Origin of the sequence: Thermus sp. CCB_US3_UF1, from assembly GCF_000236585.1 — a bacterium.
Lineage (GTDB): Bacteria > Deinococcota > Deinococci > Deinococcales > Thermaceae > Thermus.
Map to the genome: position 1 here is coordinate 1989069 of NC_017278.1, position 52047 is coordinate 2041115.

Consider the following 52047-nt stretch of genomic DNA (forward strand, 5'->3'; position numbering starts at 1 on the left):
GAAAGGCATTTCTGGCTCCCGGTGAAGGCGTAGGCCACCCCCATCCGCCGCATGGAGAAGGGGAGCATGCCCAAGGTGGTGACCGCATCCAAAAAGAACAGGGCCCCGGCCTCCTGGGCCAGGGCCCCGATGGCCTCCGCCGGGTTCAGCACCCCGGTGGAGGTCTCCCCGTGGACCAGGGCCACCATGCGGTAGCGTCGTCGCCGAAGGGCCTGGGCCACCCTCTCCGGGTCCACGGCCTCCCCCGGGGGGAAGTCCAGCACCGTGGGCTCGAGGCCATGGAGGGCGGCCATCTCCGCCACCCGGGCGGAGAAGGCCCCGTTCACCAGGACCAGGACCGGCCCTCGGTCCAGGTTGGCCAGCCCCGCCTCCATCCCTAAGCTGCCCGAGCCGGCCAAGGCCGCCACCAAGGCCCCTTCCCCGGGGTCAAAGAGCCGCCAAAGCCGCTCCTGGATGGCGCGGTTCAGGGCCAGGACCTCGGGGTCCAGGTGCCCCCGCATGGGGCGCAACAGGGCCTTTTGCACGCGTTCGGGGATGGGGGTGGGTCCAGGGGTGAGAAGCAGCATGGGTGCCTCCTAGAGAAGGAGAGGCCCCCGCGGCCAAGCCGGGGGGGCCCTTCCCGAAGGAAGGGGCCCCCTACCGGATAGCTCGCAGGAGCCTCATTGGCGCCCACTTTAGCCCAAAGCCCCTTCCCTTGTAAAGTGCTAGCTGGATGAAGGACTACTACGCCATCCTGGGGGTGAGCCGCGAGGCCACCCAGGAGGAGATCAAGCGGGCCTACCGCAAGCTGGCCCTCCAGTACCACCCCGACCGCAACCCCGGGGACAAGGCCGCCGAGGAGCGCTTCAAGGAGATCAACGAGGCCTACGCCGTCCTCTCCGACCCGGAGAAGCGGGCCCAGTACGACCGGGGGCTTCTGGGTAGCCCCGAGTTCCGCACCGAGGACCTCTTTGACCTCTTCGCCCAGGTCTTCGGCTTCCGTTCCCCGAGGACCGCCCCCCGGGGGGAGGACCTGGAGGTGGCGGTGGAGGTGGAGCTCCAGGACCTCCTCCGCGGCAAGGAGGCCGAGGTGGCCTACGCCCGCCTGGTACCCTGCGAGGCCTGCGGGGGCCAGGGGGGGAAACGGGTGGCCTGCCCCACCTGCGGGGGCCGGGGGGTGGTGGAGAGCTACCGCCAGGGCCTTTTCGGTGCCTTCGTAAGCCGCTCCGCTTGCCCCCACTGCCGGGGCCAGGGCCACCTCCTGGCCGAGGCCTGCCCGGCCTGTGGGGGCCGGGGCCGGGTGTCCCGGGAGGAGCGGCTTACGGTGCGCATCCCCCCGGGGATGGACGAAAACCACCTACTGCGGGTACCGGGCTACGGCAACCTGGGCCCCGGGGGGCCTGGGAACCTCTACGTCCGGCTCCGGGTCCAACCCCATCCCCAGCTGGAACGCCAGGGGGCGGACCTGGTCTACCGCCTCCGGGTGGGCCTGGCCCAGGCCGCCCTGGGGACCCGGGTGGAGGTGCCCGGCCTGGAGGGCCCCCTGCCCCTGGACCTCCCCCCAGGAACCGGGCACGGGGAGGTGTTTGAGCTGCCCGGGGAGGGGCTGCCCCTCCCTGGGGGTCGGGGGCGGGGGGCGTTGCGGGTGGTGGTGGAGCTAGAGGTGCCCAAGCGGCTTTCCCCAAAGGCGCGGGAGCTCCTTAGGGCCTATGCCGCGGAGGTGGGGGAGGAGGTGGCCCCTGAAGGGCTTTGGGAAAAGCTCAAGGGGTTCTTCCGCCGCTAGGCCCTTCCGTGGTATAGTGGGGTATTCCGGGTCGCTTCAGGGTGGCCCCTTGGGTCTAAAGCAACCCCTAAGTCCCCGGATACGGGCCCCTTGGGCCCGGAAGCGAAGGAGCGGTATGCAGAAGGGTCGGGTCAAGTGGTTCAACGCGGAGAAGGGCTACGGCTTCATTGAGCGCGAGGGGGACACGGATGTGTTCGTCCACTTCAGCGCCATCAACGCCAAGGGGTTCCGCACCCTGAACGAAGGCGATATCGTCACCTTTGACGTGGAGCCGGGCAAGAACGGCAAGGGCCCCCAGGCGGTGAACGTCACCGTGGTGGAGCCGGCCCGTAGGTAAAGGCCCCAAACCCTGCCCCGGGGTTAGGCCCCGGGGCAGGGTCTTTCTTCACCCCTTTCTCAGCTGGCCAAGGGTAGCATGGGGGGGATGCGGACCCTAAGCCTCAGCCTCCGCCGGGTCCTCCCGGAGGATGCCCCCCTCCTGCACGGCCTCTTTGGGCGAAGCCCCAGCTACTTCGCCCTGATCGGGGCGGAGCCGCCCAGCCTCGAGGACGTGGCCCGCGACCTGGCCACCCTGGAAAAAGACCCGCGACGGCGGGCCTTCTTCCTCCTGCTGGACGCGGAGGCCGTGGGCTACCTGGACTACAAGCTCCACTACCCCGAGCCCCAGGACGCCACCCTAAGCCTCCTCCTCATTCGCGAGGACCGCCAGGGCCAGGGGCTGGGGCGGCGGGCCTTGGCCCACCTGGTGGCAAACCTGGCCGGGGTGGAGCGGCTTTACGCCGTGGTCTACGGGCACAACCCCCAGGCCAAGGGGTTTTTCCTCTCCCAGGGCTTCCGCCACGTGAAAGACGGCGGCCCGCCCTTAAGCTGGTACGTGCGGGAGCTGTAAAGGGACCGCCAAGGGCCTTTGGCCCTTGGCGGGGTCTCCTTCGGGGCTACTCCAGGCCCGCCAGCTTGCGGTTTTTCTCAATGTAGGACTTCCACTGCTCGGGAACGTCCTCCTCGGGGAAGATGGCGTTCACCGGGCAAGCGGGCACGCAGGCCCCGCAGTCAATGCACTCCTCGGGGTGGATGTAGAACTGGTCCCCCCCGTCGTAGATGCACTCCACCGGGCAGACCTCCACGCAGGACTGGTCCTTTACGCCGATGCAGGGCTCACAGATCACGTGCGGCATCCTTCACCTCCCGAGCTACCGCTCCCCCCTATTTTAGGCCAGAAGGCCCCCTGTCAATGGGCTAGACCCCGAGGTAGCGGAAGAAGGCTTCCCGGGGGATGGCCCCCAGCACCTCCTCCCCCCGCACCACCAGGACCAGGGGCTGGCGGAAGAAAAGGGGGAAAAGCTCGCTGGCCGCCACCTCCCCTTCCACCGCCGGCACCTCCTCCAGGGGCAGGATGGGCTCAGCAAGGCCCAAAAGCCCCACGGGCTTGCCTTCCTGCACCAGAAGGGCTATCCCCCGGCCCTCGTAGGCCTCGAGGCCCTCCACCCGGGGCAGGGGCTTGGCCAGGCGGAAGGCCGGGGTGGGGCCGAGGAGGCCGGCGGTGAGCAGGGTGGTGCAGGGCACCCGCACCGCCTTCTTGGCCAGGTAAAGGGCAAAGGTAAAGGCCAGGAGAAAGCCCACGCCCTCCAAGAGGCCGGCGAAGTTGAAGCTCCCCCACCCCAGCCGCCCCCCGCTCCCCAGGAGGGTATGGAGGAAATAGGAAAAAAGAAGGCCCAAGACCAAGGCGGCCAAATAGGCGAAAAGCCCGGCCAGGCGAAGCTCCTTCACCGTACGCATGGGCTTAGCTTACCAGCTCCTCCTCCCGGTCCACGTCCACCCCCACCTCGGGGTAGGGGGTGAGGAGGGCCCGGGCCTCCACCCCCAGGATCCGGCTGGCCCGGGCCTCCAGCTCCCCCAGAGAAAGCCTTCCCAGAAGAAGCTTCAGGAGGATGTCCCAGCCGATGAGCCGGGCCAGGGCCAAGGGCTTTTTCCTCAAGGCCACCGCCTGCTTGGCCAAGGGCAAGGCCCGGTAGAAGAGGGTCTTTTCCAGAAGGAGGAGGTTTCCCCCGGTGAAAACGCCCTCCCGCAACCGGGCATAGGTGCGGCGGGTGTGGGGAAAGCGGGCCTCCACCGCCTCTTTGGGCACGATGGGGTAGACCAAGGCTGCCTGGGGCGCCCTCTCCAGCACAAAGCGCACCGCCTCCGGGGTCAGGTGGGGCAGGTCGGCGGTGGCCACCAGGACCCGGCCCTCCGCGTGGGCCAAGGCCGCCTCCAGGTTTTCCAGAAGGCTGCCCCGGTCCGGTAGGGTCAGCCGGGGGGCCGGGGCAAGGCCGGGGTTCTCCCCCACGTAGATGGCGGAAAGCCCCGCCTCCGCCAGGGCGGAAAGCACCCACGCCGCCAAGGGTTTTCCCCGGTAAGGCACCAGGGCCTTGCTCCGCACCCCGTACTTCCGGGCCCAGGCCTCCTCGCCGCCCCCTAGGACGATCGCCTCCATCCCCCCCATGCTACTGGGGTAGGCTAAAGGGCATGGCCAGATGGCTTGCGCCTTTGGGCCTTTTCCTCCTTTGGGCCTTCACCCTCTTCGCCTACCTCCGCCTCCCCGAACGGATCCCCGTGCACTGGAACGCCCAGGGGGAGGTGGACCGGTGGGGGAGCCGGCTGGAGGTCTTCCTCCTGCCCTTGTTGCTTACCCTTTTGGTCTACCCCCTCCTGGCCCTGGCCCCCAGGCTGGACCCCAAGCTAAGGGGGCAGGAACCCGGGGTCTGGCCCTGGCTCACCGCCGGGGTGGTCTGGACCCTGGCCCTCCTTCAGGGGGTTATCCTTTACGCCACCTGGCAGGAGGTGGCGGGGGAACCCTTTCCCCTGGAAAGGGCCCTTTTCCTGGCCCTGGGCCTGGTCTTCCTGGTGCTTGGCCTGCTGCTTCCCCGGATACCCCCCAACCACTTTGCCGGGGTGCGCACCCCCTGGACCCTGGAAAGCCCCGAGGCCTGGGGCAAGACCCAGAAACGCTCGGGGCAGGTGTTCGCCCTTCTCGGCCTGCTGGCCTGGGCCGTGGCCCTTTTGGGGGGCCAGGGGGTGTGGCTTTGGCTCTGGCTGGCCGCCTGCGCCCTAGGGGTTTTGTACCTGGTCCTCTACTCCTACCTGGTCTGGAGGCTAGGGCCCAAGGGGCCCTAGCCTCCCCCCACCTCAGAGGGGCCTAAGCTCCAGCCGCAGGACCAGGTTGCCGCCCAAGCGCACGGTCTGGACCAGGGTGCGGTAGCCGGGGGCCACCAGGGTGAGCTCGTGCTCCCCTAAGGGGGCTTCCAGGCGCAGGTACCCACCCCGGGCCAAGCCCACCTCCTGCCCGTTCAGGAAGACCCGGGCCTCGGCGTTCAGGTAAAGCTCCAGCACCGCCCGAAGGGGAACCAACTCCACAAAGAGGCGGACGCTCTCCCCGGGGCGCACCTCCACCTGGGCCCGGTACTCCGCGTACCCTGGGGCCTGGACCCGCACCTCGTGCAGGCCGGCCTCGAGGCTAAGGCGCAAGGGCGCCCGTCCCACCAAGCGGCCATCCACCAAGACCTCCGCCCCTTCAGGCCGGGCTTCCAGAAAGAGCTCCCCGGTACGCAAGGGGCGCAGGCTGGCGGCAAGCCGGGTTTCCCGCCCCCGCTCCACCCGCACCGTGGCCCCGTAGGGCTCGTAGCCGGGAAGGCGTAGCTCCACCCGGTAGGTTCCCTCCTCCAGGGTGAGGCGCAAGGGGGTGCGGCCCTGGAGCCGCCCCTCCAGGTAGACCTCGGCCCCGGAAGGGGTGCTTTCCAGGAGAAGGGTGCCGGTGCGGGGGACGGGGGTGAGGCGCACCTCCAGCCTGGTGGTCTCCCCGCGGCGCACCTGGACCGTGGCCCGGTAGGGCTCGTAGCCGGAAAGCCGAAGCTCCAGGGCGTAGCGCCCCTCGGGAAGGGAAAGGGCAAGGGGGGTGCGGCCCCGGAAGGTCCCCTCCAGGTAGACCTCGGCCCCGCTGGGGGTGGAGGCCAGGGCCAGGGTGCCCTGCCGGGGCTCGGGGACCAGGGGGGCAAAGACCTGGACCCGCTCCCCGGGAGCGGGGTTCACCGCCACCCGGTAGGGCTGGTAGCCGGAAAGCCTCACCTCCACCTCGTGCCGCCCGGGGTTCACGGAAAGGGTGAGGGGGGTACGCCCCTGCAGGCGGCCATCCAGGTAGACCTCGGCCCCTTGGGGCCTCGAGTCCACCGCCAGGGTAGCCGTGGCCGGGCTGGGGGGCGAAGAAATCCGGCCCACGTAGTAGCGGGCCACGTCCGTCACCCAGTCCCGGTCGGGAAGGGGCTCCACCACGATGGAAAGGGCCCGGGCTAGCCCCTCCGCCCCCTGGACCCGCACCCGGTTCCCCTCCACGTCCAGGATCTCCCCCAGGGAAAGGGGCCTGCGGCTGGCCACCGCCAGGATCCGGTCCTCCCCCTCGGGACCCGTGACCGTGTAGCGGTAGCGGGCCCCCTCGGGGGGAAAGCGCCGGGTCTCCCCAGCCCGAAGCAGGTTGTCCCGCTCAAAGGCGTTGGGCAGGATGGGGTCGATGCGCCCGTCGGCGTTGACGTTGAAGAGGTAGACGTAGGCCTCCTGGTTGACGTTCACGTAGATGAAGATGGGCTCACCCACCTGGTAGAGTGCCCCTCCCCGCTTGCTGGGGTCCTTGTCCACCCAGACCCTCACCTGGAGATCCGTGGGTACGGGGTTGACCAGGATCCCCTGGGGGCTTACCTGCTGGGCCAAGGCCGCGCCCAGGCCCAAGACCGCCCAAAGCCATTTCCGCATATCCCTCACCTCCAGCCCCAGGCTAAAGGCCAGGTGTGAAAACCCTGAGGGAAAAGGCCCAAGGGGCCTTAAGGCTCCGCGTAGGCCCCAAGGGCGCGGAAGCGGCGGTAGCGGTCCTGGTAGAGGGCCTCCGGGGAAAGCCCCTTGAGCTCCTCCAGGGTCCTCAGGAGGGCCTCCTTGAGGTGGGCTATGGCCCGGGCCGGGTCCTTGTGGGCCCCGCCCTCGGGCTCGGGGACGATGGCGTCCACCACCCCCAGGGCCAGGAGGTCCTGGGCGGTGAGCTTCAGGGCCTCCGCCGCCTTGGGGGCCTCCTTGGCGTCGCGCCACAGGATGGCGGCGCAGGACTCGGGGCTGATCACCGAGTACCAGGCGTTCTCCAGGATGAGGACCCGGTTGGCCACCCCGATGGCCAAGGCCCCCCCGCTCCCCCCCTCCCCCAGGATGACGGCGATGGCCGGCACCCGGAGGCGGCCCATGCGCTGCAGGCTTTGGGCGATGACCCAGGCCTGGCCCCGCTCCTCCGCGGACACCCCGGGGTAGGCCCCCGGGGTGTCGATGAAGCTCAGAAAGGGGTAGCCGAAACGGTCCGCCAGGTCCATGAGGCGCATGGCCTTGCGGTACCCCTCGGGGTGGGGCATGCCGAAGTTGCGCTGCAGGTTCTCCTTGGTGTCCCGCCCCTTCTGGTGCCCCACCACCACCACCTTCTGGCCCTCGAGGTAGGCCAAACCCCCCACGATGGCCGGGTCGTCGGCGAAGGCCCGGTCCCCGTGAAGCTCCAGGAAGTCCTGGAAAGCCTTCTCCAGGACGTCCAGGGTGGTGGGCCGCCCGGGGGCCCGGGCCAGCTGCACCCGTTGCCAGGGGGTGAGGTGGCCGTAGATCTCCGCCTTGAGCCGGGCCAGGCGCTCCTCCAGGAGGCGGATCTCCGCCTCCAGGTCCACCCCCGTGGTCTTGGCGGTTTCCTTCAACTCGGCAATGCGCTTTTCCAGCTCCAGGATGGGCTTTTCAAACTCCAGAGGCATAGGGGACTCCGGGGTGCAGGTGGCGCAGGACCCGGACCACCTCGGCCTTGAGCCTGCGGCGGTCGGTAACCCGGTCCACCATGCCGTGCTTCAAGAGGAACTCCGCCCGCTGGAAGCCCTCGGGAAGGTCCTGGCGGATGGTCTGCTTGATCACCCGGGGGCCGGCGAAGCCGATCAGGGCCCCAGGCTCGGCGAAGATCACGTCGGCCAGGGCGGCGAAGCTGGCCGTAACCCCGCCCGTGGTGGGGTCGGTAAGGATGGACACGTAGGGCAGGCCCTGGGCCCAGAGGCGGTCCAGGCTCATGACCGTTTTGGCCATCTGCATGAGGGAAAGGGCGGCCTCCTGCATCCTAGCCCCCCCGGAGGCGGCCACGATCACCAGGGCCCGCCCCTCCTCCGCCGCCCGCTCCACCCCCCGGGCGATCTCCTCTCCCACCACGCTTCCCATGGACCCGCCGGCAAAGGCGTAGTCCATCACCAGGAGCACCGCCGGGACCCCGCCCACGGCGCAGGTCCCCCCCAGGATGGCGTCCCGGCGGCCCGTCTCCTGCTGGTAGGCCTTGAGGCGCTCGCCGTAGGGCTTGGTGTCCACGAAGCCCAAGGGGTCCAGGGGGCTTAGGCGGGTGATTTCCTGGAAGGTGCCGGGATCCGCCAGCATCTCCACCCTTTCCTGGGCGGAGATGCGGTGGTGGTGGCCGCACTTGGGGCAGACGTAGAGGTTTTCCCGGAATTCCTTCTTGTAGATCCCTGCCCCACAGGCCTCGCACTTGGTCCAAAGCTCGGGGACGTCCCGGTTCTCCCCGCTGGGCCGTTTTCTCCGAAAAAGCCGCTCCAGGGCCACGCTACGCCTCCTTGGGGGCCTCGAGGGCCTTGGTCTCCCCCGCCAGGGTCTGGCCGATGAAGACCGCCCCCGCCTCCACGTCCAGGGTCTGGGCCCGCACGGTGCCGCTGAAGCGGGCGGTCTTGGAGAGGGCCACCTTGCCCGCCACCAGGTCGGCCTTCACCTCCCCGTGGATCTGCACCGCCTGGGCCTCGATGCGCTCCCCCTCCACCCGGCCCGTGCGCCCCACCTCCAGCTCGCCCTCCACGTAGACCGAGCCCCGCACCAGGCCGTCGATGCGCACCTGGCCCTTGGCCTTCAGGTCCCCTAGGATCTCGGTGTCCGGGCCCAGGTAGGTGAGGGCCCCCCCTTGCTTTCTGCCCAACATCCGCCCCATTTTACCGAGAGGCCCAGGAGGGGGAAAGGTAGGGCCTGGGGTCCAAGGGGGCGCCGTAGCGGTAGACGGAGTAGTGCAGGTGGGGGCCGGTGGAACGCCCGGTGGAGCCCACGTAGCCCAGGACCTGGCCCTTTTCCACCCGCTCCCCCGGACGGACCAGGAGGCGGGAGAGGTGGCCGTAGAGGCTCTGGTAGCCCTCGGCATGGTCCAGGAGGACGGCCAGGCCATAGGGCCCCATCCAGCCCGCCCGGGCCACCACCCCGCTGCCCGTGGCGTAGACCGGGGCGCCGTAGGGGGCGGAGAAGTCCAGGCCGTCGTGGAACTCGTACCCGGGGCCAAAGGGGTTCCTGCGCAGGCCAAAGGGGGAGGTAATCCCCTCGTAGGTCCTCAGGGGAAGGCCCAAGGGGCGGCTTCGCTCCACCTCCAGGGTGCGCTCCAGGGCAGGGGCCACCTCGGCAAGCTGGTTCTTCAGGTCCAGGACCTCGGCCCGCACCGCCGCCCATCCCTCCATGGCCCCACCCCCCTGGCCCCCGGGGCCGTAGCGCACGGGAAGGGCGTTCAAGGGGGAAAGCCCCGCGCGGCGGCGGAGTTCTTCCAGGGCCTTGCGGATCTGCGCCAGTTCCCTTTGGGTGCGTTCCGCCTCCTGGGAAAGGGCGCCGTTTTTGGCCCGCTCCGCCTCGAGGGCCAGGGAAAGCCTCCGGGCCTCCTGGGAGAGGGCCTGGAGGCGAAGCTCCAGGGCCCTGGCCTCCCGCCCCTTGTGCCAGAAGTAGAGGTTGGCCCCCGTCCACAAGGCCAAAAGGCCCAGAAGAAGGGCCAGGGCCCACCCCGGTAGGGAGAGGGCCCGGCTCCCCCCGCCGCTGCGGGCCAGGAGGAGGGTATACCGGACCGGGCGCCTTTTCATCCCCGGGGAGTATACCTAACCCACCCTCTCCAGCACCAGGGGGAGGGGACGGGCTTCCTCCCCCAGGCGGAAGGCAGCCTTGAGTTCGGCCAAGGCCTCCTCCAGGCCCCGGCCCCGGTGGTAGAGGAGGGCCAGGGCTTCCCCTCGGGCCACCCGGTCCCCTGGCTTCTTGAGGAGGTAGACCCCCACCCCGGGGTCGATGGCCTCCCCCTTCTTCCGCCGCCCGCCCCCCAGGGCCAAGACGGCCAGGCCCACCCGGTAGGCGTCCACCTCCTGGACCACCCCCTCGGCCTCGGCCCGGAAGGAAAGCTCCTCCGCCAGGGGGAGGAGGCCGAGGTCCTCCACCACCCGGCCATCCCCCCCTTGGGCCTCGAGGAAGGCCCGGAACTTCTCCAGGGCCGCCCCGGTCTCCAAGGCCCTCTGGGCCGCGGCGGGGTCCAAGCCCTCGAGGCTTAGGGCTTCCTCGGCCAGGCGGAGGGCCACCTCCAGGAGGTCCCCTGGCCCCTCCCCCTTGAGGGCCAGGATGGCCTCCCGCACCTCCAGGGCGTTCCCCACCGCCCGGCCCAGGGGGGCCTCCATGGAGGTGAGGAGGGCCCGCACCCGCCTCCCCGCCCCGCGGCCGATCTCCACCATGGTCTGGGCCAGAAGCCGGGCCTCCTCGATGGTCTTCATGAAGGCCCCCTTGCCCACCTTTACGTCCAGGACGATGCTCCTGGCCCCAGCGGCAAGTTTCTTGCTCATGATGGAACTGGCGATGAGGGGAAGGCTTTCCACGGTGGCGGTCACGTCCCGGAGGGCGTAGAGCTTGCCGTCCAGGGGGGCCAGGTCCGGGCTTTGGGCGGCGATGACCAGGCCCACCCGCCGGGCCCGCTCCAGGAACTCTGCCTCCGTCATCTCCCCCCGCCAGCCCGGCACCGACTCCAGCTTGTCGATGGTCCCCCCGGTGTGGGCCAGGCCGCGGCCGGACATCTTGGCGAAGGTGCACCCCGAGGCCGCCAGGATGGGGCCCACCAGGAGGCTCACCTTGTCCCCCACGCCCCCGGAGGAGTGCTTGTCCACCGGATGGGGAAGCCCGGAGAGGTCCAAAACCCGCCCCGAGTAGGCCATGACCTCGGTGAGCCAGAGGGTTTCCTCCTGGTCCAGGCCCCGGAGGAAGGCGGCCATGAGCCAGGCCGCCACCTGGTAATCGGGCACCTCTTCCCTAAGGTAGGCCTGGAGGAAGGCCTCTAGGTCCTCCTTGCGGTGCTTGAGGCCCTCCCGCTTCTCGCGGATGAAGCGCACGGGGTTCATGGGCCCATGCTACAGGGGGTGCCGCCTGGGGGGCACCCCCTCAGGCCTTGGCCCTAAAGGGCCTTGCCCACGGAGCCGAAAAGCTCCATCCGGCTTTTCACCACCTCCTTCACCGCCTCCCGGGCCGGGCCCAGGTACTTCCGGGGGTCAAACTCCTTGGGGTTTTTCAGGAGGCCCTCCCGGATGAGGGCGGTGAAGGCCAGGCGCAGGTCGGTGTCGGTGTTGATCTTGGCGATCCCCAGGGCGATGGCCTTCTTTATGTCCTCAGGGTGGATGCCCGCCGCCTCCCCGATCTCGCCCCCCGAGTCCCGGAAGCGCTGGATGAGCTCCTGGGGCACGGAGCTGGCCCCGTGGAGGACCAAGGGCGCGGGGACCAAGGAGGCGATCCGCTCCAGGCGGGGATGGTCGATGAAGGGGCGGCCTTTGCCCTTGTAGGCCCCGTGGCTGGTGCCGATGGCCACCGCCAGGTAATCGGCCCCGGTGCGCTCCATGAAGACCCTAGCCTCCTCGGGGTTGGTGAGGAGGGCGTCCTTCTCGTCCACGGCCACGTGCTCCTCAATCCCCGCCAGGCGGCCCAGCTCCGCCTCCACCGTCACCCCCACGGCGTGGGCCGCCTCCACCACCCGCCGGGTCTCCCGCACGTTGGTCTCAAAGTCCTCGTGGGACTTATCGATCATGACGCTGGTGAAGCCCTCCCGCAAGGCCTTGAGGACGCTCTCGTAGCTGGAGCCGTGGTCCAGGTGGATGGCCACGGGCACCCGGGCCTCCTGGGCCAGGGCCACCACCATCCGGGTCAGGGCCCGCCCCCCGTACTTCATGGCCCCCTCGGAAAGGGCCAGGATCACCGGGCTTTTGAGCTCCTCGGCGGCCTCGAGGATGGCCTGGGTGAGCTCCATGTTGTTGGTGTTGAAGGCCCCCACCCCGTAGCCTTCGGCCCGCGCCTTCTTCAGGATCTCCAAACCGGTCACCAGCATAACCGCCTCCACCGGGGATTATACCCTTCCCCTTTGGAAGCGTGGAAACCACCCCTCAGTAGGCCTGCCCTGTGGCCTTGGTGAGGAGGAGGCGGAACTCGTGGGGACTGGTGGCGGCGGAGAGGGCATCCTCCAGGGAGATGAGCCCTTCGGTGTAGAGGCTCACCAGGTGCTGGTCAAAGGTGCGCATCCCGTGGAGGGAGCCCTCCATCATGGCCTCCTTGATCTGCGGGGTCTTCTCCTCGTCCTTGATGAGCTCCCGCACGTAGGGGGTGGCGATGAGGACCTCCAGGGCCAGGACCCGGCCCTGCCCGTCCGCCCGGGGCAGGAGGCGTTGGGAGAGGATGCCCAGCAAGGACTCGGCCAGGAGGATGCGCACCTGCTGGTGCTCATGCAAGGGGAAGAACTCGATGATGCGGTTGATGGTGCGCCAGGCGTCCAGGGTGTGCAGGGTGGAGAGGACCAGGTGCCCGGTCTGGGCGGCCATGAGGGCGGCCTCCACCGTCTCCTTGTCCCGCATCTCCCCGATGAGGATCACGTCGGGGTCCTGGCGCATGGCGTACTTCACCCCGGAGTAGAAGCTATCCGTGTCCAGGCCCACCTCCCGCTGCACCACCAGGCTCTTCTTGTGCCGGTGCAAAAACTCTATGGGGTCCTCAATGGTGATGATGTTCTTGGCGTAGTGGAGGTTGATGTGGTCGATGAGGGCGGCCAGGGTGGTGCTCTTGCCGCTTCCCGTGGGCCCGGTGACCAGGATGAGCCCCCGCTCCTTGGCCGCCAGGCCCTCCATCACCTCCCGGGGCAAGCCCAGGGCCTCAAAGCTGGGGATCACCTCGGCCACCACCCGCATGACCAGGCCGAAGCTGCCCCGTTGGCGCAGGAGGTTGCAGCGGAAGCGGGCCACCCCGGGGATGGTGTAGGCGAAGTCCATCTCCTTGCGGTACTCCAGCTCCTCTTGCTGCTCGGGGGTAAGGAGGGCGCGGACGATGGCCTCGGTGTCCTTGGGGGTAAGGGGGCGGTTGCCGAAAGGGCGCAGGCGGCCATCCACCCGGATCACCGGCGGGGCCCCCGCCTGCAGGTGGATGTCCGAGGCCCGGGCCTGGACCATGGCCTTGAGCATCTCCAAGAGGCTTCCCTTTCCCTCCTGGACAAAGGCTTCGCTCATGGGTGGACCTCCAGGTTATCGATGAGGCGCACCTCGGGAAAGCGCCCGGCCACGAGGCCCCTGGCCCCCGGCACCCAGTGGGAAAGGGGCAGGAGGGTCTCGGGGTGGACGATGGCCAGGTAGTCCTTGCGGAACTCCGGCACCTGGGCCAGGGTCTCCTCCCCCGCCCGCAAGGCCTGGGCCACGCTCCCCCCCTTTGCCGCCACCTCCCGCATGGCCCAAAGGGCCCGGTAGAGAATGGAGGCCTTGGCGCGGGTTTCCGGGGAGAGGTACACGTTCCGGCTGGAAAGGGCCAATCCGTCCTCCTCCCGCACCGTGGGCACCCCCACCACCTCCAGGGGGAAGCCCAGGTCCCGCACCATCTGGCGCACCACCCGAAGCTGCTGGTAGTCCTTCTCCCCGAAGTAGGCCCGCGCGGGGCGGAGGAGGAGGAAGAGCCGGGCCACCACCGTGGCCACCCCCTGGAAGTGGCCGGGACGGACCTGCCCCTCCCAGAGGGCCGTAAGGGGTCCCTCCACGGACACCCGGGTGGCGAAGCCCGGGGGGTAAACCTCCTCTACCCCAGGGGCGAAGAGGAGGTCCACCCCCGCGGCCTCCAGAAGGGCCCGGTCCCGCTCCAGGTCCCGGGGGTAACGGTGGTAGTCCTCCCCTGGGCCGAACTGCAGGGGGTTGACGAAGATGGAGACCGCCACGAAGGGGTTTTCCCGCCGGGCCCGCTCCACCAGGGCCAGGTGCCCGCGGTGCAGGTAGCCCATGGTGGGGACAAACCCCACCCCTTCCCGGGGCAGGAGAGCCCGGAGTTCCGCCGCGGTGCGGACCACGTTCACGGGGCTCAGTATACTTTCCCTGTGGGGAAGAAGAGGCGGGAGGAAAAGCTGAAGAAAAAGGCCCTAAAGGAGTGGGAGGAGCGCCGCCCCAAGACCTTCCGGGAGGCCCTCCGGTACTTCCCCGGGGTCTTCCTGCGCACCACCTTGGTGATGATGGGGGCCGTGGCCCTGATCCTCCTGGCCGGCGCCCTGGGCCTGGGAGTGGCCCAGAGCTTCTGGTTCCAGCTTTTGGTCTACCTGGGCTTCTACCTGGCCTTCCAGCGCTTCATCATGGGGCCCCTGGCCCCTCCGCGGGTGAAGTAGCTAGACCCGCTCGGCGTCAGCCCAGAAGCCCTCGAGGTCGTAGTACTCCCGGGCCTCGGGGGTCATGAGGTGGACCACCACCTCGCCGTAGTCCAGGACCACCCAGCGGGGGCTCTGCCCCTCGGTGGGCCTGGGCCTTAGGCCTTCCTCCTCCAGCTTTTCCTGCAGGTGGCGCTCCAGGGCCTGCAGGTGGGGGGTGCTGGTGGCGCTGGCCACCACGAAGTAGTCCAGGCTCTGGGAAACGGCCCTGAGGTCCAGGGCCACCACCCGCTCCGCCTTCTTTTCCCAAAGGAGATCCTTGATCCGGCCGATGAGCTCCACCGCCTCCTTGGTCTTCACCATCTGCCCTCAGTGTAGCAGGTCCTGGCCCAGCTCCACCACCACGCCCTCCACAGGCCCGTGGGGGCTCAAGAGGGGCAGGTGGAAAAGGTCGGCGAAGTAGGCCCCGGCCTCGAGGTCCTTGGCGTAGACGGCGCTGCGCACCACCTCCGCCTCCTCCAGGCTCGGCTCCGCCCCCACCCGGCGCAAAAGGACCTGGGCCCAAAGGAGGAGGGACCGCTCCCCCCGGAGCCTCAAGGGGACCTCCGGCAGGGAGGCGCTGGGGGAGGCGCCAAAGAGGGCGGCCAGGACCCGGGCCCGGGCCTCCTCGTCCACGTAGAGGAAGGTGCCCGGCCCCTCCCGGGTGGGCAGGGTCACCAGGGAAAGCCTCAGCCCCCGCACCGCGGGCAGCCCGCCCAGGACCTCCTCCAGGCTGAGATCGGTGTCCAGCTCCCGCCAGGCCTCCCGCAAGGCCAGGGTGAGGGCGGGCCAGGTACGGGGGTCCTGGGCCTTCCGCAGCACCTGGCCCAGCACCCCCTTGATCCGGTCCAGGCGGGCGTAGTCCCCCAGGGCCTCGTGGCGGAAGCGCATGTACTTCACCGCATCCTCCCCGTTGAGGTGGAGCCGGCCCGCGGGGAAGTCGATGAAGAGCCGGGCCGCCCGGTCGGTGTAGCGCATGGGCCGCTCCAGGTAGACCTCCACCCCCCCCACGGCGTCCACCACCCGGGCCACGCTTCCCAGGGTGAGGATCAGGTGCCGCTCCGCCACCATCCCCGTGGCCTCGGCCACCGCCCGCTTCAGGAGCTCCGCCCCCCCGCGGCCGTAGGCGGCGTTGATCTTCCCCCCCACCACAGGGCTATAGAGGTCCCGGGGGAGGGCCACCGCCTTGACCTCCTGCCCCTGGAGGCGCAGGTAAAAGATGGTGTCCGTGCGGCTTCCCGGGCCACAAGGGGTGTGGTAGCCGCAGTACTCAATGTCCCGGGCGGCCACCACCACCCCCATCTCTGGCAAGGCGCCCAGGCGCTGGGGCCGCACCGCCTCCTCCTTGGGGGGTCGGGGCCAGGAAAGGGCCAGGGCCAGGAGGAAAAGGGCCAGGGCCAGGAGGAGGAAGGAGGTCCTAGGGCGCACCCTGAAGGCCACGGTACACCTCGAGGGTCTTGGGGTGGATGGGGATCCCCTTGCCCTGGAGGTAGGCCACCTTGTTCCCCACCGCCTGACGGTAGGCCTCCAGAAGCCTTCCGGAAAGGGCCAAGGCCCGGATCTCCCCGTTGACCCCCCGGCCGGGCTCGGAGATGTCGGCGATGTACAGGGCCATGCCCAGGCCGTTTTGGGGGTCTACCCCGTAGACGTGCCCCTCGATGGCCTCCAGCACCTCCCGGTCCGCCACCCCCCAGGCCTCGGCCAGCCTGCGGGCGGCCCGGCCGTGGAGGGCCAAGGGATGGGCCTCCTCCACGGGGTTTTCCGGTGGGGCCAGGCGCAGGAGCTCCTCCATGGGAAGGTCGCGGGCGGCATCGTGCAAGAGGCCCGCCAGGTAGGCCCGCTCCCCATCCAGGCCGTTTTTCTCGGCGATCTCCCGGGAAAGCTCGGCCACCCGCAGGATATGGGCCAGCCTTTCGGGACGCACCAGGGCCTTCACCTTCTCCAGGAGTTCAACGGTAGAGTCCGTGCTTCTCAAGGTACACCTCCACCGGGCGGGGAACCCAGTAACGCACGCTCTTCCCCTCGCGAAGCCGCCGCCGGATCTCCGTGCTGGAGATGCCCACCTCGGGCACCGGGAGGGGGATGACCGGGACCGGCACCCCCTCCAAGGGGTAGCCGGGCCGGGCCACCGCCACCAGGGTGGCCAGTTGGGGCAGCTTCTCCCCTTCCTTCCAGGTGAGGACATCCCGGTAGGCGTCGGCCCCGGTGATGAAGAAAAGCTCGTCCTCGGGGAAGAGGCGCCGGGCCTCCCGCAGGGTATCCACGGTGTAGCTGGGGCCTGGCCGGTCCAGCTCCAGCCTCGAGGCGGCAAACCGCCGGTCCTCCGCCGTGGCCAGGAGGACCATCTCGTACCGGGCCTCCGGGGGGGCTACCGGGGTCTTGTGGGGCGGACGGGCGGCCACCACGAAGAGGACCCGGTCCAGCCCCAAGGCGGCCGCCGCCTCGCTGGCGGCCAGGAGGTGCCCCAGGTGGATGGGGTCAAAGCTGCCGCCGTAGAGCCCGATGCGCATCACACCTCCGGGATGTACTCAAACTCCAGCCCCCCCAGGCGCACCACGTCCCCGGCCCGCACCCCCTTGGCCTTGAGGGCCGCCTCCACCCCATGGCGCTTGAAGACCTCCTGCAGGTAGCCGGCGGCCTCCTGGAGATCCCCCTTGAGCCGCTTGAGGTAGCCCTCCACCCCGGGGGCCCGTACCTCGTAGACCCCTTCCTCCAGGGGCACCACCTCCACGCCGGCCGGCACCGCCCCCACCGGGGCGGGCTTGGGGAGCTCAGGGGCCGGGGTGGCCTGGACCAGGCCCCATAGGGCCTCCTTCAGCCCGGGCAAGCCCTCCCCGGTCAGGGCGCTCACCGGGAGGACGGGCAGACCCTCCCGGGCCAGGGCCGCCACCTGGGCCGCCACCGCCTCCGGGGGAAGCAGGTCCACCTTGTTGAGGGCGATGAGGCTCGGGCGGCGCAGGAGGCTTGGGTCGTAGGCCGCCACCTCCTGGCGCAGGGTGGCCAGGGCCCTAAGGGGCTCGTCCGCGGCGTCCAGGACGTAGAGCAAAACCCGGGTGCGGGCGATGTGCCTAAGGAACTCCAGCCCCAGGCCCCTACCCTGGCTGGCCCCCTCGATGATCCCGGGGATGTCCGCCAGGGTAAAGCGGGCCCCTTCGGCCAGCTCCACCACCCCCAGGTTGGGGCTCAGGGTGGTGAAGGGGTAGGGGGCGATCTTGGGGTGGGCGTGGGTGGTGGCGGCCAAGAGGCTGGACTTCCCCGCGTTGGGGTAGCCCACCAGGCCCACATCGGCGATGAGCATGAGCTCGAGGCGGAGCCTCCGCCGCTCCCCCTCCTCCCCCGCCTCGGCGAAACGGGGGGCCTGGCGGGTAGGGGTGGCGAAGTGGGCGTTGCCCCGCCCCCCCGAGCCCCCCCGGGCCACCAGCAAGGTGGCCCCTTCCTCGGTCAAGTCCCCCAGGAGCTCCCCGGTGTCCGCGTCAAACACCCGGGTCCCCCGGGGGACCTCAATGTAGAGGTCCCGCCCGGAGCGGCCGTGCTGGCCGCTTCCCTTGCCGTGCTCCCCATCCTCGGCCTTGTAGGTGCGCTTGGAAAGCTCGGAAAGGGAGTCGATGCTGCCCCGGGCCCGCAAGTAGACGCTTCCGCCCCGGCCCCCATCCCCCCCGTCCGGCCCCCCCTTGGGCACGAACTTCTCCCGACGGAAGGAAATGGCGCCGTCGCCGCCCCGGCCGGCGGCGACGGTGATCTGGAGAACGTCTTGGAACACCGACCTACGCCAAGGGGCGCACGCTCACGTAGCGGCCCATCCGCCCCTTGTCCTGGAACTCCACCACCCCGTCCACCAGGGCGAACAGGGTGTAGTCACGGCCCATGCCCACGTTCTTGCCGGGCTTGAACTTGGTGCCCCGCTGGCGCACCAGGATGTTGCCCGCCTTGACCACCTGGCCGCCGTAGCGCTTCACCCCCAGACGCTTGGCCTGGGAATCGCGGCCGTTCTTGGTAGAACCGAGACCCTTTTTATGCGCCATGGCTCACCCCTGGATCTCCTTGATGAGGAGCTCGGTGTAGGGCTGGCGGTGCCCCTTCTTCCTGCGGTACTGCACCTTGGCCTTGAAGCGGGAGATGGTGATCTTCTTCCCCCGACCGTGGCCCAACACCTCGGCCACCACCTTGGCCCCCTCCACCACCGGAGCCCCCACCCGGGTCTCCTCCCCGCCGAGGAGGAGGACGGGGAGCTCCACCTGGCTCCCGGGCTCCGCTTCCAGCTTTTCCACCCGGAGCTTCAGGCCAGGCTCCACCCGGTACTGTTTGCCACCCGTCTTGACGATCGCGAACATGGCCTTCCCCTTCCTAAGGGCCCCGCGGGGCCTACCGGTCTTCTACTATACCCAAGCCCGGGGCTTCCCGCAAGCCAAAGCCCCCCTTTCGGGGGGCTTTCCTGGTGGAGCCGAGGGGATTCGAACCCCTGACCTCCTCAATGCCATTGAGGCGCGCTCCCAACTGCGCCACGGCCCCAGGCAACGCCTATGGTACCCAGGGGGCGGCTTCTTGTCAACGGGGCCACAGACCTATGAGGAGGGCCAAGGCGGCGAAGACCACCCCCAGGATGATGGTGAGGCGGTAAAGCCCGCCCGTAACCCCCCGGGCGGAAAAGAGGTCCGCGGAAGCGCCCATCAGGTCCCCGGCGCCCTGCTTGGGCTCTTGCACCAACACCAGGTACACAAGAAGGCCGGCCACGCCCAGGTAGAGGAGGATGACCAAGGTGTAGAGCAGGTCCATACCCCTCCCACTCTAGCGCCGGGGGCCTTGCGTGTCCACCCTGGGGCAAGATGGGGGCATGGACCTGGCGGAAATCTACGCCGCCCTGAGGCGCATCGCCCCCTACACCCACCGCACCCCCCTCCTCACCTCCCATCTCCTGGACGAGCTTTTGGGAAAACGCCTCCTCCTCAAGGCCGAGCACCTGCAAAAAACCGGGAGCTTCAAGGCCCGGGGGGCCCTTTCCAAGGCCCTGACCCTCGAGGACCCCAAGGGGCTTTTGGCCGTGTCCAGCGGCAACCACGCCCAGGGGGTGGCCTACGCCGCCCGGGTGCTTGGGGTAAAGGCCCTCATCGTCATGCCCGAGGACGCAAGCCCCCTCAAGAAGGCGGCGGCCCGGGCCTACGGGGCCGAGGTCTACGACCAAGGGGTCACGGTGGCCAACCGGGAGGCCGTGGCCCGGGCCCTCCAGGAGGAAACGGGGTACGCCTTCCTCCACCCCTTTGACGACCCCTTGGTGGTGGCCGGGCAGGGCACCTTGGGGCTGGAACTCCTGGCCCAGGCAAGCCGGCAGGGGAGCTTCCCGGAGGCGGTGCTGGTGCCCGTGGGGGGCGGGGGGCTGGCGGCGGGGGTGGCCACGGCGGTGAAGGCCCTTGCCCCCACCACCCTGGTCCTGGGGGTGGAGCCGGAAGGGGCGGACGACGCCCGGCGGAGCCTCGAGGCGGGCCGGATCCTGCGCCTGGCCGAGGCCCCCAGGACCCGGGCGGACGGGGTGCGGACCCTGAGCCTGGGGGCGTATACCTTCCCCATCCTCAAGGCCAAGGTGGACGGGATCCTGCCGGTGAGCGAGGAGGCCATCCTGGAGGCAGAGCGCCTCCTCCACACCCGCACCAAGCAGGTGGTGGAGCCCACCGGGGCCCTCCCCCTGGCCGCGGTGCTGGAACATGGGGCCAGGCTGCCCCAGACCCTGGCCCTGGTCCTCTCCGGGGGCAACCGGGACTTCTCTCCCTAGGGGGAAGGGGTAAGCTCATCCCGTGATCGTCAAGGAAACCCTTCTACCCATAGAGGAGGTGGCGGCCAAGCTGGGCTTGGGCCGGGAGCGGCTTTACCCCTACGGCCCCCACATGGCCAAGGTGCTGGGCGAGCCCCCCAAGCCCAAGGGGAAACTGATCCTGGTCACGGCCATCACCCCTACCCCGGCGGGGGAGGGGAAGACCACCACGGCCATCGGCCTGGCCGACGCCCTTTGGCGGCTGGGCAAACGGGCCGCCCTGGCCCTGAGGGAGCCCTCCTTGGGCCCGGTCTTCGGGGTCAAGGGGGGAGCCACGGGCGGGGGCCGGGCCCGGGTGGAGCCCCGGCACGAGATCAACCTCCACTTCACCGGGGACTTCCACGCGGTGACCAGCGCGGTGAACCTGCTCAACGCCCTTCTGGACAACCACCTGCACCAGGGGAACGAGCTGGGGATTGACCCCCGGCGCATTGAGCTCAAGCGGGCCATAGACATGAACGACCGGGCCCTGCGCCACGTCGTCTTGGGCCTGGGGGGCAAGGCCCACGGGGTGCCCCGGGAAGGGGGCTTTGAGCTCACCGTGGCCAGCGAGGTCATGGCCCTCATGAGCCTGGCCCGGGACTTCAAGGACCTAAAGAGGCGCTTAGGCCAGATCCGCGTGGGCTTCACCTACGAGGGGAAGCCCGTCTACGCCCAGGACCTGGGGGCGGTGGGGGCCATGGCCGCCCTTTTGCGGCAGGCCTTCCTCCCCAACCTGGTGCAGACCGCGGAGGGCAACCCCGCCTTCGTCCACATGGGGCCCTTCGGCAACATCGCCCACGGGACCAACTCCGTGCGGGCCAGCGCCTTCGCCCTGGGCCTGGCGGACTACGTGGTGCAGGAAGCCGGCTTCGCCACCGACCTGGGGATGGAGAAGTTCATGAACCTGGTGGCCCGCACCGCCGGCCTGGTGCCGGAGGCCGTGGTCCTGGTGGCCACCCTGCGGGCCCTGCGCTACCACGGGGGGCAGGACGCCTACGAGATGCCCGACCTCCAGGCGGTGCGCAAGGGGCTGGCCAACCTGGAAAAGCACGTGGAAAACGTGGAGCTCTTCGGCTACAAGCCGGTGATCGCCCTGAACCGCTTTCCCACCGACGCCGAGGAGGAGGTGGCCCTGGTGCGGGACTTTGCCCGGGAACGGGGCTTACCCTTCGCCGAGAGCGAGGTCTACGCCAAGGGCGGGGAAGGGGGGCTAGCCCTGGCGGAGGCGGTCCTCTCCGCCCTGGCCCTTCCCCATGCCTACCGCCCCCTCTACCCCCTCGAGGCTCCCCTGGAGGAAAAGGTGGCCACCATCGCGCAAAAGGTCTACGGGGCCCAAGGGGTGGAGTGGAGCGAGGAGGCCCAGAAGGCCCTCAAGGCAGCGAAGAAGGAAGGCTGCACCGGCCTGCCCGTGGTCATGGCCAAGGCGGCCACCTCCCTTTCCGACAACCCCAAGCTCAGGGGCCGCCCCCAGGGCTTCAGCGTGCGGGTGACCGACCTCCGCTGCCGCCTGGGGGCGGGGTTTGTGGTGGTCTACATGGGGGGGATTGAAACCCTCCCCGGCCTGCCCAAGGTGCCCCAGGCCTTGCGGATCGACGTGGACGAGGAGGGGAACATCCGGGGCATGGACTACTAAATCCCGTTTTGGTCGGCCCGCTGCTTCTCCACCGGCAGGCCCGTGGCCCCGTGGAAGGCCTCCACCTCCTCCAGGAAGCGGCGGAAGAGGTAAAGGGCGTCGTGGGGGCCAGGGGCGGCCTCAGGGTGGTACTGGACGGAGAAGACGGGGTAGCGGGCATGGGCCATGCCCTCGAGGGTCCCGTCGTTGAGGTTGATGTGGGTGGGCCGGAACTCCCTTAGGGAGTCAATGTCCACCGCGTAGCCGTGGTTCTGGCTGGTGATCTCAATCTTGCCGGTGAGGAGGTTCTTCACCGGGTGGTTGGCCCCCCGGTGGCCGAACTTCATCTTGTAGGTGCGCCCGCCCGCCGCCAGGGCCAGGAGCTGGTGCCCTAGGCAGATGCCGAAGGTGGGCAACAGGCCCATGAGCTTCCAGATGGTTTCGTGGGCGTAGCGGGGCATGGAGGGGTCCCCGGGGCCGTTGCTGATCAGAAGCCCATGGGGCTCCAGGGCCATGATCTGGCTGGCCGGGGTCTTGCCGGGCACCACCAGGATCTCAAAGCCCTGGGCCGCCAGGTTCTCCACGATGGCGTGCTTGATGCCGAAGTCCATGACCACGATGCGCCGCCCCGAGCGCAGGGTGGGCCAGGCGTAGGGCAGGGGGGTGGAGACCTCGGGGGTCATGTCCCGGCCGTCAATGTCCGTCCAGGCCCTGGCCTCCTGGCGCAGGGCCTCCAGCTCCTCCGCGGTGAAGGCGTGGTGCGGGTCCCCGTAGAGGCTGGCGTGGGCAATGGTCCCCTTCAGGACCCCGCCTTCCCGGATCTTGCGCACCAGGGCCCGGGTATCGATCCCCTCAATGCCCACCACCCCGTAGAACTCCATGAACTCGCCGATGGTCTGCTGGGCCCGGGGGTTGGAGGCCACGCGGCTGAACTCCTTGGCCACAAAGCCCCGCACCCAGGGGCGGTTGGACTGCATATCGTAGACGTTGACCCCGTAGTTGCCCTGGTGGGGGTAGGTCATGACCACGATCTGCCCATGGTAGCTGGGGTCGGTCATGATCTCCTGGTAACCGGTCTGGGCGGTGTTGAAGACCACCTCCCCCACCGTCTTCCCCCGGGCCCCAAAGGCGTAGCCGTGGTACACGGTGCCGTCTTCCAGCACCAAAACCGCCCGCTCCTTCACTCCCGCCATCCTTCCTCCCAACCCATCCCGTCCATTCTAGCCGCCAAAGGAGGCCGGGGAAAGGTACTTGATGACGGCGATCTCCCGGCAGTTCTCGTAGAAGGGGCAGGCGTTGCACTCGCTCCAGACCTTGGGGGGTAGGGCCTCCCGGGTGGTCACTTGGTAGCCCAGGGCGCGGAAGAAACCCACCTGGAGGGTCCAGGCGAAGACCCGGGGAAGCCCCAGGTCCCGGGCCTCCCGCTCCGCCCCCAGGACCAGCCAGCGCCCCAAACCCTCCCCCTGCCGCGCGGGGTGGACGGCCAGGCCCCGGATCTCCGCCAGGTCCCGCCAGAGGACGTGGAGGGCCACGGTGCCCACGATCTGCCCGTCCTCGTCCTCCAGGACCTGGAAGTCACGGATGTTCTCGTAGAGGTGGCTGTGGCTGCGGACCAGCATCAGGCCCTTCTCCGCCCAGTAGCGGATGAGCCAGTAGATGGCGTCCACGTCGGCGAGCCGGGCCTTGCGAAGCTCCACGGCCCGGCCTGGGCGCACCTCGGGCAGGGCCACGGTGGGAACCATCCTCTCAAGCAAGGCCCACCTCCTTCTTGGCCTCAAGAAGCCTCTCCCGCACCGCTTGGGGCGCCGTACCCCCGAAGGACTGGCGGCGGCCAAGGGCGGTTTCCAGGCGCAGGAGGGGCAGGGCGTCCTCGGCGAAGAGGGGGTGGTGGGCCTGGAGTTCCTCCAGGGTCAGGTCCTTGAGGGGCCTCCCCTCCTCTACAAGCCGCCGCACCAGCCGCCCCACCACGTGGTGGGCCTCGCGGAAGGGGAGGCCTTTTTCCGCCAGGTAATCGGCCAGTTCCGTGGCCAGGGCGTACCCCTCCTCCGCTGCCCGCCACATGCGCTCCCGCCGCCACCGGAGGCCAGGGAGCAGGGCGGTGAGGAGGCGGAGGCTATCCCGGTAGGTGGCGAGGGCGTCCAGGAGGGGCTCCTTGTCCTCCTGCAGGTCCTTGTTGTAGGCCAAAGGAAGGCCCTTCACCACCGTGGAAAGGCCCACCAAGGCCCCCAGCACCCTCCCCGATTTGGCCCGGATGAGTTCCAGGATGTCCGGGTTCTTCTTCTGGGGCATGATGGAAGAGCCGGTGGCAAAGGCGTCCGGCACCTCCACGAAGCCAAACTCTTCCGTGCTGTAGAGGATGAGCTCCTCAGCCAGGCGGGAGAGGTGGAGCATGCCGATGTTGAGGGCGGAGAGGACCTCGAGGGCGAAGTCCCTCGAGGCCACCGCGTCCAGGGAGTTGCGCATGGGGGCCCGGAAGCCCAGCTCCCTGGCGGTGTAGTGCCGATCGATGGGGAAACCCGTTCCCGCCAGGGCCGCCGCCCCCAAGGGGCTTTCGTTCAGGCGCTCCTTGGCGTCCAAAAGCCTTCCCCCATCCCGGGAGAGCATCTCGTAGTAGGCCAAGAACCAGTGGGAAAGGAGGATAGGCTGGGCCCGCTGCAGGTGGGTGTAGCCGGGGAGGACGAAGGGAGGGTCCAGGTGCTTCTCGGCCTCCGCCACCAAGACCCGCCTGAGCCCGAGGAGAAGGGAAAGGAGCTCCTCCAAAGCCCCCCGAAGGTGAAGGCGCAGGTCGGTGGCCACCTGGTCGTTGCGGCTCCGAGCGGTGTGGAGCTTGCCCCCAGGGGGGCCCACGAGCTCGGTGAGGCGGGCCTCGAGGTTCATGTGCACGTCCTCCAGCTCCTCCCGCCAGGGGAAGGTGCCGGATAGGATCTCCGCCTCAATCCGGTCCAGGCCCTGGAGGATGGCCTCGAGTTCTTCCCGGGTGAGGAGGCCCACCCGGTGGAGCATCCGGGCGTGGACCCGGTTCTGCCACAGGTCCTCCCGCCAAAGGGCCCGGTCAAAGGCCAGGGAGGCGTTGAAGCGGGCGGCAAGGGCATCGGGCCCCTCCTCAAAACGCCCCCCCCAGGTCCTATGCCCCATGCCTTCCCCCTTGGACCATGGCCCGCACCCGGAGGCGGAGGGCCTGGATCTTGATGAAGCCCTCGGCGTCCTTCTGGTCGTACCCCCCGAGCTCGTCAAAGGAAACCAGATCCTTGCGGTAGAGGCTCCCTTCCGCCTTCCGCCCCACCACGTAGACGTTCCCCTTGTAGAGCTTGAGCCGGGCCACCCCGGTCACCGCCTGGGCCACGTGGTCAAAGTAGGCCTGCAGGGCCTCCCTCTCCGGGGCGTACCAGAAGCCGTAGTAGACCAGCTCGGCGTACTTGGGGGAGAGGGCGTCCCGCTGGTGCAGGACCTCCCGGTCCAGGGTAAGGCTCTCCACCGCCCGCCGGGCGTGGTAGAGGATGGTTCCCCCCGGGGTCTCGTACACCCCGCGGGACTTCATCCCCACGAAGCGGTTTTCCACCAGGTCCACCCGGCCCACCCCGTGCCGCCCCCCGATCTCGTTGAGCCTCTGGAGGAGGGCCGCCGGGGAAAGGGACTCCCCGTTCACCGCCACCGGATCCCCCCGGTGGAAGGCCACCTCCACGTACTCGGGGGCGTCGGGGGCCGCCTCGGGGTCCACCGTCATGCGGAACATCCCCTGGGGCGGCTCGGCCCAAGGGTCCTCCAACACCCCTCCCTCGTAGGAAATATGCAGGAGGTTGGCGTCCATGGAGTAGGGCTTCTCCTGGGTCACGGGCACGGGGATGCCGTGGGCCTCGGCGTAGGCGATCATCTCCTGCCGCCCCTTGAAATTCCACTCCCGCCAGGGAGCGATGACCCGGATGTCCGGCTTCAGGGCGTAGGCGGTAAGCTCAAAGCGCACCTGGTCGTTCCCTTTCCCCGTGGCCCCGTGGGCGATGGCCTCTGCGCCTTCCTCCTCGGCAATCTTCACCAGGTACTTGGCGATGAGGGGCCGGGCGATGGAGGTACCCAGGAGGTAGTAGCCCTCGTAAAGGGCCCCCGCGCGGAACATGGGGAAGACGAAGTCCCGCACGAACTCCTCCTTGAGGTCTAAGGCGATGGCCTTGGCGGCCCCGGTCCTTAGGGCCTTCTGCCTGGCCTCCTCCACCTCTTCCCCTTGGCCGATGTCCGCGGTAAAGGCGATGACCTCGGCCCCGTAGGTTTCCTTGAGCCACTTGAGGATGATGCTGGTGTCCAGCCCGCCGGAGTATGCCAAGACGATCTTCATGCCAACCCCTAGTCTACCCCCAAAGGGGCATGCATAAGTATACGCTCCAAAGGGGATTGACGTGAAGATGGGATGAGAATTATAGTTTTCACCGAAAGCGCAGTTTCTTTGAAAGGAAGGTGAAGAAGGTCTTATGATGAAAAAGTGGCCCATGGAAAGGAAAAAGAAGGTTTTGGGAGGGAGCTTATGAGAATGGTCCGAAATCTGCTTTTCGCCTTGGGGACCCTAGGGTTTCTGCTCGCAGGCTGTACGCCTGCCCAGCCCGACACCACCCCGCCCACCGTCACCATCTCCCAGCCCCAGGACGGCACCACCCTTAACACCAACCAAACCACCATCCAAGGTTCCGCCCAGGATAACGTCCGCGTAACCCGCATCACCTACCAGCTCAACGGAAGCAGCGAACAAAACCTCACCATCACCCCCGGCCCCACCGTCAACTTCTCCTTCCAAGTCACCCTCCAACAAGGCAACAACACCCTCACCGTCAACGCCTACGACGAAGCAGGCAACAAGGGGTCCAAAACCATTACCCTCACCTACGACCCTACAGCGGTCCACACCTTGAGGGGAACCGTGGTCCAGGAATACGCGGGAAGCCCCGTGCGTGGGGGTACGGTAAGGCTCTACAGGGGAACCGTGCTGGTCGCCTCAGCTACCACGGATACTGACGGAAACTTTGTGTTTTCCACTCTGCCTCCAGGAACTTATCGCCTCGAGGCCCAAAAATCCGGCATGGCAGGCAGCGTGATGGAGGGCATCCGGGTGCCCGAGATGAGCTCGGTTAGCCTCATCCAGAAGCCCGCCTTTGACGCCAGCCTGACCACCACACCCCCCACCTTGCGTATTACCCAAGACGGAAACCAACCCCTGGAAGGCCAGACCTTCACCGACGCCATTCCCTTCCGTATCCAGGTGGACACGGGCCAGGATTACGTCCGTCCCATGCGCTACATCTATGTGGCCCTTGGCCGTACCCCAGGCTCGGCTTTCATCGCCAACAGCGCCACCTGGACCCGGCGCATCTTCAGTGACACCGAAGATACGGGTAACCAAACCCTTTCTGGGAGCAACGTGGCTGGCTTCGGCAGCGCCGCCGGGGAAACGGTGTACCTGGAGGTGGTGGCCTACGACTTCAACCAAAACCGCAGCCACTATCTGGTCCCCCTGACCTTCAAGAACACCTCCCCCACCCAAAACAACGCCGTGAGCGCCCCCACGGGGGTGGCGGCTACCGCCATCACCCTCACCCAGGCCGTAGGCTTCTACGAAGCCAAAGCGCCCGCTGCCTTTAGGGTTCCCGTGGCCAAAGGGGAGATGGGCGAACTCACCCTGGATCCCCAGGCGGTTCCTGACGGGAGCAACCTCTACGTGGAGGTGCGTTGGTGCTACACTGCCAGCGCCGTACCCTTCGCCTTTGACATCGAGCGGTCCACGGACGGCACCAACTGGCAGAAGGTGGGCACGGTGGGAGGTGCGCGAAGCTCTAGTTGCCCCAGCGCGCCCCTGAACCGCCCCTTCTTCTTCCGGGATGCCTCCCCCGACCTGACCCCCGGCCAGACCTACTACTACCGGGTGGTGGCCCGTGGAACCAACGCCGTTCCCAGCGCCTCCAGCTCCACCACGCCCCTTCCCCCCTTCTTTGCTCCCCTGCTGAGTCCAGCCGACGAAAGCCGAGGGATTGGCCTGAGGCCCGATTTCATGGTTGGGCACCCCCAGCTGGCGGCTGGAGCCGACGGGGCGGCTTACAACATGGTCCTTTGGGACACCCTCACCGGGGATGCCGTGGCCTGGCAAACCCCGGCCGGCTACACCCTCCAGGTGGAGTTCGGCACGCCCGATAACGGCATCCCCAGCGGCGAGGCCCTGGTTTATGGCTTTGACCCCACAGCCAACAGAGTGGTGGTCTTCACCGACACCGCTGGGATCCAGGACCCCACCAAGCCCAACCGCGTACCCGTCAACGTGGCCCAGGGTACCGTGACCTTGCCCTATAACTTCGACGGCCTGGCCCAGCTTCCCGCCCTCCAGACCCTTCGCACCTACGCCTGGCAGCTTTACGTGAGCTACGCCTACAAATACAACCCGGCAGAGGGCTACCGTATCTCGGCCTACAGCGTGCAGACCTGGCCCAGCTCCACCTCGTTTATCCGCATCAGCCGGCCCGGCACCCAGGTCTTTGAGTTCACCACGGGGCAGTAAGGAGGAACCATGAAGACCCTTCGTCTCTTCGCCCTTGGTTTCATGGCCCTGCTGGCCGCCTGCTCCCAGGCCCCCCAAAGGACGAACCAGCCCCCCCACCCCGGGGTCACGGTTACCTCCGAAGGGGTCCGCCACTTCCAGGGGCAGGTGGTGGTGGGTTACCAGGACGAAGCCGCCCTGCAGGAAGCCCTGCGCAAGCTGGGCGGACGGGAAATCGCCCGGATACCCGAGCTAAAAGCGGCCCTTCTCCAAGTGCCGGGGGATGCCCTAAAGGCCAGCCGTAGCCTAAAGGGCCTGCCCGGCCTTCGCTACGCAGAACCCCACCTGGCCCAGCCCACCCCTCCTTCCCAAGACCCCGTGGAGCAACCTGGGCGCAGTGGAGCCCTTGGGCCTTTGGGCAATCCCCCCGACCAGATCCTAGACGCCCTGCCCCAATACGCCTTGGATCCCCGGCACCTGAACGCCAAGCGGGCCTGGGACCTGGGCTTTGAGGGCGCGGGGGTCACCGTGGCCATCATTGACGACGCCGCCGACGTCACCCACCCCGACCTGGCCCCCAATTGGGCCGGCAAGGCCTACGATCCGGTCACCGACACCACCTACACCAGCCCTAGCGCCTGGTTGGGTTTCATCAACAGCAACCCCAACATTTACCACGGCACCTTTGTGGCCTCCACGGTGAGCGCAGCCCGCGACGGCCAAGGCATCGCTGGCCTTGCCCCCAAGACCAGGTTCCTGCCCGTAGCCATCTTCCAGCCCAACTACGTCGGGGACTTTTACGTGGCCCGAGGTATCGTCTGGGCCGTGAACAACGGGGCCCAGGTGCTGAACAACTCCTGGGGTGGCCTTGGGTACGGAAACCTGGTCAAGGAAGCCTTTGACTACGCCCTAGCCAACGGGGTGGTGGTGGTGGCCAGCGCAGGGAACTCTTACAAGGATGAGGTGCGTACCCCCGCAGGCTACCCCGGGATCATCGCCTCCGTGGCCGCTGACGGCAATAGAAACAAAGCCGACTTCTCCACCTTTGGCCGCCACGTCTCCAGCGCTGCCCCCGGGGTGGATGTCCTGTTGGCCAACCCCACCTGGCGGGGAGGTGGCTACGGCCTTATCTCCGGCACTTCCTTCTCTGGCCCCTACACCGCCGCAGCGGCGGCCCTGGTCAAGGCCGCCTGCCCCGAGGCCACCCCCTACCAGGTGCGCCGGGCCCTGGAAACCACCACTTGGGAGGGGACCTTCTCCCGGCAAAAGGGGTGGGGCCACCTCAACGCCGGCAACCTGGCCGACCTCCTGCGGCAGGGCTGTGCAGCCCTGCCCCCAAAAGGCTCCGTGGTGCGGGTCAAGGTGGAGTACTTTAACGAAAATGGCCTCTTCCCTGGCCTCCTAGCCGACGTGACCCTCCGGGGACGGGGGCTTCGTCCAGGGGACCCCAATGACCCCACCCCCATTTACTGGGCTCGTACGGACGCTAGCGGCGAGGCCTGGTTCTACGAGATCGCCCCTGGCACCTACGACATCTACGTGGCTGGGGCGGACCTGGCCCTTACGGGCGGCTTCCCCGAGGAGCGGGGGACCTTCGTGGGCACCCTGGTAGCCACGCCAGGTTCCCACGCGGGCAACCCCGACTTCAAGCTGGTCCGCCTGAACGCCAGCGAGGTGAACCTCAACCCCACGGACCCCTACGAGCCCAACGACAACCCGGCCCAGGCCAAGCCCATCCCCTACAACACCACCACCCAGATGGCCTACATCTTCGGCCAACCGCGGGACTTGGACTACTTCGCCTTCACGGGAACCGCTGGGGACCAGATCCGGGCCCGGGTCTATGCCCGCTCCAGCCTGGGAGGCACCCTGGACTCCTACCTTTACCTGCTGGACGCAAACGGCAACGTCCTGGCTCAAAACGACGACATCGTCTCCGGCCAGGTCACCGACTCGGAAATCACCTTCACCCTATCCACAACCGGTACCTACTACCTGGTGGTGACCAGCTTCACCATCGCCTCCAACCCCAACGCCGCCGACGATAGCCCCTTCAACAAGTACCGCCTCGAGCTCAGGAAGACCAACTAGCCCCACAACCTACCCCCGGCCAGGCAATCCTGGCCGGGGGTTTCCCCGTCCCCTAGAGGTGGATGGGTTTTTCCCAAGCCCCTAGGGCCGCCTCCTTCAGGATCTCGGACAGGGAGGGGTGGGCGTGGGGGGCGCGGGCCACGTCCTCGGCGCTGGCCTTGAAGAAGATGGCCAAGGCGGCCTCCGCCAGCACATCCCCCACCCGGGCGCCGATCCCGTGCACCCCCAGGATGCGGTCGGTCTGGGCGTGGGCCAGGACCTTGACGAAGCCCTCCGTCTCCCCCATGGCCCGGGCGCGCCCGTTGGCCGAGTAGGGAAAGCGCCCCACCTTGTAGGGGATGCCCTTGGCCTTGAGCTCCTCCTCCGTATACCCCACCCCCGCCACCTCGGGGTGGGTGTAAACCACGCTGGGAATGGCCTGGTAGTCCACGTGGCCTAGGCCTTGGGCCATGTGCTCCACCGCGGCGAGGCCCTCCTCGCTGGCCTTGTGGGCCAGCATGGGCCCCCGGATCACATCCCCGATGGCGTAGATGTGGGGGATGCGGGTGCGCAGGTGCTCGTCCACGGGGATCCGGCCCCGTTCGTCTGTGGCCAGGCCCGCCTTCTCCAGGTCCAGGCCCTCGGTGTAGGGCCTGCGGCCCACGGCCAGGAGGACCCGGTCGGCCTCGAAGACCTCCCCCCCTTCCAGCTCCACCCGGGCCCCCCGGCCCGCGGGCCGCACCGAGGCCACCCGCACGCCGGTGCGGATGGCAAGCCCTTCCTTCTTGAAGACCTTTTCCGCCGCCCGGGAAAGCTCGGCGTCCATGGTGGGCAGGATCCGGTCCAGGTACTCCAGGACCACCACCTCCGCCCCCAGGCGGTGCCAGACCACCCCGAGCTCCAGGCCGATCACCCCACCCCCCACCACCACCAGGCGGGAAGGGACCTCGGGGAAGGAGAGGGCCTCGGTGGAGGTCACCACCCGCTCATGGTCCACCTCCGCCCAGGGGGGGATCAGGGGGGCGCTCCCGGTGGCCACCAGGATGTAGCGGGCCGAGATCTCTTCCCCCGTCTCCTCCACCCGAACCTTCCTTTCGGAAAGGAAGCGCGCCCGCCCCTGGTGGCGGGCAATGCCGTTTTTCTTGAAGAGGAAGGCGATGCCCTGGGTGTTGGCCTGGACCACCTTGTCCTTGTGGGCCATGAGGCCAGGGAGGTCCAGCTCCAGGCCCTTGACCCTGGCCCCCGGGAGACCCTTTTTCACCTCGTAGATGCGCTCGGTGGTCTCCAGAAGGGCCTTGGAGGGGATGCACCCCACCCGCAGGCAGGTCCCCCCAAGGGCCGCCTCCTTCTCCACCACCCCCACCTTCATCCCCAGCTGGGCCGCGCGGATGGCGGCCACATACCCCCCGGGGCCCGCCCCGATGACCAGGAGATCGTAGTCCACCTCAGACCTCCAGGAGAAGCCGCACCGGGTTCTCGATGAGCTCCTTCACCCGCCGCAGGAAGGTCACCGCCTCCCGCCCGTCCACGATGCGGTGGTCGTAGGAGAGGGCCAGGTACATCATGGGCCGGATCACCACCTGGCCCTCCCGGGCCACGGGCCGCTCCTGGATGGCGTGCATGCCCAGGATCCCCACCTGGGGCGGGTTGAGGAGGGGGGTGGAGTTCAAGGAGCCGTAAATCCCCCCGTTGGTGATGGTGAAGGTGCCCCCCATGAGCTCCTCGGGCTTGAGCTTCTTGCTGCGGGCCCGCTCGGCGAAGTCGGCGATCTGCCGCTCGATCTCGGCGAAGGAAAGGCGGTCAGCATCGCGGAGGACCGGGACCACCAGCCCCTCCCCGCCGCCCACGGCGATGCCGATGTCGTAGTAGCGGTGGTAGACGATGGTGTTGTCGCGGATCTCGGCGTTGAGCTCGGGGATCTCCTTCAGGGCCTGGACCACGGCCTTGACGAAGAAGCTCATGAAGCCCAGCTTCACCCCGTGCTTCTTCTGGAAAGCCTCCCCGAGTTCCTTCCTAAGGGCCATGACCGCGGACATATCGGCCTCGTTGAAGGTGGTGAGCATGGCCGTGGTCTGCCGGGCCAGGAGGAGGCGCTCGGCGATGCGGCGGCGCAGGGGGGTCATGGGGACGGCCTCGCTCACCCGCCAGGGCTTGTCCGGGGAGGCTGGCGCCGGGGCCGGGGGCGGGGCGTAGGCCGGAGGCTCAGGGACCTGGCGGGCTTCCAGGTGGCGGGCCACGTCCTCCTTGAGGATCCGCCCTCCCAGGCCCGTGCCCTGGACCTCCGTCGGGGAAACCCCCTTCTCCCGCATGAGCCGTTCGGCGGCAGGCATGGCCAAAGGACCCTCCGGGGCTGGGGCCGCCTCCGCCGCCTCCACGGGGGGCTTGGGGGCGGGGGCAGCCGCCGCCACCCCCGCCTCGAGGAGGGCGATGGCCTCCCCCACCCGGGCCGTTTCCCCGGTGCGCTTCAGGATCTGCTTTAGGGTACCGGCGAAGGGGGCGGGGAGCTCCAGGGTAGCCTTGTCGGTGATGAGCTCCACCAGGGGCTCGTCCTGGGCGAAGGCCTCCCCCTCCCGCTTCAGCCAGGCGCCGATCTCCACTTCCACGATGCTCTCGCCCACGGAGGGCACGCTGAGTTCCTGCACCTTCTACCTCCCTTACTTAAGGGCCTCTTCCAAAAGCGCTTCCTGCTCCAGCTTGTGCACCTTGGAGGAACCCACGGCGGGGCTTGGGGACTCGGGCCGGGCCACCACGGAGAAGGGGTGGCCGTAGATCTCCCCGCAGAAGCGGGCGGAGAGGTACCACCAGGCCCCCTGGTTCACGGGCTCCTCCTGGACGAAGACCACCGGGGTCTTCTTGGGGTAGGGGCTTAGGGCCTCCTGAAGCTCCGCCTCGGGGAAGGGGTAGAGGAGTTCCAGCCGCAGGAGGGCCACGTCCTCCGCCCTGAGCTCCCGCCGTTTCTGCAACAGGTCGTAGTAGACCTTGCCCGAGGTGAGGAGGACCTTCCTGGCCCCCTTGACCCGCTCGGGGATCACCTTATGGAAGCGGCCCTTGGCCAACTCCTCCAGGCTGGAGACCACCTCGGGGTGGCGGAGGAGGCTTTTGGGGGTCATGACGATGAGGGGCTTGCGGATGGGCCTTTTGACCTGGCGGCGCAGGAGGTGGAAGAACTGGGCGGGGGTGGTGGGGTAGGCCACCTGGAGGTTGTCCCGGGCCGCGAGCTGCAGGAAGCGCTCCAGCCGGGCCGAGGAGTGCTCGGGACCCTGGCCCTCGAGGCCGTGGGGCAGGAGGAGGACCAGGCCGGAAAGCCGGTTCCACTTGGCCTCGGCGCTGGCCAGGAACTGGTCAATGTAGACCTGGGCCACGTTGACGAAGTCCCCGAACTGGGCCTCCCAAAGGACGAGGCCCTCGGGGTAGTCCAGGCTGTAGCCGTACTCAAAGCCCAGGACCCCGGCCTCGGAGAGGGGGGAGTTGTGGATCTCCACCTCCGCCTGCCCCTCGGCCAGGTGCTGCAGGGGGATGTAGGGCTTACCCGTCTGGTAATCGTACAGGGCGGCGTGGCGCTGGGTAAAGGTGCCCCGCAGGGCATCCTGGCCCGTGAGGCGCACCCGGTGCCCCTCCGCCGCCAGGGTGGCGAAGGCCAGGGCCTCGGCGGTGGCCCAGTCCACGGGGCGCTTCTCCTCGGCCATCTCCAGGCGGGCCTCGAGGAAGCGCTTGAGCTTGGGGTGGACCTGGAAGCCCTCGGGAACCGAACTAAGCCGTACCAGAAGCCCCTTGAGGGCCTCCTTGGCTACCCCGGTCTCCGCCTCGGGCACCTGGTGGTCCGCCCCCCCCACGTACCCCTGCCAGAGGCCGGAAAGCCCGTGGGGCACCACAGGGCCGGGCTCGGCCTTGACCCGGGCGAACTCGCTCTCCAGGCGCTCCAGGTAGGCCCCCTCCAGGGCCTTGAGCTCCTCCTCGGCCACCACCCCTTCCGCCAGAAGCCTTTCCGCGTAGACCTTCCAGGGCTCGGGCTTCTTGGCGATGAGGGCGTACATGGGGGCCTGGGTGAAGGTGGGCTCGTCGGTCTCGTTGTGGCCGCGGCGGCGGTAGCCCACCAGGTCAAGGACCACGTCCTTGCCGTAGCGGCTGCGGTAGGCCAGGGCCAGGCCCAGGGCGAAGAGGAGCTCGTCCAGGGCCTCGGCGTTGACGTGGAAGACCGGGGCCCCCACCATCTTGGCGATGTCCGTGGGGTAGCGGCAGGAGGTGTACTCCTCGGGGTTGGTGGTGAAGCCCAGCTGGTTGTTGGCCACCACGTGGAGGGTGCCCCCCACCCGGTAGCCGGGGAGTTGGGAAAGGTTCAGGGTTTCCTGGACGATCCCCTCCCCGATGAAGGCCGAGTCCCCGTGGACCAGGATGGCCAGGCCCCGCTTCCTCTCCCGGTCGCCGAAGCGGTCCTGCTTGGCGCGAAGCCGCCCCAGGGTCACGGGGTTGACGAACTCCAGGTGGCTGGGGTTGAAGTTCAGGGACACGTGCACCGGGCCATAGGGGGTTTCCAGGTCCCGGGAGAAGCCCAGGTGGTACTTCACGTCCCCGGCGTAGCCCTCGGGGAAGATCTCCTCAAACTCGCGGAAGATGCGCTCAAAGGGCTTGCCCACCACGTTGGCCAAGACGTTCAGCCGGCCCCGGTGGGCCATGCCCAGGACCACCTCCCTAACCCCCAGCCGGGCCGCCTCCACCACCGCCTCCTTGAGGAGGGGGATGAGGCTTTCCAGCCCTTCGGCGCTGAAGGTCTTGGCCCCCAGGTACTTCCGCTGCAGGAAGGCCTCAAAGAGGCTGGCCTGCATGAGGGCCTCCAGGACGCGGCGGCGCACCTCAGGGGCGGGCTTGGACCAGGGGGCCTCGATCTGGGCCAAAAGCCAGGCCCGCTCCTCGGGGGCCACATGGGCCACCTCAAACCCCACCGGGCCCAGGTAGACCCTTTCCAGGCGCTCCACCAAGGCCCCCAGGGTGGGGGCGCCGAAGAGGGGGGGGAGGGGCCGGGGGAGGTCGTTCGGGGAAAGGCCGTGGGCCTCGAGGGAAAGGGCCTGGGGCCTGGGCCGGGGGCGGCCTAAGGGGTCTATGGCCGCCGCCAGGTGTCCCAGCTCCCGGTAGGCCTGGACCAGGCGCTCCACCTTGAGGAGGAAGGCCAGGTCCACCGCCTCGGCTGCGGGAAGGCTGGGGGCGGGGCGTTCTCGTCGCCCATCCTCCAGGGTGAGGGCGGAGAAGTAGCGCCGCCACTCCTCTGGCAGGGCAAAGGGATCCTCCAGGTAAGCCCGGTAGAGGGCCTCCAGGTAACCTTGGCTTTCCAGCGTGAGCTCCATCCTGCCTCCCGGGGGCGTATACCCCCTACCTACCCTACACCAAAATCCGGTGTAGGTGTCCCGGTCCTTTACAATGGGGCCATGGTGCAGAAGGAGCGCCAAGGAGGGGTCCTCCTCCTCACCCTGAACCGACCCGAAAGGCTCAACGCCCTCACCGGGGAGGTCCTGGAGGAACTCTGGGCCGCCCTCCAGGAGGCCAACCAGGACCAAGAGGTGCGGGCCGTCCTCCTCACGGGGGCGGGGCGGGCTTTTTCCGCGGGGCAGGACCTCACGGAGTTCGGGGAGGAAAAGCCCGATTACGAGGCCCACCTCCGCCGCTACAACCGGGTGGTGGAGGCCTTGAGCCGGCTGGAAAAGCCCCTGGTGGTAGCGGTGAACGGGCCCGCGGCGGGGGCGGGGATGAGCCTGGCCCTTTGGGGGGACTACCGGATGGCCGCGGACGGCGCCAGCTTCAGCACCGCCTTCGTGCGCATCGGCCTGGTGCCGGACTCCGGCATGAGCTTTCTTCTCCCCCGCCTGGTGGGCCTGGCCAAGGCCCAGGAACTCCTCCTCCTCTCCCCCAGGCTCTCGGCGGAGGAGGCGCTGGCCCTGGGCCTGGTGCACAGGGTGGTGCCGGCGGAAAAGCTTTTGGAGGAGGCCCTGGCCGTGGCCCAGGAGCTGGCCCAGGGGCCTACCCGGGCCTACGTGCTCACGCGCAGGCTCCTCCTGGAAAGCCACCGGCTCTCCCTCCCCGAGGCCTTGGCCCTTGAGGCCGTCCTCCAGGGGGAGGCCGGGCGCACCCTGGACCACGAGGAAGGGGTGAGGGCTTTCCGGGAAAAGCGCCCGCCCCGCTTCCAGGGCCGCTAGATGGTCCGCTACCTCAAGGGCGTGGTCCTGCGCAAGGGGGAAGGGAGCTTCCTCCTCCTGGTGGGGGGGGTGGGGTTCCAGGTGCAGGCCCCCCCTTCCTTCGTCCAGGGCCTGCGGGAAGGGGAAGAGGTGGCGGTCCACACCCACCTCCAGCTCAAGGAGGAGGGCTTGGCCCTCTATGGCTTCCCCGAGGAGGAAAGCTTAAGCCTCTTTGAACTCCTCCTCTCCGTGAACGGGGTGGGGCCCAAGGCCGCCCTTTCCCTCCTCTCCGCCCTTCCCCCCAGGCTTCTGGCCCAGGCCCTGGCGGAAGGGGACGTAAGGCTCCTCACCTCAGCCAGCGGGGTGGGAAGGAAGCTGGCGGAAAGGATCGCCCTGGAGCTCAAGGGCAAGGTGCCGCCCCACCTGGCCATTGGGGCAAAGGTGGAAAGCGCCGCCGCCGAGGAGGCCGTCTTGGCCCTGGCCGCCTTGGGCTTCAAGGAGGGCCAGGCCCGGGCCGTGGTCCTGGACCTCCTGGCCCAAAACCCAGGGGCCAAGGCCCAGGAGCTCATCAAGGAGGCCCTGAAGCGCCTGCGCTAGGGGCGTTGAGGGGCAGGCGCAGGCGGGCCACCAGGCCGGACGGGCTCCCTGGGAGGAGGAAAAGCTGTCCCCCGTGGGCCTCGGCCACCTTTTTGGCCACGGAGAGGCCAAGCCCCTCCCCCGGCTTGCGGGAGGTGCGGAAGAAGGGCCGGCCCGCCTCCTTGAGGGCCGCCTCCGGCATGCCGGGCCCCTGGTCCCTCACCTCCAAGACCGCCTCGCCGCCTTCCGTCCAAAGCCCCACCTCCACCCCCCGGCCCTCCCCGTGCAGGAAGGCGTTGTGCAAGAGGTTCCTCAGGGCTTGGGCGAGGAGAAGGGGGTCCCCCAGGAAGGGCAGGGCCTCCGGGCCCCGGTAGGGGACCCCGAAGGCCCTGGCCTCCTCCTGGGCCAGGGCCGCCAGGTCCAGGGCCACCCGCTCCACCCGTCCCTCCCGGGCCAGGACCAGGAGGGCCTCCACCAGGCGCTTCATGCGCAAAAGCTCCTCCTTGGCCGCGGCCAGGGCCTCCTCCCGGGAAAGGTAGCCTGCCTCCGCCGCTTCCAGCTGGGCCAGGGCCGCGGCCACCGGGGTCCTGAGCTCGTGGGCCGCGTCCCGGGTGAAGCGGCGCTCCCGCTCCAAAAAGGCCCCAAGCCGCTCCAGCATGTGGTTGAAGCTCTCCGCCAAGGCCTTGAGCTCCCCCCCGCCCTCCGGGGCCACCCGGTGGGACAGGTCCCCCGAGTCCGCCACCCGCCGGGCCACCTCGGTGAGGCGGGCCAGGGGCCTCAGGGCCACCCCCGCCAGGCTCGAGGCCAAGAGGGCGAAAAGGAGGGTAAGGACCCCCCCCACCCCCAGGAGGGCCAGGCGGAAGTTGCGCAGGGCCGCCGCGGCCCCCGGATCGTACCGGGCCACGGTGAGGGTCCCCCCCGGGACCTCCAGGGCCAGGACCCGCCACCCCTCCCGCCAGTAGGCCCCGGGGGGGAGGTCGGGCAGGGGGGGGAAGTTGGCGCTTTCCTGCCGCTCCTCCCCCTGGACCAGGCGGAAGGCGAACTCCCCCCTGGGGGGCCTCCGCCCCTCGGAAAGGGCGTGGACGTAGAGGAAGAGGGACTGGTCCAGATCGGCCTCCACCAGGCGCCTAAAGGCCAGGTAGCTGAGCCCGCCCTGGAAGAGGAGGGCTAGCCCCACGGCCAAGGCCAGGAAGAGGGCCAGCCGGGTCCTAAGGCTCATGCCCAAGCCGGTACCCCCCGGGGACGGTGCGCACCACCTCGGGATGGAGCTTCTGCCGCAGGTAATGGACGTAGACCTTCACCGCCCCCACCTTCTCCCCATCCCCGAAAACCCGCTCCGCCAGCTCCTCCGGGGAAAAAACCCGCCCCGGGTGCAGGAGGAAGACCTCCAGCAGGGCGAACTCCCTCAGGGAAAGGTCCACCCGCCGTCCGGCCAGGTAGACCGCCCGGCCCGCCAGGTCGGCCTCCAAAGGCCCCAGGCGCACCCGGCTTTCCTTCACCTCGGCCACCCGGCGCAACAGGGCCCGCACCCGGGCCAGGAGCTCCTCCAGGTGGAAGGGCTTCACCAGGTAGTCGTCCCCCCCCAGGTCCAGGCCCTGCACCCGGTCCTCCAGGGCATCCCGGGCGGTGAGGAAGAGGATGGGGCCCTTGTAGCCCGCCTGCCGCGCCTCCTGGGCCAGGCGGAACCCCCCATCGGGATCCTCGGGCAGGCGGACGTCCAGGACCAAAAGGTCGGGCTCCAGCTCGCAAAAGGCCTCCCGGGCCTCCTCGAGGCCCTTGGCCCAGCGCACCCCGTAGCCCTGGGCCCGCAAGGCCCCCTCCACCGCCCGGCCCAGGTGGGGCTCGTCCTCCAAAAGGAGCATCTGCACGCTTCCAGTATGCCCCCCTCGGGTTAGGCCGGGGTTACCGCCCCCCCTAACCCTTCCCTAACCGCCTTCCCCTACCCTTGGGGGCATGGGCAGGTACGGGGCCAGATGGGAAGGCGTCCTGGGAAGCTTCCTGGAGGTCCAGCTCCTGGCCCCTCCTTGGCGCAAGGGGATGGCCTTCCGGTCGGTGGTGGCGGAGATAGAGCGTCTGGAAGGCCTCTTCAGCCGCTACCGGGAAAGCGAGCTCACCCGCCTGGTGCGCCAGGGCGGGGGGAGGCCAAGCCCCGAACTCCGGGAGGTCCTGGCCTGGGCCCTGAGGCTTCAGGAGGCCACGGGCGGGGCCTTCCACCCCGCCCCCCGGCACGGGGGGGAGGCCCTCCGCTTTCACGGGGAGGAGGTGGAGGTCCTGGCCCCCTTGGACCTGGACGGCCTGGCCAAGGGGTACATGGCCGACCGGGCCGCGGAGGCCGCCCTGAGGGCCGGGGCCCGGGCGGCCCTGGTAAACCTGGGGGGGGACCTGGCCCGCAAGGGACCGGGCTGGGCGGCGGTGGGGGTGGAGGCCCCCAGAGGCCCGGACAACGCCCCCCCGGCCCTGATCCTGAAGCTGGGGGAAGGAGGGGTGGCCACCAGCGGGGTGCGCCACCGGGGAGCCCACCTCCTGGACCCCCGCACGGGGAAGCCCGCCCCTGGCCTCCAGGCCACGGTCCAAGCCCCCAGCGCCCTCCTGGCCGACGGCCTGGCCAAGGCCCTCTTCGTCCTGGGGCGGGAGGCGGGGGCGGTCCTAAAGGGGTTTGGCGCCCAAGGGTACCTCTTCGGCCCCCAAGGCCCCGTGCCCTGCCCAGAGGGAGGGAAGGATGCTTAGGCGCTACTACAGCCGGAGGAGCTTCTTCAGGCGGGTCCTGGGAGGGGTCTTGGCCCTGGGCCTGGTCCGGGCCCAGGGGAAGCCCTGGCCCCCGGGGATGGAGCTCAGGGTCAGCTTCGCCTACGGGGGCGGGGGGCTGCGCTACCGCGCCCCCTACCTGGCCGTCTACGTGGAGGACGAGCGGGGCCACCTGGTGCGGACCCTGGCCCTCTTCCTCATGCCGGGGAAGGGGGAGCGGTGGTGGAACGAGCTCCGGCGCTACTTCAGCCTGGGCAGCCTGGAAGCCATGCGCACCCTCTCCGGCCCCACCCGGCCCCCAGGCCGGTACACCGTGGCCTGGGACGGGAAGGACGAACGGGGCCAGGCCGTGGCCCAGGGCAACTATTACCTCTGCGTGGAGTACGCCCGGGAACATGGCCCCTACGAGCTTTTCCGGGAGAAGGTGGAGCTGGGCGAGAAGGCCTTTCAGAAGAGCTACTCCCTGAGGGGGGAGCTGGTGGAGGTGGCCCTTGACTACGGCAAGAAGGCCTAAGCTGGGGGCCAGCCCTTGGCGGACCCGGCTCTACACCTGGGCCCGGGGCCTGCACCTTTACCTTTCCATGTTTTCCCTCCTGGCCATGCTCTTCTTCGCCCTCACCGGCCTCACCCTGAACCACCCGGAGTGGTTTGGGGAGGGAAGGGTGCGGAAGCTTTCCGGCACCTTGCCCCATGCGCCCTACCTGGAAGGGGAGAAGGTGGCCTGGCTGGCCCTGGCGGAGGACCTGCGGAGCCTCGGCCTCCGGGGGCGGGTGGCCGAGCACGGGGAAAGCGGCGGGACGGCCTGGCTTTCCTTCCGGGCCCCCGGGTATGGGGCGGATGTCCAGGTGGACCCCAGGACGGGGGCCTACACCCTGACCCTCAGCGAGGCCGGGCTGGTGGCCGCCCTCAACGACCTGCACAAGGGCCGGGACACGCCGGGGGCCTGGAGATGGGTTTTGGACCTTTCCGCTTCCCTCCTGGCCCTCCTCAGCCTCACCGGGCTGCTATTGGGCCTTTTCCTGCGCAAGACCCGGCGGGTAGCCCTCTTGACCCTCCTCCTGGGCCTTGGGCTCTTCGGCGGCGTGGCCCTTTGGGCCGCAGGCTAAAGCTCGTCCAGGGCCTCCCTGGGGGTCCTGTACGCCCCCAGGTGGCCGCCTTGGCGCAAGGCCAAGGGGAAGAGGGGCTCCGGAGGCCCTTCCAGGGCCAGGAGGTTCTCCCCGCGGAAGACCCTAACCCCCTCCGGGGGATCCCCCTCCAGGCCAAAGGGGAAGAGGGCCAAAAACCCCGGTCCGGGCTTCCCTTCCCCTCGGTCCAGGTAAAGGGCCACGGGCTCCAGGTATCCCAGGAGGCGGGTGCGGTGCATCTCCCGGCGCAAGGCCTGGAAGGCCCGCAGGTCCGCGGCTCCCTGCCAGAGGAGGAGGTCCGCCTCGGCGGAAAGCCCCACCAGGCTGTAGAGGGCCAGGAAACCCCCCTTGGCCTGCCAGCGGGCGAAAAGCCCTGATAGCTCCTCCTTCAGGTGCTCCTGGACTTCCGCCTCGAGGCGGCGGAACTCCGGCAGGAGGCGGAAGAGGCTAAAGGCCCAAAGCATGCCTCAGTCTACCCCCAGGAAGCGGGCCAAAGCCTCCTCGGAGAGGTAGCGGCCCACGTAGAAGGGGCCGAACTCGCCAAAGCGGGCGGACACCTCGTCAAAGCGCATCTCGTAGACGATCTTCTTGAACTGGAGGGGGTCTTCGCTGAAGAGGTCCACCCCCCATTCCCAGTCGTCCAGCCCCTGGGCGCCGCTAATCACCTGCAAGACCTTCCCCTGGTACTTCCGCCCCGTCTCCCCGTGGGCCTTCATCAGGGCTGCCCGCTCCCGGGCGGGGAGCATGTACCAGTTGTCCTGCCCCTCCCGGCGCTTGTTCATGGGGTAGAAGCAGACGTAGCCCGACTTGGGCACCTTGGGGGTCAGGCGGGGCTTCACATAGGGGGCCTCGGGGTCCAGGGGTCCGGTCTGGCTCCCCAGCTCCACCACGGAATAGAAGCCGTAGGCCGGGCGCAGGTAACGGGCAAAGCGGCTTTTGTTGAGGCCTTCCTCCACCCCCAACAGGGCCTCCAGGTCGGGGCGGAGGTTGAGGAAGAGGAGGTCCGCCTTCTGGGTGACCACCTGGTAGACCCCAAAAGAGCCCTTCCCCTCCGCCTCCACCTCCCGCCAGGCGGCGAGGAGGGCCCGTACCTCCTCCCAGGCCGCCCGCCGCTCCGCCAAGGGGGCCTGCTGCCAGGCGGGGTAGTCCAGGTGGCGGAAATCGTGGAGGATGTGCCAGCCCTCGAGGGTAAAGGTGGGCTCGGGTACGTGCCCTTCCATGGCCTTCACTATACGGGGAAACCCCTTTGTATATTCACCCCATGGCGACCCTGCTCCAGCTTGCCCTCACCCTCCTCCTGGCCCTGGTCCTGGGACGGTACGGGGCCCGGGCCCTGAACTTGTTGGGCCGCCTCACCCCCACGGCGCGGGACAACCGCTTGTTCCAGCTCCTAGGCTACGGGTGGTGGGGGATGGTCCTTCTGGCCGCCCTCAGCTACCTGGCCCACGCCCTGGGCCTTCCTCACGAGCCCTTCGCCTCCTGGGGGAAGGCCCTCACCCTATGGCTGGGGGCCCGGGGGCTTGCCGTCTTGGCGGTCTTGGGCCTGACCTTTCTGGCCTACCGCCTCATCCCCCTCCTCCTGGCCCGCCTCCCCGAGCCCGAGGAGGCCCTCACCCGGGAGGCGGTGCGGCGGCGTACCCTGCGGGCGGTTTCCGAATCCGTCCTCAAGGGCACGGTCCTGGTCCTGGGTGGGCTTCTCCTCCTCTCCAACCTGGGCCTCAACGTCACCGCCCTCCTGGCGGGGGCAGGGGTGGCGGGGCTCGCCCTGAGCTTTGCCGCCCAGAACCTAATCCGGGACTTCCTCAACGGCTTCTTCATCCTGCTGGAGGACCAGTACGGGGTGGGGGACATCGTGCAGATCGGCAACGTGGGCGGCCAGGTGGAGCGCTTCACCCTGAGGCTCACGGTGCTGCGCGACCTGGAGGGCCGGGTCCACTTCCTCCCCAACTCCGAGGTGCGCCAGGTGACCGTCCTCACCCAGGAGTGGAGCCGGGCGGTGGTGGACGTGAGCGTGGCCTACAAGGAGGACCTGGACCGGGTCCTGGCGGTGCTCCGGGACGAGGTGGAGCGCTTCCATGGGGACCCCGAGTGGCGGGAGCGCTTCACCGAGGCCCCTGAGGTCCTGGGGGTCCAGGCCCTAGGGGAAAGCGGGGTGGTCCTCCGGGTGCTCTTCAGCACCAAGCCCGCCCAGCAGTGGCCGGTGGCCCGGGAGTTCCGCCGCCGCATCAAAAACCGCCTGGACCGGGAGGGGATTGAGATCCCTTACCCCCACCAGAAGGTCTACTTCGGCGAACCCCTAAGGCTGGAAAAGGGGGTGTAGGCTAAAGGGGATGCCGGACGTCCACGGGGAGATCCTGGAGGCCCTCCGCCCCCACCTGGGGCCGAGGGCGGAGGCGGTGCTGGAAGAGGGGCTAAAGCGGCTAGGGAAGCGGCCTGCCGAGCTCACCCCCAAGGACGGGGCCTTTTTGCTCAAGGGCCTGGTCTTCCGCGAACTCCAGGCCCGTATGCGCCCCGAGGAGGCCCGGCGGGTGGTGGAGGGGGTACTGGCCCGCTTGGAGGGCCAAGGGGGCTCCTTGGAGGAGCTGGAAGGGGGCCTGAAGCGCTTCGGCCTCTACGTGGACTGGCCGGAGGTGGCCCGGCTCAGGGCCCTGGTGAACCGGCTGCGCCAGGGGGAGGACCCCAGGCTTATGGCCGAGGGGCAGGCGCTCTTGGAGGCCCTGGAGGAGAAACTGGAGGAGGCCCTCCTGCGCCAGGCCAAGGACCTGGCCCACCTGGAGGAGTCCTTGGAGCGGGTGCGCCACCTGGGGGGGCCCAAGGTAAGGCGGCTGGAGAACCTGGTGGAAACCGTGCGCCAGGCCCACGCCGAAGGCCTTCTGGCCCAGGCGGAGGTGGAGCGGGCCCGGAGCCTGGCCCTGGAGCTGCGCAAGCTCCTGGAGTCCAGCGCGGTGCGCTCCCCCACCCTGCCGGAGATCGTCTTCGAAACCCAGGAGGTGGAGGAGGGGCCCAAGCACCCCACGGACGTCTTCGTCACCGTGGAAGAGGCCGCGGAGCTGGAGGGGGAGCTGGTGGTGGACCTGGAGGCCCTGCCCGAGGAGGCCAGCCAGCGCATCCAGGCCCTGGAGGTGGAGGAGGAAAGGCGGAAGCTGGAAGAGCTCCTGGCCCGGTACGGCCAGCTCCTGGGGCGGGCCACGGTGAGCCCCCTCCTGGCCGAGGTGGAGGCCCTCCTCGAGGCCGGCACCCCTGCAGGGGAGAAGCTTCGGGAGCTGGAGGCGGCCCTGCAGGAGGCCGAGCGCAACCTGCGAGCGGAGAGGCGGGCCCGGCTTATCCAGCTCCAGGAGGCCCTGCGCACCCTCCCCCTTCCCCAGAAGGCCAAGGTCCCCCTGGAGGGGGCCTTGCGCCTGGCCGAGGAAACCCTGGCCGAAGGGGGTTACCCCGACCTCCTCCCCCTGGAGGAGGAGCTGCGGCGCCTGGAGGAAGAGGCCCGCCGCCAGGCCCAGGAGGAAAGGCGGCTGGAGGAAGCCCGGGAGGGGCTCCTCAGGGAACTGACGGGAAAGGGGGAGGCCTTCCGCCCCCTGGCCGAGGAACTTAGGGCCCTGGCCAAAGAGGCCTTGGCCGAGGGGCTTGCCCGGATCCAGGCCCGCTACGCCGAGCTCCTCAAGGCCCAAGGGGAGGAGGCCGCCCTAAGGGCCAAGCTGGCGGAGGCGGGAAGCCGCCTCAAGGCCCTCCGCCTCGAGGCCGAGGCCCTGGGCCTAGGGGCCGAGGTGGAGGCCGCCGAGGCCCGCCTGGCCCAAGGGGAACTTCCCGACCTGGAGGGGCTGGAAGCCCGCCTGGCCGAGGCCCGGGCCCGCCGGCGGCAGGAGGCCTTGGAGGAGCTTTCCCGGCTCCAGGCCCTGGCGGAGCGCTTCCGCGGCTTTGGCGGGGAGGGGGTGCTCCGGGCCCTGGAGGAGGAAAAGGGCAAGCCCCTGCCCGACCCGGCCCCCATCGCCCGGGCCCTCCAGGCCCTGAAGCGCCGCCTGGAGGCCAAACGGGAAGAGCTCTTCACCCGCCTCACCGCCTTCTTCCAGGCCGAGGCCCGCCTCCAGGGCTTTCAAAGCGAAACCGCCCGCCGCCTCAGGCCCCTGCGGGAGGTGTTAAGAAGCGCCCAGGAGAAGCTACCCCGCCTGGGCCCCCAGGGCCTTCTCCAGGTGGAAAAGACCCTGGGCCAGGCGGAGGAGCTGCTACGGGAGCTGGAAAAGGAGCAGGAGGCCGCCAAGAGCGTGCTGAAGGAGATCCGGGGAGCGGACCTCGAGGCCCTCCTGGGGGTGTTTGACCAGGGGGAAAAACCCCAGGACCTATCTCCCCTGCGCCTCCCGGGGGTGGAGGTCCTGGGCTTCTTGGACGAGGCCCTTCCCCTGCCCAAGGAAGCCCTGGAAAACTTCCGCCGGGCCCTGGACCGCCTGAACGAGGCCCTGGGCGGGGGACGGGGCCCGGCGGTGGTCCTCATGGGGGAGCGGGCCCTGATCCTGGCTCCCTGGAAGGGGAAGGGCCTGGTGGCCCTCACGGAGCGAAGCGCCCTTTCCGCCTTCCTGCAGGAGCTTTCCCGCTAGTGCTACACTAAAGGGTAGTGGTAAGCGCCTTGACCCTTTGGGAACGCCTGGAACCCCAGCTCGCCTACCTATCCCCCGCGGAGCGGGAAGGGGTGAAGGCGGCCTACCTCTTCGCCGAGGAGGCCCACCGGGGGCAGCTGCGCAAAAGCGGGGAGCCCTACATCACCCACCCCGTGGCGGTGGCGGAGATCCTGGCCTCCTTGCGCATGGACGCGGAAACCGTGGCCGCCGGCCTCCTGCACGATACCGTGGAGGACTGCGGCGTGGCCCCGGAGGAGCTGGAGCGGCGCTTTGGCCCCGGGGTGCGCCGCATCGTGGAGGGGGAGACCAAGGTCAGCAAGCTCTACAAGCTGGCCAACCTGGAAGGGGAGGAGAAGCGGGCCGAGGACCTCCGCCAGATGTTCATCGCCATGGCGGAGGACGTGCGCATCATCATCGTGAAGCTGGCCGACCGCCTGCACAACCTCCGCACCCTGGAGCACATGCCCCCCCACAAGCAAAGGCGCATCGCCCAGGAAACCCTGGAGATCTATGCCCCCCTGGCCCACCGCCTGGGCATCGGCCAGCTCAAGTGGGAGCTGGAGGACCTCTCCTTCCGCTACCTCCACCCCGAGGCCTACCACGCCCTCCTCTCCCGCATCCAGGAAACCCAGGAGGCGCGGGAGCGGGTGATCCACAGGGCCATGGCCATCCTGGAGGAAGCCCTGAGGAAGGACGAGCTCCTCCAGGCCCAGCTCCAGGGCTTTGAGGTCACGGGCCGCCCCAAGCACCTCTACTCCATCTGGAAGAAGATGGAGCGGGAGGGCAAGGCCCTGGAGCAGATCTACGACCTCCTGGCGGTACGGGTCATCCTGGACCCCAAGCCCGCCCCCACGGAGGAGGGCCAGGCCCTTCGGGAAAAGCAGGTCTGCTACCACGTCCTGGGCCTGGTCCACGCCCTCTGGCAGCCCATTCCTGGGCGGGTCAAGGACTACATCGCCGTGCCCAAGCCCAACGGCTACCAGAGCCTGCACACCACGGTGATCGCCCTGGAGGGCCTGCCCCTGGAGGTGCAGATCCGCACCCGGGAGATGCACCGAGTGGCGGAGTACGGCATCGCCGCCCACTGGCTTTACAAGGAGGGGCTTACCGACCCCGAGGAGGTGAAGCGGCGCATCTCCTGGCTCCGCAGCATCCAGGAGTGGCAGCAGGAGTTCTCCAGCTCCCGGGAGTTCGTGGAGGCGGTTACCCGGGACCTCCTGGGGGGACGGGTCTTCGTCTTCACCCCCAAGGGGCGGATCATCAACCTGCCCAAGGGGGCCACCCCGGTGGACTTCGCCTACCACATCCACACCGAGGTGGGCCACCACATGGTGGGGGCCAAGGTCAATGGCCGCATCGTCCCCCTCTCCTACGAGCTGCAAAACGGCGAGATCGTGGAGATCCTCACCGCCAAAAACGCCCACCCCTCCAAGGGCTGGCTGGAGTTCGCCAAGACCCGGAGCGCCAAGAGCAAGATCCGCCAGTACTTCCGCGCCCAGGAGCGCCAGGAAACCCTGGAAAGGGGCCAGGGCCTCCTGGAGCGCTACCTGAAGCGGAAGGGCCTGCCTAAACCCACGGACAGCCAGCTGGAGGAGGCGGCCAAGAGGCTTGGCCTCCCCCCTTCCCCGGAGGAGCTTTACCTGGCCTTGGCCCTGAACCGCCTCACCCCCAAGCAGGTGGCGGAGAAGCTCTACCCCAAGGCCCTCCTCAAGCCGGAAAAACCCAAGCCCCCGCCCAAGAACCAGTGGGGCATCCGCTTGGAGCAGGACCTGCAGGCCCCCATCCGCCTGGCCTCCTGCTGCGAGCCCGCCAAGGGCGACGCCATCCTGGGCTTCGTCACCCGGGGGCGGGGGGTCACGGTGCACCGGGCCGACTGCCCCAACCTGCGGCGCATCCTCCAGGGCCCGGAGGCCGACCGGGTGATGGGGGCCTACTGGGAAGGGGTAGGGGGGAAGGTGGCCACCCTCGAGGTCCTGGCCCAGGACCGGGCCGGACTCCTCCGGGACGTGATGCAGGTGGTGGCCGAGGCGGGCAAGAGCGCCTTGGGCTCGGAAACCCGCATCCTAGGCCCCCTGGCCCGCATCCGCCTCCGCCTCACGGTGCAGGACGGGGAGCGGGAAAGCCTGGTCCAGGCCCTCAAGGGGGTGCGGAGCGTGGAGGAGGTGCGCTGGGTCTAGAGGAGGCGGACCCAGACCTCCCGCTCCCGCGGCCCATCAAACTCCGCCAAGAAGACCTGTTGCCAGCGGCCTAGCCTAAGCCGGCCTCCCTCGGCGGGGAGGAGGAGGTGGACCCCGGTGAGGAGGCTTTTCAGGTGGGCGTGGGTGTTGCCCTCCGCGTGGCGGTCCTTGGGGTGGAAGCGGGGGGCGAGCTCCGCCAGGCGCTCCAGGAGGTCGTGGGCCACCTGGGGGTCCGCTCCCTCCTGGACCAAGAGGCCGCAGGTGGTGTGGGGGACGAAGAGGTAAACCAGGCCGGTATGCCCCTCCAGGGCCTCCTCCACCGCCCGCGTGACGTTCACAAAGCCCTCCTGGGGCGTGCGGAAGCGAAGCCGCTTCATGCCCTATAGGCTACCCCTAGCCCAGGCGGGAGGTGCGCAGGTGGAAACTCTTGGCCACGGGGAAGGTGCGGTCCAAGGGGCCCAAGGCCTCCTCGGCCCAGGCCTTGAGCCGGGGCATGACCCGCCTGTGGACCTCCGGGGGCACCCCTTGGGTGAAGGAGTAAAGCCGCTCCTCCAGGGCCTCCAGGGCCTCCCTTAGGGAGCGTTCCTCCCGCCAGGCCACCACCTGGCGGGCCTTGGGCCTTAGGCCCAGGCGCCGCAGGGCCTCCTCCACCTCCGCCAGGCGCCTTCGGTGCAGGCCCCGCTCCACCCGGATCCCTTCCGCCTCCACCAGGGCCCGCCAGCGTTCCTGCAGGGCCCACTCCTCCTCGGCCTCCACCTGGTCCCACCCTTCCAGGAGCACCCCCCCGGGCCTCAGAACCCTCAAGGCCTCGGCCAGGGCCCGGGGCCAGTCGGGGAGGAGGTGCCAGAAGTGGACCACGATGACCCCGTGCACGCTCTCGTCGGGCAGGGGGATGGCCCGGGCGTCCGCCTCCAGGAGCTGGACCTTCCGGGCCGCCCCCGCGATCTTCTGCCGCAGGACCTCCAGCATGGCGGGGTCCTTGTCCAGGGCCAGGTAGCGGTACCCCCGGGCGATGAGGGGAAGGGCGATGCGCCCCGTACCCACCCCCAGTTCCAGGAGTACGGGGTCTTCCCCCTTCCCCTGAAGGGCCGCGGCCAGGGCAGTGGCGATGCGGCCTGCCACCTCCGGCGGGTAGGCCCGGAGGCGGTCGTAGGCGTAGGCCACCCGGGTAAGGGCGTTGGACATGTCCCCCCTTATTGTACTTGGGTATACTTCCCCCCATGAAGGGCCTGATCCTGGCCGCAGGGCGGGGCACCCGCCTCCGCCCCCTCACCCACACCCGTCCCAAGCCCGTGATCCGGGTGGCGGGGCGGCCCATCATCCACTACGCGGTGGAAAACCTCCTGGAAGCCGGGGTGGAGGAGATCGGGGTGGTGGTCTCCCCGGAGACGGGAAAAGACATCCAAGAAGCCCTGGCCGGCTACCCCGTGCGCTACGTCCTCCAGGAGGAGCCCCAGGGCCTGGCCCATGCGGTGGCCGTGGCCCGAGGGTTCCTGGGGGATAGCCCCTTCGTCCTCTACCTGGGGGACAACCTCTTCCAAAAGGGGATCCGTCCCTTCCTCGAGGCCTTCCGCCAAGGGGTGAGCGCGGTCATCGCCCTGGTGCGGGTGGAAGACCCCAGGCAGTTCGGGGTGGCGGTGCTGGAAGGGAAGCGGATCGTGCGCCTTCTGGAAAAGCCCAAGGACCCCCCCTCGGACCTGGCCGTGGCCGGGGTCTACGTCTTCACCCCGGAGGTCCTCGAGGTCATCCAGGACCTCAAGCCCTCGGCCCGGGGGGAGTACGAGATCACCGACGCCATCCAGGGCCTTATCGACCGGGGCCTAGAGGTGGTGGGGGTGGAGGTGGAGGGCTGGTGGAAGGATACGGGCCGGCCCAGGGACCTCCTGGACGCCAACCGCCTCCTCCTGGAGGAGCTCCTGCCCAAAGTGGAGGGCGAGGTGGAAGGGAGCGCCCTTACCGGGCGGGTGGTGGTGGCCCCAGGGGCCCGGGTGGTGGGGAGCACGGTCATCGGGCCGGCCTTCATCGGGGAGGGGGCGGTGGTGGAAGGCGCCTACATCGGCCCCTTTACCTCCTTGGGACCCGGGGCCAGGGTGATGCGCTCGGAGGTGGAGTACTCCATCCTGGAGGACTACGCCGTGTTGGAGGACGTGGCCTTGCGCCTGCAGGAGAGCATCCTGGGGGTAGGGGCGAAGGTCCAAAGCCGCCACGGCCTCCCCCGGGCCCACCGCCTCATCCTGGGGGACCTCTCCCAGGTGGAACTGGCCTGATGGCCGGCCTCCTCCCCCTCCTCACCGAGGCCTACCAAAGCGGCGAGGCCCTGGGTAAGCGGCTCGGGGTAAGCCGAGCCGCGGTGGCCAAGGAGGCCAAGGCCCTAAAGGCGGAGGGCTTCCCCGTGGAGGTGGGCCGCAAGGGGTACCGCATCCAGCCCGGCACCCCCCTCCCCCACCTCTTCCACCCCCGGGGCAGGCTGGGAACCCCTTACCGCTACCTGGGCCGGGTGGGCAGCACCCAGGACGTCCTCCGGGCCTGGGCGGAGGAGGGGGCCCCCGAAGGCGCCCTGGTCCTGGCCGAGGTGCAGGAACGGGGCCGGGGGCGGCAAGGGAGGCCCTGGGAGAGCCGCCCCGGGGCAAGCCTCACCTTCTCCCTCCTCCTGCGGCCCAGGCTGCCCCTCCCTGCCTTGGGGCTTCTCCCCCTTCTCGCGGGCCTGGCCCTTTGGGAAGCCCTGGGCGTGGGGGGGCTCAAGTGGCCCAACGACCTCCTGGCCCCCGACGGTCGCAAGCTGGCGGGGATCCTCCTGGAGGCCAAGGCCGAGGGGGAGGAGGTGGCCTACGCCCTCCTGGGAGTGGGGATAAACGCAGCCTGGGCCCCTGCGGGGGCTGCGGCCCTGGCCGAGTTCTCCCCCTTCTCCCGGAGGGAGGCCCTGGAGGCCTTTCTGGAGCGGCTGGAAGCCCTCCTCCCCCTCTTGGAGGAGCCGGAAGCCCTCCTCCAGCGCTACCGAAGGGCCTCCTACACCCTGGGGCGGAGGGTGCGGGTCCACACCCCCAGGGGCCCCGTGGAGGGCGTGGCCGAGGACCTCCTCCCCGACGGGAGCCTCCGCGTGGGGGGGGTCCGGGTGGGGGCAGGGGAGGTGGAGCTCCTCCGCCCCCAGGATTGAGTGCCCCAGGCTTAGATTTCCCTCATCCTCTGTGCTAGGATAGGGTCAGGTATGTTGGCCCGCATCTTCACCAAGGAAGAGGCCGATGCCCTCCTCCCCGAGCTGCGGCGGGTCCTCTCCCAGATGCGGCAGGCCCAGGAAGGGCTAAGGGAAGTACAAAGAAGGCTTCCCGAGGCCCGGGGCCTGGAGCGGCGGGCCCTGGAGGAGGAGGCCCGCTTCCTCCTCGGCTCCCTGGAGGCGGATGCCCGGTACCTGGCCTCCTTGGGGGTCTTCCTCAAAGACCTGGAACGGGGCCTGGTGGACTTCCCTGCCCGGCTGGGGGGGGAGGTGGTCTTCCTCTGCTGGCAGGAGGGGGAGCCGGAGGTGGCCCACTACCACCCCCTCTCCGGGGGGTTCGCCCAGCGCCGCCCCCTGGGGGAAGCCCCTAGCGGCCTCCCCCTTCCCCCTGCCCACCCCGGCGAAAAGCGTCCAGGCGCCTAAGGTCCTCCCGCACTAGCTCGTCCCGGCCCGCCAGGGACTCCAGGTGGTGGCGAAGCTCGTGCAACAGGGTCTCCCACACCTCCCCTTCCCAGTCAAAACCAGGGCCGGCCACCTGGTGGAAGGAGCCGTAGTAGAGGGCGATGTGCCGCCCCAAGCCCTCAAACCCCCCCAGGGCCGAAGGGGGCCCGGGGTCCAGGTACTCCCCAAGCCGCCATACCCCTTCCAGGCCCGGCTCCCCCTTGGCCTGGGGCAGGACGTGCACCCCCTGCACCCCCCGCTTGAAGGCCTTGGGGATCTCGTCCCAAAGCCGGGCCACCAACTCCAGGAAGGCCTCGTAGGTCATACCGCCCCCTCAAGGCCGATGGTAAGGGTGGCCGGCCCTTAGGGTGAGGAGGCGGTAGAGCTGCTCCAGGAGGACCAAAAGGGCCAGCTCGTGCTGCAGGGTCAGGGGGGAGAGGGAAAGGAGGAGGTCCGCCTCCCGCCGCACCGCCTCGGGATGCCCTTCCGCCCCGCCCACCAGGAAGGCCACCCGCTCCCCTTCCCACCCCTTTAGGAGCCGGAGGAGTTCGGGGGTGGAAAACAGCCTGCCCCGCTCGTCCAGGACCACCCGGCGGTGGCCCTCGGCCTTGGCCAGGAGGTCCTTAGCCTCTTTGACGAAGAGGAGTTCCAAAGGGGCATACCGCCCGATCCTGCCCGCGTACTCCTCCACCCCTAGCCGGGCGTAGGCCAGCCGGGGCTTGCCCACCGCCACCACCCGAAGCCGCATAGGCCTTAGCCTAACCCCAGGGTA

At 69.2% G+C, this 52047-nt stretch carries 56 protein-coding genes and 1 tRNA gene (1 of these 57 cut by a window edge); 20 read left to right on the plus strand and 37 right to left on the minus strand.

Translation table 11 applies throughout. The annotated features are described in order from the left end of the window. A protein-coding gene (locus TCCBUS3UF1_RS09915) for an aminotransferase class V-fold PLP-dependent enzyme (RefSeq protein WP_014516372.1) crosses the window boundary here: on the minus strand, positions 1-566 show its 5' portion. It extends 496 nt beyond the left edge of the window; only the first 566 of its 1062 coding nucleotides appear in the window; it begins with the start codon at positions 564-566; the stop codon falls past the left edge of the window. 146 nt (positions 567-712) lie between these two features. Between TCCBUS3UF1_RS09915 and TCCBUS3UF1_RS09920 the strand changes: the two genes are divergently transcribed. The 3 genes from TCCBUS3UF1_RS09920 to TCCBUS3UF1_RS09930 all read left to right on the plus strand — a co-directional run bounded on the left by TCCBUS3UF1_RS09920 (position 713) and on the right by TCCBUS3UF1_RS09930 (position 2651). After that, on the plus strand, positions 713-1762 hold the full coding sequence (locus tag TCCBUS3UF1_RS09920; protein WP_014516374.1) for a DnaJ C-terminal domain-containing protein: 1050 nt from the start codon (positions 713-715) through the stop codon (positions 1760-1762). 115 nt (positions 1763-1877) lie between these two features. Then, complete coding sequence (locus TCCBUS3UF1_RS09925) at positions 1878-2099, plus strand: cold-shock protein (protein WP_014516375.1); 222 nt, start codon at positions 1878-1880, stop codon at positions 2097-2099. Positions 2100-2177: 78 nt separating this feature from the next. After that, the gene (locus TCCBUS3UF1_RS09930; RefSeq protein WP_014516376.1) at positions 2178-2651 is read left to right on the plus strand and encodes a GNAT family N-acetyltransferase; all 474 of its coding nucleotides are present in this window, start codon (positions 2178-2180) and stop codon (positions 2649-2651) included. 46 nt (positions 2652-2697) lie between these two features. On the opposite strand, the gene TCCBUS3UF1_RS09935 is transcribed toward TCCBUS3UF1_RS09930, so the two are convergent. The 3 genes from TCCBUS3UF1_RS09935 to TCCBUS3UF1_RS09945 all read right to left on the minus strand — a co-directional run bounded on the left by TCCBUS3UF1_RS09935 (position 2698) and on the right by TCCBUS3UF1_RS09945 (position 4235). Continuing rightward, the gene (locus tag TCCBUS3UF1_RS09935) at positions 2698-2937 is read right to left on the minus strand and encodes a ferredoxin (protein ID WP_003043460.1); all 240 of its coding nucleotides are present in this window, start codon (positions 2935-2937) and stop codon (positions 2698-2700) included. 61 nt (positions 2938-2998) lie between these two features. After that, positions 2999-3538, minus strand: a complete 540-nt coding sequence (locus tag TCCBUS3UF1_RS09940) for a hypothetical protein (RefSeq protein ID WP_014516378.1) — start codon at positions 3536-3538, stop codon at positions 2999-3001. Between the two features lie 4 nt (positions 3539-3542). After that, a complete protein-coding gene (locus tag TCCBUS3UF1_RS09945) occupies positions 3543-4235 on the minus strand; it encodes an NTP transferase domain-containing protein (RefSeq protein ID WP_014516379.1) in 693 nt (230 codons plus the stop codon). Positions 4236-4267: 32 nt separating this feature from the next. Here TCCBUS3UF1_RS09945 and TCCBUS3UF1_RS12375 point away from each other — a divergent pair, with 32 nt between their 5' ends. Beyond that, positions 4268-4915 carry a DUF1648 domain-containing protein gene (locus TCCBUS3UF1_RS12375; protein WP_014516380.1) on the plus strand — a complete coding sequence of 216 codons (648 nt, stop codon included), beginning with the start codon at positions 4268-4270 and terminating at the stop codon, positions 4913-4915. Between the two features lie 12 nt (positions 4916-4927). On the opposite strand, the gene TCCBUS3UF1_RS09955 is transcribed toward TCCBUS3UF1_RS12375, so the two are convergent. The 9 genes from TCCBUS3UF1_RS09955 to panC form a co-directional block, all read right to left on the minus strand. After that, entirely contained in the window at positions 4928-6541 is a 1614-nt protein-coding gene (locus TCCBUS3UF1_RS09955) for a PEGA domain-containing protein (protein ID WP_014516381.1), read from the minus strand. A gap of 68 nt (positions 6542-6609) precedes the next feature. Next, positions 6610-7560 carry an acetyl-CoA carboxylase carboxyltransferase subunit alpha gene (locus tag TCCBUS3UF1_RS09960; RefSeq protein ID WP_014516382.1) on the minus strand — a complete coding sequence of 317 codons (951 nt, stop codon included), beginning with the start codon at positions 7558-7560 and terminating at the stop codon, positions 6610-6612. Continuing rightward, positions 7544-8401, minus strand: coding sequence for an acetyl-CoA carboxylase, carboxyltransferase subunit beta (gene accD, locus TCCBUS3UF1_RS09965; protein WP_014516383.1), 858 nt, complete (start codon positions 8399-8401; stop codon positions 7544-7546). Before accD ends, TCCBUS3UF1_RS09960 begins: the two co-directional genes overlap by 17 nt. A gap of 1 nt (position 8402) precedes the next feature. Then, entirely contained in the window at positions 8403-8768 is a 366-nt protein-coding gene (locus TCCBUS3UF1_RS09970; RefSeq protein ID WP_014516384.1) for a polymer-forming cytoskeletal protein, read from the minus strand. A gap of 10 nt (positions 8769-8778) precedes the next feature. Continuing rightward, positions 8779-9678 (minus strand): M23 family metallopeptidase, encoded by a 900-nt coding sequence (locus tag TCCBUS3UF1_RS09975; RefSeq protein ID WP_014516385.1) that lies wholly within the window; start codon positions 9676-9678, stop codon positions 8779-8781. A 15-nt stretch (positions 9679-9693) separates the two neighbouring features. Next, positions 9694-10968, minus strand: a complete 1275-nt coding sequence (locus TCCBUS3UF1_RS09980) for a thymidine phosphorylase (RefSeq protein WP_014516386.1) — start codon at positions 10966-10968, stop codon at positions 9694-9696. 53 nt (positions 10969-11021) lie between these two features. Beyond that, on the minus strand, positions 11022-11942 hold the full coding sequence (gene fba / locus TCCBUS3UF1_RS09985; RefSeq protein ID WP_014516387.1) for a class II fructose-1,6-bisphosphate aldolase: 921 nt from the start codon (positions 11940-11942) through the stop codon (positions 11022-11024). Positions 11943-11997: 55 nt separating this feature from the next. Further along, positions 11998-13107: a type IV pilus twitching motility protein PilT gene (locus TCCBUS3UF1_RS09990; RefSeq protein ID WP_014516388.1), complete on the minus strand. Its 1110-nt coding sequence runs from the start codon at positions 13105-13107 to the stop codon at positions 11998-12000. After that, positions 13104-13934 carry a pantoate--beta-alanine ligase gene (gene panC / locus TCCBUS3UF1_RS09995; RefSeq protein ID WP_014516389.1) on the minus strand — a complete coding sequence of 277 codons (831 nt, stop codon included), beginning with the start codon at positions 13932-13934 and terminating at the stop codon, positions 13104-13106. The genes TCCBUS3UF1_RS09990 and panC overlap by 4 nt, the downstream gene beginning before the upstream one ends. A 21-nt stretch (positions 13935-13955) precedes the next feature. Here panC and TCCBUS3UF1_RS10000 point away from each other — a divergent pair, with 21 nt between their 5' ends. Beyond that, complete coding sequence (locus TCCBUS3UF1_RS10000; RefSeq protein WP_014516390.1) at positions 13956-14237, plus strand: hypothetical protein; 282 nt, start codon at positions 13956-13958, stop codon at positions 14235-14237. On the opposite strand, the gene rsfS is transcribed toward TCCBUS3UF1_RS10000, so the two are convergent. From rsfS to secG, 9 genes are all read right to left on the minus strand, one after another. Next, positions 14238-14579: a ribosome silencing factor gene (gene rsfS / locus TCCBUS3UF1_RS10005; protein WP_014516391.1), complete on the minus strand. Its 342-nt coding sequence runs from the start codon at positions 14577-14579 to the stop codon at positions 14238-14240. Between the two features lie 6 nt (positions 14580-14585). Next, complete coding sequence (locus TCCBUS3UF1_RS10010; protein ID WP_041434040.1) at positions 14586-15683, minus strand: LCP family protein; 1098 nt, start codon at positions 15681-15683, stop codon at positions 14586-14588. Further along, on the minus strand, positions 15673-16230 hold the full coding sequence (gene yqeK / locus TCCBUS3UF1_RS10015; RefSeq protein WP_014516393.1) for a bis(5'-nucleosyl)-tetraphosphatase (symmetrical) YqeK: 558 nt from the start codon (positions 16228-16230) through the stop codon (positions 15673-15675). Before yqeK ends, TCCBUS3UF1_RS10010 begins: the two co-directional genes overlap by 11 nt. Next, positions 16205-16765, minus strand: coding sequence for a nicotinate-nucleotide adenylyltransferase (gene nadD, locus TCCBUS3UF1_RS10020; RefSeq protein ID WP_014516394.1), 561 nt, complete (start codon positions 16763-16765; stop codon positions 16205-16207). Before nadD ends, yqeK begins: the two co-directional genes overlap by 26 nt. Continuing rightward, a complete protein-coding gene (gene obgE / locus TCCBUS3UF1_RS10025) occupies positions 16765-18015 on the minus strand; it encodes a GTPase ObgE (RefSeq protein ID WP_014516395.1) in 1251 nt (416 codons plus the stop codon). The genes nadD and obgE overlap by 1 nt, the downstream gene beginning before the upstream one ends. 4 nt (positions 18016-18019) lie before the next feature. Further along, positions 18020-18277 carry a 50S ribosomal protein L27 gene (gene rpmA / locus TCCBUS3UF1_RS10030; RefSeq protein WP_041433883.1) on the minus strand — a complete coding sequence of 86 codons (258 nt, stop codon included), beginning with the start codon at positions 18275-18277 and terminating at the stop codon, positions 18020-18022. Between the two features lie 3 nt (positions 18278-18280). Beyond that, positions 18281-18586 (minus strand): 50S ribosomal protein L21, encoded by a 306-nt coding sequence (gene rplU, locus TCCBUS3UF1_RS10035; RefSeq protein ID WP_014516397.1) that lies wholly within the window; start codon positions 18584-18586, stop codon positions 18281-18283. A gap of 102 nt (positions 18587-18688) precedes the next feature. Next, positions 18689-18764: transfer RNA gene (locus TCCBUS3UF1_RS10040), tRNA-Ala, on the minus strand. A gap of 36 nt (positions 18765-18800) precedes the next feature. Continuing rightward, a complete protein-coding gene (secG, locus tag TCCBUS3UF1_RS10045) occupies positions 18801-19028 on the minus strand; it encodes a preprotein translocase subunit SecG (protein WP_014516398.1) in 228 nt (75 codons plus the stop codon). A gap of 58 nt (positions 19029-19086) precedes the next feature. Here secG and TCCBUS3UF1_RS10050 point away from each other — a divergent pair, with 58 nt between their 5' ends. Both TCCBUS3UF1_RS10050 and TCCBUS3UF1_RS10055 read left to right on the plus strand, forming a co-directional pair. Then, positions 19087-20019 (plus strand): threonine/serine dehydratase, encoded by a 933-nt coding sequence (locus TCCBUS3UF1_RS10050; protein WP_041433884.1) that lies wholly within the window; start codon positions 19087-19089, stop codon positions 20017-20019. A gap of 22 nt (positions 20020-20041) precedes the next feature. After that, positions 20042-21673 (plus strand): formate--tetrahydrofolate ligase, encoded by a 1632-nt coding sequence (locus tag TCCBUS3UF1_RS10055; protein ID WP_014516400.1) that lies wholly within the window; start codon positions 20042-20044, stop codon positions 21671-21673. Here the strand turns inward: TCCBUS3UF1_RS10055 and carA are convergent. Genes carA through TCCBUS3UF1_RS10075 form a run of 4 tightly spaced genes read right to left on the minus strand, consistent with a single transcriptional unit; the run spans position 21670 to position 25979 of the window. After that, positions 21670-22845, minus strand: coding sequence for a glutamine-hydrolyzing carbamoyl-phosphate synthase small subunit (carA, locus tag TCCBUS3UF1_RS10060; RefSeq protein WP_041433885.1), 1176 nt, complete (start codon positions 22843-22845; stop codon positions 21670-21672). The genes TCCBUS3UF1_RS10055 and carA overlap by 4 nt on opposite strands. A gap of 27 nt (positions 22846-22872) precedes the next feature. Beyond that, a complete protein-coding gene (locus TCCBUS3UF1_RS10065) occupies positions 22873-23394 on the minus strand; it encodes an N-acetyltransferase (RefSeq protein ID WP_155983329.1) in 522 nt (173 codons plus the stop codon). Between the two features lie 4 nt (positions 23395-23398). Next, positions 23399-24787, minus strand: coding sequence for an argininosuccinate lyase (gene argH / locus TCCBUS3UF1_RS10070; protein WP_014516403.1), 1389 nt, complete (start codon positions 24785-24787; stop codon positions 23399-23401). After that, complete coding sequence (locus tag TCCBUS3UF1_RS10075; RefSeq protein WP_014516404.1) at positions 24777-25979, minus strand: argininosuccinate synthase; 1203 nt, start codon at positions 25977-25979, stop codon at positions 24777-24779. Before TCCBUS3UF1_RS10075 ends, argH begins: the two co-directional genes overlap by 11 nt. Before the next feature lie 192 nt (positions 25980-26171). Here TCCBUS3UF1_RS10075 and TCCBUS3UF1_RS10080 point away from each other — a divergent pair, with 192 nt between their 5' ends. Beyond that, the gene (locus tag TCCBUS3UF1_RS10080) at positions 26172-28181 is read left to right on the plus strand and encodes a carboxypeptidase regulatory-like domain-containing protein (protein ID WP_155983293.1); all 2010 of its coding nucleotides are present in this window, start codon (positions 26172-26174) and stop codon (positions 28179-28181) included. Positions 28182-28190: 9 nt separating this feature from the next. Next, complete coding sequence (locus TCCBUS3UF1_RS10085) at positions 28191-30251, plus strand: S8 family serine peptidase (protein ID WP_014516406.1); 2061 nt, start codon at positions 28191-28193, stop codon at positions 30249-30251. A 52-nt stretch (positions 30252-30303) separates the two neighbouring features. Here TCCBUS3UF1_RS10085 and lpdA read toward each other — a convergent pair whose 3' ends face one another. The 3 genes from lpdA to TCCBUS3UF1_RS10100 are packed head-to-tail and all read right to left on the minus strand — an operon-like array spanning position 30304 to position 35569. Next, positions 30304-31674 (minus strand): dihydrolipoyl dehydrogenase, encoded by a 1371-nt coding sequence (gene lpdA, locus TCCBUS3UF1_RS10090; RefSeq protein ID WP_014516407.1) that lies wholly within the window; start codon positions 31672-31674, stop codon positions 30304-30306. A 1-nt stretch (position 31675) separates the two neighbouring features. After that, the gene (odhB, locus tag TCCBUS3UF1_RS10095) at positions 31676-32872 is read right to left on the minus strand and encodes a 2-oxoglutarate dehydrogenase complex dihydrolipoyllysine-residue succinyltransferase (RefSeq protein ID WP_014516408.1); all 1197 of its coding nucleotides are present in this window, start codon (positions 32870-32872) and stop codon (positions 31676-31678) included. Positions 32873-32884: 12 nt separating this feature from the next. Beyond that, a complete protein-coding gene (locus tag TCCBUS3UF1_RS10100) occupies positions 32885-35569 on the minus strand; it encodes a 2-oxoglutarate dehydrogenase E1 component (RefSeq protein ID WP_014516409.1) in 2685 nt (894 codons plus the stop codon). Between the two features lie 81 nt (positions 35570-35650). Between TCCBUS3UF1_RS10100 and TCCBUS3UF1_RS10105 the strand changes: the two genes are divergently transcribed. After that, positions 35651-36415, plus strand: coding sequence for an enoyl-CoA hydratase/isomerase family protein (locus TCCBUS3UF1_RS10105; protein WP_014516410.1), 765 nt, complete (start codon positions 35651-35653; stop codon positions 36413-36415). After that, positions 36416-36991, plus strand: coding sequence for a Holliday junction branch migration protein RuvA (gene ruvA, locus TCCBUS3UF1_RS10110; RefSeq protein ID WP_014516411.1), 576 nt, complete (start codon positions 36416-36418; stop codon positions 36989-36991). Here ruvA and TCCBUS3UF1_RS12380 read toward each other — a convergent pair. Both TCCBUS3UF1_RS12380 and TCCBUS3UF1_RS10120 read right to left on the minus strand, forming a co-directional pair. Next, positions 36963-38189: a HAMP domain-containing sensor histidine kinase gene (locus tag TCCBUS3UF1_RS12380; protein WP_014516412.1), complete on the minus strand. Its 1227-nt coding sequence runs from the start codon at positions 38187-38189 to the stop codon at positions 36963-36965. The genes ruvA and TCCBUS3UF1_RS12380 overlap by 29 nt on opposite strands. Continuing rightward, positions 38179-38832, minus strand: a complete 654-nt coding sequence (locus TCCBUS3UF1_RS10120; RefSeq protein WP_014516413.1) for a response regulator transcription factor — start codon at positions 38830-38832, stop codon at positions 38179-38181. Before TCCBUS3UF1_RS10120 ends, TCCBUS3UF1_RS12380 begins: the two co-directional genes overlap by 11 nt. Before the next feature lie 91 nt (positions 38833-38923). On the opposite strand from TCCBUS3UF1_RS10120, the gene TCCBUS3UF1_RS10125 reads away from it, so the two are divergent. Genes TCCBUS3UF1_RS10125 through TCCBUS3UF1_RS10135 form a run of 3 tightly spaced genes read left to right on the plus strand, consistent with a single transcriptional unit; the run spans position 38924 to position 40821 of the window. Further along, positions 38924-39697, plus strand: coding sequence for an FAD:protein FMN transferase (locus TCCBUS3UF1_RS10125; RefSeq protein WP_014516414.1), 774 nt, complete (start codon positions 38924-38926; stop codon positions 39695-39697). Continuing rightward, positions 39690-40229, plus strand: a complete 540-nt coding sequence (locus TCCBUS3UF1_RS10130; protein ID WP_014516415.1) for a DUF2271 domain-containing protein — start codon at positions 39690-39692, stop codon at positions 40227-40229. Before TCCBUS3UF1_RS10125 ends, TCCBUS3UF1_RS10130 begins: the two co-directional genes overlap by 8 nt. Then, complete coding sequence (locus TCCBUS3UF1_RS10135; RefSeq protein WP_014516416.1) at positions 40207-40821, plus strand: PepSY-associated TM helix domain-containing protein; 615 nt, start codon at positions 40207-40209, stop codon at positions 40819-40821. Before TCCBUS3UF1_RS10130 ends, TCCBUS3UF1_RS10135 begins: the two co-directional genes overlap by 23 nt. Here TCCBUS3UF1_RS10135 and TCCBUS3UF1_RS12385 read toward each other — a convergent pair. Next, the gene (locus TCCBUS3UF1_RS12385) at positions 40818-41303 is read right to left on the minus strand and encodes a chlorite dismutase family protein (protein WP_014516417.1); all 486 of its coding nucleotides are present in this window, start codon (positions 41301-41303) and stop codon (positions 40818-40820) included. The two genes, TCCBUS3UF1_RS10135 and TCCBUS3UF1_RS12385, sit on opposite strands and share 4 nt — an antisense overlap. 3 nt (positions 41304-41306) lie before the next feature. After that, positions 41307-42059, minus strand: a complete 753-nt coding sequence (gene hemQ, locus TCCBUS3UF1_RS10145; protein WP_041434043.1) for a hydrogen peroxide-dependent heme synthase — start codon at positions 42057-42059, stop codon at positions 41307-41309. A gap of 41 nt (positions 42060-42100) precedes the next feature. Between hemQ and TCCBUS3UF1_RS10150 the strand changes: the two genes are divergently transcribed. Genes TCCBUS3UF1_RS10150 through TCCBUS3UF1_RS10160 form a run of 3 tightly spaced genes read left to right on the plus strand, consistent with a single transcriptional unit; the run spans position 42101 to position 47623 of the window. After that, the gene (locus TCCBUS3UF1_RS10150; protein ID WP_014516419.1) at positions 42101-43159 is read left to right on the plus strand and encodes a mechanosensitive ion channel family protein; all 1059 of its coding nucleotides are present in this window, start codon (positions 42101-42103) and stop codon (positions 43157-43159) included. Between the two features lie 10 nt (positions 43160-43169). Next, entirely contained in the window at positions 43170-45425 is a 2256-nt protein-coding gene (locus TCCBUS3UF1_RS10155) for a hypothetical protein (protein WP_014516420.1), read from the plus strand. 17 nt (positions 45426-45442) lie between these two features. Further along, complete coding sequence (locus TCCBUS3UF1_RS10160) at positions 45443-47623, plus strand: bifunctional (p)ppGpp synthetase/guanosine-3',5'-bis(diphosphate) 3'-pyrophosphohydrolase (RefSeq protein ID WP_014516421.1); 2181 nt, start codon at positions 45443-45445, stop codon at positions 47621-47623. Here the strand turns inward: TCCBUS3UF1_RS10160 and TCCBUS3UF1_RS10165 are convergent. Both TCCBUS3UF1_RS10165 and TCCBUS3UF1_RS10170 read right to left on the minus strand, forming a co-directional pair. Next, a complete protein-coding gene (locus tag TCCBUS3UF1_RS10165) occupies positions 47620-48000 on the minus strand; it encodes a secondary thiamine-phosphate synthase enzyme YjbQ (RefSeq protein ID WP_014516422.1) in 381 nt (126 codons plus the stop codon). The genes TCCBUS3UF1_RS10160 and TCCBUS3UF1_RS10165 overlap by 4 nt on opposite strands. Positions 48001-48016: 16 nt before the next feature. Next, positions 48017-48808: a class I SAM-dependent methyltransferase gene (locus tag TCCBUS3UF1_RS10170; protein ID WP_014516423.1), complete on the minus strand. Its 792-nt coding sequence runs from the start codon at positions 48806-48808 to the stop codon at positions 48017-48019. A gap of 35 nt (positions 48809-48843) precedes the next feature. Between TCCBUS3UF1_RS10170 and TCCBUS3UF1_RS10175 the strand changes: the two genes are divergently transcribed. The 3 genes from TCCBUS3UF1_RS10175 to TCCBUS3UF1_RS10185 are packed head-to-tail and all read left to right on the plus strand — an operon-like array spanning position 48844 to position 51257. Beyond that, entirely contained in the window at positions 48844-49890 is a 1047-nt protein-coding gene (locus tag TCCBUS3UF1_RS10175; RefSeq protein ID WP_014516424.1) for a glucose-1-phosphate thymidylyltransferase, read from the plus strand. Continuing rightward, entirely contained in the window at positions 49890-50777 is an 888-nt protein-coding gene (locus TCCBUS3UF1_RS10180) for a biotin--[acetyl-CoA-carboxylase] ligase (RefSeq protein ID WP_014516425.1), read from the plus strand. The genes TCCBUS3UF1_RS10175 and TCCBUS3UF1_RS10180 overlap by 1 nt, the downstream gene beginning before the upstream one ends. A gap of 51 nt (positions 50778-50828) precedes the next feature. After that, on the plus strand, positions 50829-51257 hold the full coding sequence (locus TCCBUS3UF1_RS10185) for a DUF2203 domain-containing protein (protein ID WP_014516426.1): 429 nt from the start codon (positions 50829-50831) through the stop codon (positions 51255-51257). Here TCCBUS3UF1_RS10185 and TCCBUS3UF1_RS10190 read toward each other — a convergent pair. Together TCCBUS3UF1_RS10190 and TCCBUS3UF1_RS10195 are read right to left on the minus strand one after the other, a co-directional pair. Beyond that, positions 51202-51600 carry a metallopeptidase family protein gene (locus tag TCCBUS3UF1_RS10190; protein ID WP_041433888.1) on the minus strand — a complete coding sequence of 133 codons (399 nt, stop codon included), beginning with the start codon at positions 51598-51600 and terminating at the stop codon, positions 51202-51204. The two genes, TCCBUS3UF1_RS10185 and TCCBUS3UF1_RS10190, sit on opposite strands and share 56 nt — an antisense overlap. Before the next feature lie 9 nt (positions 51601-51609). Continuing rightward, a complete protein-coding gene (locus TCCBUS3UF1_RS10195; protein WP_014516428.1) occupies positions 51610-52023 on the minus strand; it encodes a 23S rRNA (pseudouridine(1915)-N(3))-methyltransferase RlmH in 414 nt (137 codons plus the stop codon). Positions 52024-52047: the final 24 nt, after the last annotated feature.

Bases quoted from the DNA above. Each gene is read 5' to 3' on its own strand.
- TCCBUS3UF1_RS09920 (WP_014516374.1), top strand. From the start codon at position 713: ATGAAGGACTACTACGCCATCCTGGGGGTGAGCCGCGAGGCCACCCAG.
- TCCBUS3UF1_RS09925 (WP_014516375.1), top strand. From the start codon at position 1,878: ATGCAGAAGGGTCGGGTCAAGTGGTTCAACGCGGAGAAGGGCTACGGC.
- TCCBUS3UF1_RS09930 (WP_014516376.1), top strand. From the start codon at position 2,178: ATGGGGGGGATGCGGACCCTAAGCCTCAGCCTCCGCCGGGTCCTCCCG.
- TCCBUS3UF1_RS09935 (WP_003043460.1), bottom strand. From the start codon at position 2,937: ATGCCGCACGTGATCTGTGAGCCCTGCATCGGCGTAAAGGACCAGTCC.
- TCCBUS3UF1_RS09940 (WP_014516378.1), bottom strand. From the start codon at position 3,538: ATGCGTACGGTGAAGGAGCTTCGCCTGGCCGGGCTTTTCGCCTATTTG.
- TCCBUS3UF1_RS09945 (WP_014516379.1), bottom strand. From the start codon at position 4,235: ATGGAGGCGATCGTCCTAGGGGGCGGCGAGGAGGCCTGGGCCCGGAAG.
- TCCBUS3UF1_RS12375 (WP_014516380.1), top strand. From the start codon at position 4,268: ATGGCCAGATGGCTTGCGCCTTTGGGCCTTTTCCTCCTTTGGGCCTTC.
- TCCBUS3UF1_RS09955 (WP_014516381.1), bottom strand. From the start codon at position 6,541: ATGCGGAAATGGCTTTGGGCGGTCTTGGGCCTGGGCGCGGCCTTGGCC.
- TCCBUS3UF1_RS09960 (WP_014516382.1), bottom strand. From the start codon at position 7,560: ATGCCTCTGGAGTTTGAAAAGCCCATCCTGGAGCTGGAAAAGCGCATT.
- TCCBUS3UF1_RS09970 (WP_014516384.1), bottom strand. From the start codon at position 8,768: ATGTTGGGCAGAAAGCAAGGGGGGGCCCTCACCTACCTGGGCCCGGAC.
- TCCBUS3UF1_RS09975 (WP_014516385.1), bottom strand. From the start codon at position 9,678: ATGAAAAGGCGCCCGGTCCGGTATACCCTCCTCCTGGCCCGCAGCGGC.
- TCCBUS3UF1_RS09980 (WP_014516386.1), bottom strand. From the start codon at position 10,968: ATGAACCCCGTGCGCTTCATCCGCGAGAAGCGGGAGGGCCTCAAGCAC.
- fba (WP_014516387.1), bottom strand. From the start codon at position 11,942: ATGCTGGTGACCGGTTTGGAGATCCTGAAGAAGGCGCGGGCCGAAGGC.
- TCCBUS3UF1_RS09990 (WP_014516388.1), bottom strand. From the start codon at position 13,107: ATGAGCGAAGCCTTTGTCCAGGAGGGAAAGGGAAGCCTCTTGGAGATG.
- rsfS (WP_014516391.1), bottom strand. From the start codon at position 14,579: ATGGTGAAGACCAAGGAGGCGGTGGAGCTCATCGGCCGGATCAAGGAT.
- nadD (WP_014516394.1), bottom strand. From the start codon at position 16,765: ATGCGCATCGGGCTCTACGGCGGCAGCTTTGACCCCATCCACCTGGGG.
- rpmA (WP_041433883.1), bottom strand. From the start codon at position 18,277: ATGGCGCATAAAAAGGGTCTCGGTTCTACCAAGAACGGCCGCGATTCC.
- rplU (WP_014516397.1), bottom strand. From the start codon at position 18,586: ATGTTCGCGATCGTCAAGACGGGTGGCAAACAGTACCGGGTGGAGCCT.
- secG (WP_014516398.1), bottom strand. From the start codon at position 19,028: ATGGACCTGCTCTACACCTTGGTCATCCTCCTCTACCTGGGCGTGGCC.
- TCCBUS3UF1_RS10050 (WP_041433884.1), top strand. From the start codon at position 19,087: ATGGACCTGGCGGAAATCTACGCCGCCCTGAGGCGCATCGCCCCCTAC.
- carA (WP_041433885.1), bottom strand. From the start codon at position 22,845: ATGGCGGGAGTGAAGGAGCGGGCGGTTTTGGTGCTGGAAGACGGCACC.
- TCCBUS3UF1_RS10065 (WP_155983329.1), bottom strand. From the start codon at position 23,394: ATGGTTCCCACCGTGGCCCTGCCCGAGGTGCGCCCAGGCCGGGCCGTG.
- argH (WP_014516403.1), bottom strand. From the start codon at position 24,787: ATGGGGCATAGGACCTGGGGGGGGCGTTTTGAGGAGGGGCCCGATGCC.
- TCCBUS3UF1_RS10075 (WP_014516404.1), bottom strand. From the start codon at position 25,979: ATGAAGATCGTCTTGGCATACTCCGGCGGGCTGGACACCAGCATCATC.
- TCCBUS3UF1_RS10080 (WP_155983293.1), top strand. From the start codon at position 26,172: ATGGTCCGAAATCTGCTTTTCGCCTTGGGGACCCTAGGGTTTCTGCTC.
- TCCBUS3UF1_RS10085 (WP_014516406.1), top strand. From the start codon at position 28,191: ATGAAGACCCTTCGTCTCTTCGCCCTTGGTTTCATGGCCCTGCTGGCC.
- TCCBUS3UF1_RS10100 (WP_014516409.1), bottom strand. From the start codon at position 35,569: ATGGAGCTCACGCTGGAAAGCCAAGGTTACCTGGAGGCCCTCTACCGG.
- TCCBUS3UF1_RS10105 (WP_014516410.1), top strand. From the start codon at position 35,651: ATGGTGCAGAAGGAGCGCCAAGGAGGGGTCCTCCTCCTCACCCTGAAC.
- ruvA (WP_014516411.1), top strand. From the start codon at position 36,416: ATGGTCCGCTACCTCAAGGGCGTGGTCCTGCGCAAGGGGGAAGGGAGC.
- TCCBUS3UF1_RS12380 (WP_014516412.1), bottom strand. From the start codon at position 38,189: ATGAGCCTTAGGACCCGGCTGGCCCTCTTCCTGGCCTTGGCCGTGGGG.
- TCCBUS3UF1_RS10120 (WP_014516413.1), bottom strand. From the start codon at position 38,832: ATGCTCCTTTTGGAGGACGAGCCCCACCTGGGCCGGGCGGTGGAGGGG.
- TCCBUS3UF1_RS10125 (WP_014516414.1), top strand. From the start codon at position 38,924: ATGGGCAGGTACGGGGCCAGATGGGAAGGCGTCCTGGGAAGCTTCCTG.
- TCCBUS3UF1_RS10130 (WP_014516415.1), top strand. From the start codon at position 39,690: ATGCTTAGGCGCTACTACAGCCGGAGGAGCTTCTTCAGGCGGGTCCTG.
- TCCBUS3UF1_RS12385 (WP_014516417.1), bottom strand. From the start codon at position 41,303: ATGCTTTGGGCCTTTAGCCTCTTCCGCCTCCTGCCGGAGTTCCGCCGC.
- hemQ (WP_041434043.1), bottom strand. From the start codon at position 42,059: ATGGAAGGGCACGTACCCGAGCCCACCTTTACCCTCGAGGGCTGGCAC.
- TCCBUS3UF1_RS10150 (WP_014516419.1), top strand. From the start codon at position 42,101: ATGGCGACCCTGCTCCAGCTTGCCCTCACCCTCCTCCTGGCCCTGGTC.
- TCCBUS3UF1_RS10155 (WP_014516420.1), top strand. From the start codon at position 43,170: ATGCCGGACGTCCACGGGGAGATCCTGGAGGCCCTCCGCCCCCACCTG.
- TCCBUS3UF1_RS10165 (WP_014516422.1), bottom strand. From the start codon at position 48,000: ATGAAGCGGCTTCGCTTCCGCACGCCCCAGGAGGGCTTTGTGAACGTC.
- TCCBUS3UF1_RS10170 (WP_014516423.1), bottom strand. From the start codon at position 48,808: ATGTCCAACGCCCTTACCCGGGTGGCCTACGCCTACGACCGCCTCCGG.
- TCCBUS3UF1_RS10175 (WP_014516424.1), top strand. From the start codon at position 48,844: ATGAAGGGCCTGATCCTGGCCGCAGGGCGGGGCACCCGCCTCCGCCCC.
- TCCBUS3UF1_RS10180 (WP_014516425.1), top strand. From the start codon at position 49,890: ATGGCCGGCCTCCTCCCCCTCCTCACCGAGGCCTACCAAAGCGGCGAG.
- TCCBUS3UF1_RS10185 (WP_014516426.1), top strand. From the start codon at position 50,829: ATGTTGGCCCGCATCTTCACCAAGGAAGAGGCCGATGCCCTCCTCCCC.
- TCCBUS3UF1_RS10190 (WP_041433888.1), bottom strand. From the start codon at position 51,600: ATGACCTACGAGGCCTTCCTGGAGTTGGTGGCCCGGCTTTGGGACGAG.
- TCCBUS3UF1_RS10195 (WP_014516428.1), bottom strand. From the start codon at position 52,023: ATGCGGCTTCGGGTGGTGGCGGTGGGCAAGCCCCGGCTGGCCTACGCC.